This is a genomic window from Pseudomonas arcuscaelestis, assembly GCF_016881005.1.
GTDB lineage: Bacteria > Pseudomonadota > Gammaproteobacteria > Pseudomonadales > Pseudomonadaceae > Aquipseudomonas > Aquipseudomonas arcuscaelestis.
Genome location: NZ_JACOPV010000012.1, coordinates 173,015 through 230,685, shown reverse-complemented (window position 1 = coordinate 230,685; position 57,671 = coordinate 173,015). Strand labels below are relative to the sequence as shown.

Annotated in this window: 50 protein-coding genes and 2 pseudogenes (2 of these 52 running past the window's edge); 28 read left to right on the top strand and 24 right to left on the bottom strand. The window is 58.6% G+C overall.

The genetic code is table 11. The annotated features are described in order from the left end of the window. The 3 genes from H8F21_RS19740 to H8F21_RS19730 form a co-directional block, all read right to left on the bottom strand. A protein-coding gene (locus tag H8F21_RS19740; RefSeq protein WP_203478349.1) for a L,D-transpeptidase crosses the window boundary here: on the bottom strand, window positions 1-334 show its start. 701 nt of this gene lie to the left of the window's left edge; the window shows 334 of its 1,035 coding nt (coding positions 1-334); it begins with the start codon at window positions 332-334; its stop codon lies off the left edge, out of view. Between the two features lie 233 nt (window positions 335-567). Beyond that, window positions 568-1,350 (bottom strand): SIR2 family NAD-dependent protein deacylase, encoded by a 783-nt coding sequence (locus H8F21_RS19735; protein ID WP_203478350.1) that lies wholly within the window; start codon window positions 1,348-1,350, stop codon window positions 568-570. A 10-nt stretch (window positions 1,351-1,360) separates the two neighbouring features. Continuing rightward, window positions 1,361-1,948 carry a hypothetical protein gene (locus tag H8F21_RS19730; protein ID WP_236043116.1) on the bottom strand — a complete coding sequence of 196 codons (588 nt, stop codon included), beginning with the start codon at window positions 1,946-1,948 and terminating at the stop codon, window positions 1,361-1,363. A gap of 295 nt (window positions 1,949-2,243) precedes the next feature. Here H8F21_RS19730 and H8F21_RS19725 point away from each other — a divergent pair, with 295 nt between their 5' ends. The 4 genes from H8F21_RS19725 to H8F21_RS19710 all read left to right on the top strand — a co-directional run bounded on the left by H8F21_RS19725 (window position 2,244) and on the right by H8F21_RS19710 (window position 7,043). Then, window positions 2,244-2,888 carry a hypothetical protein gene (locus H8F21_RS19725; protein WP_203478353.1) on the top strand — a complete coding sequence of 215 codons (645 nt, stop codon included), beginning with the start codon at window positions 2,244-2,246 and terminating at the stop codon, window positions 2,886-2,888. A 158-nt stretch (window positions 2,889-3,046) separates the two neighbouring features. Then, window positions 3,047-3,586 (top strand): RNA polymerase sigma factor, encoded by a 540-nt coding sequence (locus H8F21_RS19720; RefSeq protein WP_203585165.1) that lies wholly within the window; start codon window positions 3,047-3,049, stop codon window positions 3,584-3,586. Then, complete coding sequence (locus H8F21_RS19715) at window positions 3,583-4,518, top strand: FecR family protein (RefSeq protein ID WP_203478357.1); 936 nt, start codon at window positions 3,583-3,585, stop codon at window positions 4,516-4,518. The genes H8F21_RS19720 and H8F21_RS19715 overlap by 4 nt, the downstream gene beginning before the upstream one ends. A gap of 125 nt (window positions 4,519-4,643) precedes the next feature. After that, window positions 4,644-7,043 carry a TonB-dependent siderophore receptor gene (locus H8F21_RS19710; RefSeq protein WP_203478359.1) on the top strand — a complete coding sequence of 800 codons (2,400 nt, stop codon included), beginning with the start codon at window positions 4,644-4,646 and terminating at the stop codon, window positions 7,041-7,043. A gap of 134 nt (window positions 7,044-7,177) precedes the next feature. On the opposite strand, the pseudogene H8F21_RS19705 reads toward H8F21_RS19710, so the two are convergent. From H8F21_RS19705 to H8F21_RS19675, 7 genes and pseudogenes are all read right to left on the bottom strand, one after another. After that, a pseudogene (locus H8F21_RS19705) lies at window positions 7,178-7,294 on the bottom strand (cyclase family protein); the annotation flags it as partial. A gap of 115 nt (window positions 7,295-7,409) precedes the next feature. Continuing rightward, window positions 7,410-9,620, bottom strand: a complete 2,211-nt coding sequence (locus H8F21_RS19700) for a xanthine dehydrogenase family protein molybdopterin-binding subunit (protein WP_203478361.1) — start codon at window positions 9,618-9,620, stop codon at window positions 7,410-7,412. Continuing rightward, a pseudogene (locus H8F21_RS19695) lies at window positions 9,620-10,615 on the bottom strand (FAD binding domain-containing protein). Before H8F21_RS19695 ends, H8F21_RS19700 begins: the two are co-directional and overlap by 1 nt. Beyond that, window positions 10,615-11,295 (bottom strand): (2Fe-2S)-binding protein, encoded by a 681-nt coding sequence (locus H8F21_RS19690; protein WP_203478363.1) that lies wholly within the window; start codon window positions 11,293-11,295, stop codon window positions 10,615-10,617. The pseudogene H8F21_RS19695 and the gene H8F21_RS19690 overlap by 1 nt, the downstream one beginning before the upstream one ends. A gap of 242 nt (window positions 11,296-11,537) precedes the next feature. Next, window positions 11,538-13,961 (bottom strand): TonB-dependent siderophore receptor, encoded by a 2,424-nt coding sequence (locus H8F21_RS19685; RefSeq protein ID WP_203478365.1) that lies wholly within the window; start codon window positions 13,959-13,961, stop codon window positions 11,538-11,540. 89 nt (window positions 13,962-14,050) lie between these two features. Then, window positions 14,051-14,893: a FecR family protein gene (locus tag H8F21_RS19680; protein WP_203478366.1), complete on the bottom strand. Its 843-nt coding sequence runs from the start codon at window positions 14,891-14,893 to the stop codon at window positions 14,051-14,053. Then, complete coding sequence (locus H8F21_RS19675) at window positions 14,890-15,399, bottom strand: RNA polymerase sigma factor (protein WP_203478368.1); 510 nt, start codon at window positions 15,397-15,399, stop codon at window positions 14,890-14,892. The genes H8F21_RS19680 and H8F21_RS19675 overlap by 4 nt, the downstream gene beginning before the upstream one ends. A gap of 166 nt (window positions 15,400-15,565) precedes the next feature. Here H8F21_RS19675 and H8F21_RS19670 point away from each other — a divergent pair, with 166 nt between their 5' ends. The 8 genes from H8F21_RS19670 (at window position 15,566) to H8F21_RS19635 (ending at window position 26,274) form a co-directional block, all read left to right on the top strand. Next, window positions 15,566-15,847 (top strand): hypothetical protein, encoded by a 282-nt coding sequence (locus H8F21_RS19670; protein ID WP_203478369.1) that lies wholly within the window; start codon window positions 15,566-15,568, stop codon window positions 15,845-15,847. Between the two features lie 172 nt (window positions 15,848-16,019). Next, a complete protein-coding gene (gene mexE, locus H8F21_RS19665) occupies window positions 16,020-17,261 on the top strand; it encodes a multidrug efflux RND transporter periplasmic adaptor subunit MexE (RefSeq protein ID WP_203478371.1) in 1,242 nt (413 codons plus the stop codon). 12 nt (window positions 17,262-17,273) lie between these two features. Beyond that, window positions 17,274-20,453, top strand: coding sequence for an efflux RND transporter permease subunit (locus H8F21_RS19660; protein WP_203478373.1), 3,180 nt, complete (start codon window positions 17,274-17,276; stop codon window positions 20,451-20,453). Continuing rightward, on the top strand, window positions 20,450-21,874 hold the full coding sequence (locus tag H8F21_RS19655) for an efflux transporter outer membrane subunit (protein ID WP_203478375.1): 1,425 nt from the start codon (window positions 20,450-20,452) through the stop codon (window positions 21,872-21,874). The genes H8F21_RS19660 and H8F21_RS19655 overlap by 4 nt, the downstream gene beginning before the upstream one ends. A 235-nt stretch (window positions 21,875-22,109) precedes the next feature. After that, window positions 22,110-23,165: a HEAT repeat domain-containing protein gene (locus H8F21_RS19650; RefSeq protein ID WP_203478377.1), complete on the top strand. Its 1,056-nt coding sequence runs from the start codon at window positions 22,110-22,112 to the stop codon at window positions 23,163-23,165. Between the two features lie 225 nt (window positions 23,166-23,390). Continuing rightward, entirely contained in the window at window positions 23,391-24,110 is a 720-nt protein-coding gene (locus H8F21_RS19645; RefSeq protein ID WP_203478624.1) for an endonuclease/exonuclease/phosphatase family protein, read from the top strand. Then, window positions 24,107-25,318, top strand: a complete 1,212-nt coding sequence (gene clsB / locus H8F21_RS19640; RefSeq protein ID WP_203478379.1) for a cardiolipin synthase ClsB — start codon at window positions 24,107-24,109, stop codon at window positions 25,316-25,318. The genes H8F21_RS19645 and clsB overlap by 4 nt, the downstream gene beginning before the upstream one ends. Next, complete coding sequence (locus tag H8F21_RS19635) at window positions 25,315-26,274, top strand: lysylphosphatidylglycerol synthase domain-containing protein (protein ID WP_203478380.1); 960 nt, start codon at window positions 25,315-25,317, stop codon at window positions 26,272-26,274. The genes clsB and H8F21_RS19635 overlap by 4 nt, the downstream gene beginning before the upstream one ends. A 28-nt stretch (window positions 26,275-26,302) precedes the next feature. Here the strand turns inward: H8F21_RS19635 and H8F21_RS19630 are convergent, their stop codons facing one another. Further along, the gene (locus H8F21_RS19630) at window positions 26,303-26,761 is read right to left on the bottom strand and encodes a nucleoside deaminase (protein WP_236043115.1); all 459 of its coding nucleotides are present in this window, start codon (window positions 26,759-26,761) and stop codon (window positions 26,303-26,305) included. Window positions 26,762-26,912: 151 nt separating this feature from the next. Between H8F21_RS19630 and H8F21_RS19625 the strand changes: the two genes are divergently transcribed. Together H8F21_RS19625 and H8F21_RS19620 are read left to right on the top strand one after the other, a co-directional pair. Beyond that, complete coding sequence (locus H8F21_RS19625; protein ID WP_203478381.1) at window positions 26,913-27,617, top strand: type 1 glutamine amidotransferase domain-containing protein; 705 nt, start codon at window positions 26,913-26,915, stop codon at window positions 27,615-27,617. A 207-nt stretch (window positions 27,618-27,824) separates the two neighbouring features. Then, complete coding sequence (locus tag H8F21_RS19620) at window positions 27,825-28,532, top strand: CSS-motif domain-containing protein (RefSeq protein WP_203478383.1); 708 nt, start codon at window positions 27,825-27,827, stop codon at window positions 28,530-28,532. Window positions 28,533-28,583: 51 nt separating this feature from the next. Here H8F21_RS19620 and hppD read toward each other — a convergent pair whose 3' ends face one another. After that, window positions 28,584-29,660, bottom strand: coding sequence for a 4-hydroxyphenylpyruvate dioxygenase (gene hppD / locus H8F21_RS19615; protein WP_136475726.1), 1,077 nt, complete (start codon window positions 29,658-29,660; stop codon window positions 28,584-28,586). A gap of 319 nt (window positions 29,661-29,979) precedes the next feature. On the opposite strand from hppD, the gene H8F21_RS19610 reads away from it, so the two are divergent. Beyond that, on the top strand, window positions 29,980-31,560 hold the full coding sequence (locus H8F21_RS19610; protein ID WP_203585164.1) for an EAL domain-containing protein: 1,581 nt from the start codon (window positions 29,980-29,982) through the stop codon (window positions 31,558-31,560). A 32-nt stretch (window positions 31,561-31,592) separates the two neighbouring features. Further along, window positions 31,593-32,480 carry an EamA family transporter RarD gene (rarD, locus tag H8F21_RS19605; RefSeq protein WP_203478391.1) on the top strand — a complete coding sequence of 296 codons (888 nt, stop codon included), beginning with the start codon at window positions 31,593-31,595 and terminating at the stop codon, window positions 32,478-32,480. Here the strand turns inward: rarD and H8F21_RS19600 are convergent. Beyond that, on the bottom strand, window positions 32,443-34,014 hold the full coding sequence (locus H8F21_RS19600; protein ID WP_203541009.1) for a TerC family protein: 1,572 nt from the start codon (window positions 34,012-34,014) through the stop codon (window positions 32,443-32,445). The genes rarD and H8F21_RS19600 overlap by 38 nt on opposite strands. A 289-nt stretch (window positions 34,015-34,303) precedes the next feature. On the opposite strand from H8F21_RS19600, the gene H8F21_RS19595 reads away from it, so the two are divergent. Further along, entirely contained in the window at window positions 34,304-34,891 is a 588-nt protein-coding gene (locus H8F21_RS19595; RefSeq protein WP_203478394.1) for a LysE family translocator, read from the top strand. Here the strand turns inward: H8F21_RS19595 and H8F21_RS19590 are convergent. Next, window positions 34,880-35,665, bottom strand: coding sequence for an AraC family transcriptional regulator (locus tag H8F21_RS19590; protein WP_203478396.1), 786 nt, complete (start codon window positions 35,663-35,665; stop codon window positions 34,880-34,882). The genes H8F21_RS19595 and H8F21_RS19590 overlap by 12 nt on opposite strands. A gap of 5 nt (window positions 35,666-35,670) precedes the next feature. Continuing rightward, window positions 35,671-36,213 (bottom strand): helix-turn-helix domain-containing protein, encoded by a 543-nt coding sequence (locus H8F21_RS19585; RefSeq protein WP_203478398.1) that lies wholly within the window; start codon window positions 36,211-36,213, stop codon window positions 35,671-35,673. A gap of 160 nt (window positions 36,214-36,373) precedes the next feature. Between H8F21_RS19585 and H8F21_RS19580 the strand changes: the two genes are divergently transcribed. Together H8F21_RS19580 and H8F21_RS19575 are read left to right on the top strand one after the other, a co-directional pair. Beyond that, window positions 36,374-37,156: an aldolase gene (locus H8F21_RS19580; RefSeq protein ID WP_203478399.1), complete on the top strand. Its 783-nt coding sequence runs from the start codon at window positions 36,374-36,376 to the stop codon at window positions 37,154-37,156. A 37-nt stretch (window positions 37,157-37,193) separates the two neighbouring features. After that, window positions 37,194-38,096 (top strand): dihydrodipicolinate synthase family protein, encoded by a 903-nt coding sequence (locus H8F21_RS19575; RefSeq protein ID WP_203478401.1) that lies wholly within the window; start codon window positions 37,194-37,196, stop codon window positions 38,094-38,096. On the opposite strand, the gene H8F21_RS19570 is transcribed toward H8F21_RS19575, so the two are convergent. After that, a complete protein-coding gene (locus tag H8F21_RS19570; protein ID WP_203585163.1) occupies window positions 38,073-39,086 on the bottom strand; it encodes an AraC family transcriptional regulator in 1,014 nt (337 codons plus the stop codon). The genes H8F21_RS19575 and H8F21_RS19570 overlap by 24 nt on opposite strands. A gap of 168 nt (window positions 39,087-39,254) precedes the next feature. Here H8F21_RS19570 and H8F21_RS19565 point away from each other — a divergent pair, with 168 nt between their 5' ends. The 3 genes from H8F21_RS19565 to H8F21_RS19555 are packed head-to-tail and all read left to right on the top strand — an operon-like array spanning window position 39,255 to window position 41,909. Next, window positions 39,255-40,439 carry an acetyl-CoA C-acyltransferase family protein gene (locus H8F21_RS19565; RefSeq protein ID WP_203478404.1) on the top strand — a complete coding sequence of 395 codons (1,185 nt, stop codon included), beginning with the start codon at window positions 39,255-39,257 and terminating at the stop codon, window positions 40,437-40,439. A gap of 16 nt (window positions 40,440-40,455) precedes the next feature. Next, complete coding sequence (locus tag H8F21_RS19560; protein WP_203478405.1) at window positions 40,456-41,304, top strand: 3-hydroxybutyryl-CoA dehydrogenase; 849 nt, start codon at window positions 40,456-40,458, stop codon at window positions 41,302-41,304. An 11-nt stretch (window positions 41,305-41,315) separates the two neighbouring features. Next, complete coding sequence (locus H8F21_RS19555) at window positions 41,316-41,909, top strand: TetR/AcrR family transcriptional regulator (protein WP_203478407.1); 594 nt, start codon at window positions 41,316-41,318, stop codon at window positions 41,907-41,909. Between the two features lie 4 nt (window positions 41,910-41,913). Here H8F21_RS19555 and H8F21_RS19550 read toward each other — a convergent pair whose 3' ends face one another. The 5 genes from H8F21_RS19550 to H8F21_RS19530 all read right to left on the bottom strand — a co-directional run bounded on the left by H8F21_RS19550 (window position 41,914) and on the right by H8F21_RS19530 (window position 49,569). Next, on the bottom strand, window positions 41,914-43,356 hold the full coding sequence (locus H8F21_RS19550; RefSeq protein WP_203478409.1) for a phospholipase effector Tle1 domain-containing protein: 1,443 nt from the start codon (window positions 43,354-43,356) through the stop codon (window positions 41,914-41,916). Between the two features lie 144 nt (window positions 43,357-43,500). Further along, window positions 43,501-44,685 (bottom strand): hybrid sensor histidine kinase/response regulator, encoded by a 1,185-nt coding sequence (locus H8F21_RS19545; RefSeq protein ID WP_203478411.1) that lies wholly within the window; start codon window positions 44,683-44,685, stop codon window positions 43,501-43,503. Continuing rightward, entirely contained in the window at window positions 44,679-45,254 is a 576-nt protein-coding gene (locus H8F21_RS19540; protein ID WP_203478413.1) for a chemotaxis protein CheB, read from the bottom strand. Before H8F21_RS19540 ends, H8F21_RS19545 begins: the two co-directional genes overlap by 7 nt. Continuing rightward, complete coding sequence (locus tag H8F21_RS19535; protein WP_203478416.1) at window positions 45,251-46,072, bottom strand: CheR family methyltransferase; 822 nt, start codon at window positions 46,070-46,072, stop codon at window positions 45,251-45,253. The genes H8F21_RS19540 and H8F21_RS19535 overlap by 4 nt, the downstream gene beginning before the upstream one ends. Next, window positions 46,069-49,569 (bottom strand): response regulator, encoded by a 3,501-nt coding sequence (locus H8F21_RS19530; RefSeq protein ID WP_203478418.1) that lies wholly within the window; start codon window positions 49,567-49,569, stop codon window positions 46,069-46,071. Before H8F21_RS19530 ends, H8F21_RS19535 begins: the two co-directional genes overlap by 4 nt. Window positions 49,570-49,818: 249 nt before the next feature. Between H8F21_RS19530 and H8F21_RS19525 the strand changes: the two genes are divergently transcribed. Both H8F21_RS19525 and H8F21_RS19520 read left to right on the top strand, forming a co-directional pair. Then, the gene (locus H8F21_RS19525) at window positions 49,819-50,202 is read left to right on the top strand and encodes a response regulator (protein WP_203478420.1); all 384 of its coding nucleotides are present in this window, start codon (window positions 49,819-49,821) and stop codon (window positions 50,200-50,202) included. Window positions 50,203-50,234: 32 nt separating this feature from the next. Next, window positions 50,235-51,554 carry a glycosyltransferase gene (locus H8F21_RS19520; protein WP_203478422.1) on the top strand — a complete coding sequence of 440 codons (1,320 nt, stop codon included), beginning with the start codon at window positions 50,235-50,237 and terminating at the stop codon, window positions 51,552-51,554. On the opposite strand, the gene cobF is transcribed toward H8F21_RS19520, so the two are convergent. Both cobF and H8F21_RS19510 read right to left on the bottom strand, forming a co-directional pair. Then, window positions 51,520-52,269: a precorrin-6A synthase (deacetylating) gene (gene cobF / locus H8F21_RS19515; RefSeq protein ID WP_203478626.1), complete on the bottom strand. Its 750-nt coding sequence runs from the start codon at window positions 52,267-52,269 to the stop codon at window positions 51,520-51,522. The genes H8F21_RS19520 and cobF overlap by 35 nt on opposite strands. 68 nt (window positions 52,270-52,337) lie before the next feature. Further along, the gene (locus H8F21_RS19510; protein WP_203478424.1) at window positions 52,338-53,627 is read right to left on the bottom strand and encodes an OprD family porin; all 1,290 of its coding nucleotides are present in this window, start codon (window positions 53,625-53,627) and stop codon (window positions 52,338-52,340) included. A 363-nt stretch (window positions 53,628-53,990) separates the two neighbouring features. On the opposite strand from H8F21_RS19510, the gene H8F21_RS19505 reads away from it, so the two are divergent. Together H8F21_RS19505 and gloA are read left to right on the top strand one after the other, a co-directional pair. Continuing rightward, entirely contained in the window at window positions 53,991-54,350 is a 360-nt protein-coding gene (locus H8F21_RS19505) for a histone-like nucleoid-structuring protein, MvaT/MvaU family (RefSeq protein WP_203585168.1), read from the top strand. Window positions 54,351-54,567: 217 nt separating this feature from the next. After that, window positions 54,568-55,089 carry a lactoylglutathione lyase gene (gene gloA / locus H8F21_RS19500; protein ID WP_136475703.1) on the top strand — a complete coding sequence of 174 codons (522 nt, stop codon included), beginning with the start codon at window positions 54,568-54,570 and terminating at the stop codon, window positions 55,087-55,089. Between the two features lie 105 nt (window positions 55,090-55,194). Here the strand turns inward: gloA and H8F21_RS19495 are convergent, their stop codons facing one another. Continuing rightward, window positions 55,195-56,601: a purine-cytosine permease family protein gene (locus H8F21_RS19495; RefSeq protein WP_203585162.1), complete on the bottom strand. Its 1,407-nt coding sequence runs from the start codon at window positions 56,599-56,601 to the stop codon at window positions 55,195-55,197. Window positions 56,602-56,926: 325 nt separating this feature from the next. Here H8F21_RS19495 and H8F21_RS19490 point away from each other — a divergent pair, with 325 nt between their 5' ends. Both H8F21_RS19490 and H8F21_RS19485 read left to right on the top strand, forming a co-directional pair. Next, window positions 56,927-57,412 (top strand): flavin reductase family protein, encoded by a 486-nt coding sequence (locus tag H8F21_RS19490; RefSeq protein WP_203478425.1) that lies wholly within the window; start codon window positions 56,927-56,929, stop codon window positions 57,410-57,412. Between the two features lie 90 nt (window positions 57,413-57,502). Continuing rightward, window positions 57,503-57,671, top strand: the start of a protein-coding gene (locus H8F21_RS19485) for an LLM class flavin-dependent oxidoreductase (protein ID WP_203478426.1). Its footprint extends 875 nt past the window's final position; only the first 169 of its 1,044 coding nucleotides appear in the window; it begins with the start codon at window positions 57,503-57,505; the stop codon falls past the right edge of the window.

The window sequence follows — 57,671 nt, the reverse complement described above, 5'->3', positions numbered from 1 at the left end:
TCGGTGCGCTGTTGTAGAGACTGGATTTATGCTCGACCTTTTTCTGCAGAATGCTGAAGACCCCAGTGGGGGTTTCCCGCCCTGCCTTGCCGCTGCTCACGGTACTGACGCCGATGGCGATGCCATTGCGATAAACGTAGGCACGTTGCTCGGTGAGGCTGACTACCACAGTTACCGGCCCCACCGGCGAGACCTGCGGGTACCAGAGAAACTGACCGGGTTTGAGACTTTCGAGTTGGTTCCTGAGCTCGGCCGGGCTCGGCACCTGCAGCGGAGCGGCCTCAATCAACGCAGCGGCAAGCAAAAGACCCATTCCGAGCGGTATGTGCAACATCGAATCCATCCTCATAGCACTATGATGCGAGCTTACGCGGAACATTCGCCATCGGGCAAATACCCTAACGGTAGCGGTGCAAACCAGGCAGGCGGAGATGTTCCTTGCAATTACCCAGCTTCCAGCTTGGGGCTTCACCACGCTCCGCAAGCGCGACGGGGCCCACGGCGAACACGTATTATCACGAGCCATGGTGATGCAGTAGAAAACGCAGTGGCCAGTGCAGTTCGAAATTACCGAATAAACTCGATCCTCTGTCGCCTGAACCCCTTTGCCAGCAATTGTGGCAATACCTCACTTGCTCGCCCCTCCAGCCAAAACTCCCGCGCGCCTCGGACACCCTTGGTGTCAGGATTGATATGCACCACGGTAGCCCCCGCTCGCCAGGCAATATCAGGTATTTGTGCTGCAGGTTCGACAACGCCCGATGTACCAACCGATAGCAGTACGTCACAGTCTTTGGCAGCGGCAAACGACTGCGCAAGAGCCTGGGTAGGGAGGCTTTCTCCGAACCACACTACGCCAGGGCGAAGCTTGCCACCGCAATGACCGCAACGCGGCGGCTCCAGGTGCCGCCCCTCTATGGGCTCATCGGGCGGCGGCAAAGGTTCGACAGCGAACCTGGCGCAAGCAAAACAACGTGGCGTGCTTAAACTTCCATGCAGATGGATAACATCAATACTGCCGGCACGCTCATGCAGGTCATCTACGTTCTGTGTGATCAGTGTCAGCTTCGCAACGTTGGCGGATAGTTCCGCAATCGCCCGATGGGCCAGATTGGGTTGCGCTTTGTACACCTGCATTCGCCGCCACTCATACCAGCCCCATACGAATGACGGATCTCGTCTAAAGGCTTCACGGGTAGCAAGGGCGGCGGGGTCGAAGCGTGCCCACAATCCCGATAGCGCATCACGGAACGTCGGAATTCCACTTTCCGCGGAAACGCCAGCGCCCGTAAACACCAGGACATGCTTGGCATGTTGTAGTGCATCGACCACGCCCTGATCAATTTCCACGGCAGGCACCTCAGTGTTTTCTTTTTACCAGTGCAACATAGATAGCAGACTGTCCACTCGCCGGGTCGATATAGTTTGCCGTGGACATGTCGCAAAGATGCACGGGCTCTAACGCCAGCTCAAGTTTTGGCGCGCCTGCATACCATTCTTCGTCGTCATGCAGCGCATGTTCGAAGGCCTGAAGCATTCCCGGGCAATCCTTGAACTGAGGATTCACAGCGTAACCGCCGGCTTGATCTTGGTAGAATCGATGAAACACTAGAAAGACCACCCCCCAGCGAATGACGTGGTCATTCGATTCGGTATTGGGTATTACCTTTTGCAGGTCTCGGCGGATTTCCCATATTTTCTGGTAGGCATTTTTATTATTGTGGACGACTTTGAACTCCATAGCATGGGGGGGCTGATCGCCTGTCTGATCCTCGATCCACACATCTACTTTTTTGCGCTCGGCAGCGATCAGCCAGCGGGGCACGTTGTGTCGCTCATCCAGAGGTTCGCCCAAGCCAAACCGGGCGCGATTAACGTCCAGGAGCGCTGCAGCTTCCAGACTCAACCAATGTTCAGGGGCCGCCGTGACGGCAATGGACATCAGCATGCGTCGGCGCTCCTCCTGCTGGAGATGAGTAATCAGGAAATCAAAAAATGAAGGTACAAAGGACATAAGTGCAGTCTGCGTTAGTAGGTTTGAGCAGTGGTTCGCCAACAGCATGTTGCATGCACGTGCGACGAAATGGGTCGCGGACGAGCGCAATCCAGTGAGTCCAGGCGCAGCTGATGATAAAGTCGTTGCGGCGTCGAACGCCCTATAGCCTAGAAGTAGCAGATCGAATATCCGACAACCTAGTGATACATTCGCAACTTAATCCATCCTCGGTTTTTCAGGGTTTTAGATGACGCTTACGTTCAAAACCGTGTATCACCGCATAATTGTTAGGCAATTTCCTTATGGACCAACCACCACATTGTCATCCATGGATGCGCCGGTTGATTCAGTGCCTGACCATTTTGCCAATGTTCTCTTCTTAATTGGCGCGCCTCGAGAGCACAGCTCGCTAGATACCAATATAGTGGTGACATTCTACGTTGATTCGGAACCGATGAAGCGCAACCTGAACGAGAACGAAGTTCAGGTGCTCTATGACGCAGGCGGCCCATTGAAAGAGACCTTTGTGCAATGGGCGATGTCACTGGTTGAGTTCATGCGCCTGATGCTGTTCAGGTTAGGGATGGTCAGTGTCGATTTTGCAGACCTTTTGACCGTTATTCATTTCTCAAGCTCCAAGCGTTTTCGATTTGAGAAAATCCCCTACGATGACCACGCCACCGTTCCATACGACAAACACACGGGGGCGGGCTACCGGACGCTTTACAGTTGCGTGGCAGGACCAGTAGATCTCTCACTGGCTCACTACTCGGACCTGCAAAGCACACTTGAGCTTCATAATCCTGGCTGCATCATGATTAAAACTGCGATGACCATTGCAGAGTACGACCCGCCGATGATGATGTTGCTTGGCGAGCCTATCAATACCTGATGGTTGTCCGGATCGATGAAGCCAGGTGCGATCTGTCGCGCGCTAAACACCACTCACCTAGATAGAACGCTAATAGCAATACTTCTTATTTACTTGGATTTGACAAAAGCTTAAGCTCCGTAGGCGGCCAGCCCGGTCGTGTCACAGAGCAGCCGACCGTGCCCTTTGCCCTTCCCTACCCGACAATTCCCCGGAGCCCGTCGCTGAATTGGCAAGGTATCGACCTGCGCTGGGCGTACAACGACCTGCTACTGAGCCTGAGTCGTCAGACCCGCTGCGTGCACCGCGCTTACGACGTGCTGCATGACGCCCTGTTGCGCTTTGCCCTGGCCCAGCATTCCCAGCCTGTGACTCAACCCAATGCGTACCTCAGGCAAGTCGCGCAATCGGTGTTGATCGACCACTACAGGCGCAATGACCGCTTGCAGCCGCTGCCTGATTATGAGGAAGCCCGCGATGAGCACGTTGCGCCTTCGGCAGAACACCTGCTCGACATCCAGCAACGGCTGACCGCTCTGCATCGTATTCTCGACTGCTTGCCACCGCGCTGTCGCGAGGTTTTCTGGCTGGCGCGCATCGAGGGCTATGCTCAGAAGGAAATCGCGATAAAGCTGGAAATTTCCCTGAACATGGTCGAGCGCCATATGGCCCGCGCCTTGGTCACCTTACGCGACGCCCGCGACTTGCTGCGCGCATGAATTCGATTCGCGAACAGGCAGCGTTGTGGTTTGCGCGCATGTACAACGCCGATGCCGCGCATCCTGAACACGCCGATTTTGACAACTGGCTCGCGGCCGACCCGCGCCATGTGGCTGAATACCGTGCCCTTGCCGAACTCTGGGGCGACTTCGCCTCTACCAAACGTACCGAGGCGCTGGCCAAAGCCATGGAGCGCAGCAATGCTCAGCGTCAGCGCCGCCGCTTGCTGCAAGGTGGCATGCTGGCCGTGTTGTTGGGAGTGGGCTGCACGCTGGGCTGGCACGCCCATCGATACGGCCCGCTGGAGCTTGATTTGCACACGGGCATTGGCGAACAACAGACGCAGCATCTGCGAGACGGAACCGAAATCATCCTCGATGCCGACACTCACCTGCACCTGCGCTATGAGCCCGGCCAGCGCCAGGCAGAACTGGTGCATGGTGAGGCAATCTTCCATGTCGCCCGCCAGCCGCAACGGCCCTTCGTCATTGACAGCGGTTTGGCACGGGTGCGGGTACTGGGCACCCGTTTCGTGGTCAATCGGCTGCCCGACCGGCTGCGGGTCAGTGTCGAAGAGGGTCGAGTGCAGGTCGACAGCCTTGCCCACAGCGGCGAAAGCCTGGTGCTGGGCGACGGTGAGGTTGCTGAAGTGGGCGCCGATGGCCACCTGCAGCGTTTGCCCCACGCCGCCACCGACGCCTTCACGTTCCAATCCGGCAGATTGGTGTTCGACCAGGCCGATTTGACCGAGGTTGCCGCCAGCCTGTCACGCTACCGGCAATCGCCCGTGCGCGCTGCGCCTGGCACCAGCGCGCGCGTCAGTGCTGTAGTGCAACTCGCCAATGTCGAAGGGTTCCTCCAGTCGCTGCCGCAGGTCGTCCCGGTGCGCTTGCGCGACGACGCGGGCACCACCGTGCTGCTGCCCCGCTAGGCCCTAGGGTCGGTCGAGTGAAATACCATTTGTCGGCTTTGCAAATAATTTTCATTTCGACATCAGGGTAAGTCGCCCTTCGCGCGTTAGTGCTACAGCAACCAAACACAAGAAGGAAACTCTGCATGTTGATGCAACCGACCCTGCGCGCCCTCTCGGCCGCAGTGGCCATGACGCTGGCCACCCAGGTGCTGGCCGCGCCGATCGATCTCGACCTGCCAGCACAGCCGCTGGCTACCTCGCTTCGTCAGCTGGGCGAAGCCGCAGGGTTGACCATCGCAGTCGACAGTGCGCTGGTGCAGGGTCGTCAGGCTCCGGCGGTCAGCGGCCAACTGGAGGCGCATGACGCCCTGTCGCGACTGCTGGCCGGCAGCGGCCTGAGTTACCAACAAAGCGGAAACACATTGATCGTCAGCCAGCCGAGCGCAGATGCCCTTGAGCTTAGCGCCACCAGCATCAACAGCGTCGGCCTCGGCGCCACCACCGAGGGCACCGGTTCCTACACCAGTGGATCCACCGCTACCGCAACCAAGCTTCCCTTGTCGATCCGTGAGACGCCTCAGGCAGTCAGTGTCATGACCCGCCAGCGCATGGAAGACCAGAACCTCACCCAGCTCCTGGACGTGGTCAAACAGGCCCCGGGGCTTAACGTCAACCAGGGTGGCAACGCCGGCTCGGATTCCAGCAACATTTACTCGCGCGGCTTCCAGGTAGAGAACTATCAGATCGATGGTTTGCAACGCCTGGACAGCAACTACAAGTCCGTGGCCCAGAGCAACGACATGATCCTCTACGACCGCGTCGAAATCATTCGCGGGGCCACCGGTTTGACCAATGGCGTGGGTACCCCCGGGGCCACCGTAAACTTGATTCGCAAGCGCCCGACCGCCGATTTCAAAAGCAGCGTCTCGGTCGCGACCGGCTCGTGGAATTACCAACGTAATGAAGTCGACGTAGGCGGTCCGCTGAATGACAGCGGCACCCTGCGCGCCCGCGTGGTCGGTGCCTACCAGGACAACGAGTCCTACATCGATCGATTCAACGAGCGCAAGAAAGTGTTCTACGGCGTGGTCGAAGCCGACCTCACGCCCGACACCTTGCTGACCTTTGGTATGGACTCGCAGTCCCACGAGGCCGATGACCATGCCCGCAGCGGTCGTCCGTTATTCAACAGCGACGGCTCGCGGGCCAAATGGTCCCGTTCGGATTCGGCGGCCGCCAGTTGGGCCTACTCCGACCGCAACTTCACGACCGCTTTCGCCACCCTCGAGCAAAACCTCACCGAGCGCTGGAAAGCCAAGCTGACGCTTAACCGCGATCGCTACGAATATGATGAAGTGCTCGGCTATGCCGCTGGCGGCAACCCCAATCCAGCCACCGGGGCCGGGGTCAATCTGTGGGCCGGGCGTTGGGAAGCCAAGCCGGTGCAGACCAGCGTCGATCTGAACATCGCCGGTAGTTTCGACCTCTGGGGCCTGGAGCACGACGCCGTCGTAGGCTATACCCGCCAGCACACCGAGTACCGTACCAACGGCTATCCGCTGTGGTGGTTCGATGGCTGGAGCAACGCTATCCCCAACATCTACACCTGGAACGGTGACACCCCTGGCAAGCCGCCGTTGCCAGCCACCAGCCGCATCGACTACCAGGAAGACCAGACTGCCACCTACGGTAGCACGCGCCTGCGCCTTACCAATGATCTCTCGCTGGTTCTCGGTGCTCGCGTCAACGACTGGAAAAACACGGTCAAGACCGACTACTACGACGCTACGCCAGACACTGATGAGCGCCGCAAGGAAACCGGTGTGGTCACGCCGTTTGCCGGGGTGGTCTATGACCTGGACGAACACTGGTCGGTGTATGCCAGCTATACCAGCATCTTCAAACCGCAGAGCAACAAGGACATCAACGGTCAGTACATCGACCCGCTCGAAGGCGACGGTTACGAGGTGGGCAGCAAGGCCGCGTTCTTCGACGATCGCCTGAACCTTGGTCTGGCGTTGTATGAGATCAAGCAGGACAACCTCGCCGTCCTCATCGAGCCTAACGTTCCGGTTCCCGGCGGTGGCTTCGCCTACCGCGCCGAGTCCGGCACCAAGACCCGTGGTTTCGAACTGGAAATGAGCGGTGAATTGGCCCCGGACTGGCAAGCCAGCGCCAGCTTCAGCCGTAACATCGTGCAGGACGCCGCGGGCAGCAAGCTCAACACCAATGTTCCGCAAAACACCTTCAAGCTGTTCACCACCTACACCATGCGCGGTATCGGCAACGGCTTGACCGTGGGCGGTGGCGCGAACTGGCAGAGCGAGATCTACAGCAACAACCAGGGCCCCAACCGCGTGCGCTTCACCCAGGGTGACTACGCAGTGGTCGACCTGATGGCGCGCTACCCGATCACCCGCCAGTTGAGTGCGACCGCCAACGTCAACAACCTGTTCGACAAGGAGTACTACACCAACACCGCCGGCAGCAGCTACTACGGCACCCCGCGTAACGCCACGGTCGGTCTTAAATACGACTTCTAGTGCATCTGGGAGGTGTCCAGCTGGTTAACTGGGCACCGCAGACACGGGCGGCGCCCAGGAGGCGCTACCCAATGCCCGAAATCGAGTTGAGCCTGACGATCGGACAAACCATCGCCAGGCGCCGCTTGATACCCTCAGTGTACGGCTAAGGCCATCGGTCGCATCGGCGCTGCATCGGCGCCGCGCAGCTTCAAAGAGGCGCCCACGAAGGCAAATTGGTATACGCGATCTTTGGACAAGCCTTCCAGATTCTGCCCAGCAAGCTCATCTTGCCGTGGAGCGTCACCGGTTGCCTGCTGGCTTTTCTCGATCACCGGAACGCTTGCATGCATCATGCCCGGACTTGCCTGAACATCCCCCGCGCACTCAAAGTGTCATCAGCTTTTCCTTGGTAATCGGCAAGTTGCGAATGCGTTTCCCAGTGGCGTGGTAAACCGCGTTTGCCACCGCCGCAGCCAGGCCGGTCACGCCGATCTCACCGATCCCACGGGCACCAAATTCACTGAGGTTGTAGTCCGGATAATCCAGCAAGGTGACATCGATATCGGGCGAGTCGGCATGCACCGGCACCACGTATTCCGCATAGTTATTGTTCACCGGCAAGCCGCTGCGCGGATCATTTTCACCTGCCTCGAACAGCGCCATGCCCAGGCCCATGATGATCGCGCCCTCGACCTGATTGCGCGCCGCCAACGGGTTGACCACTTTGCCAACATCAATGGCGCTGACCACGCGCGCTACACGCAGGCGCGAGATACCCGGATCCCAGCGTACCTCGACAAAGTGCACACCGAACGAGCGATAGGAGAATTCACCATCCTTTGCGCCGCTCTGGAAACTGCCTTCGGCGCGGCCCAAGCGCTGATGGACCAGCACATCGGCAAAGTCGACCCGCTGGCTACCGTTGACCAGTTGGCCGTTCTCTACCTTCAGGTCATCGGCCTTGGCGCCGGCGAGCAACCCACCGTCCATGACCGCGTACTGCCGCAAGGTTGCCAATGCCGCCCGGGTTGCACCGGCGATGGCCGGCAGGATGCTGGCTGTGGCCCACGAGCCGCCCGCCAAAGCCCCTGGTGGAAACGTCGAACTGCCCAGCTCAACGCCAATACGCTCGAACGGCAGCCCTGTCAGCTGTGCAACCGTCTGCGCGACCACTGTGTAAGTGCCGGTGCCGATATCCTGCTGCCCGCACTGGGCCAGCACAGTGCCATCCGAACGAATGATCACGCGGGCATCGGTGGGTACCTGAAAAGCCTCCCAATTACAGGCGCCCATGCCATAGCCAATCAGCTCATCGCCGTCGCGCATGGAGCCAACATCGGCGTTGCGTGCATGCCAGCCAAATCGCTTTGCGGCGGTATCGATCGCCTCGGGAAGATGGTTGCTCGACCATGGCAGATCCAGGCTCTCATCGCGGCTGGCCAAGTTGAGTGTGCGAAACGCCAGCGGATCGGCACCGCGCAACAGCGCCAGCTCGTCGATTGCCGACTCCAGGGCAAACAGGCCCGGCGCAGCGCCAGGTGCACGCATGGATGTCGGGGTGCCTCGATTGAGTGGACTGCTTTTGTGACTGACCAATACGTTTGCACAGGCATACAAACTGCGGGTGACGCTACCGCAGGTTTCGACATACGCATCGGTGGGCGAAGTGCTGTTCACCGATTCATGCCGAATCGACACCAGCCTGCCGTCTTTATCGGTGGCAAGGCGAATGCGCTGCGAAGTTTCCGGGCGATGCCCGCTGGTGGTGAACATCTGCGCCCTGGGCAGCACCAATTGCACCGGGCGCTGCACCACCTTGGCGGCGCCGCAGGCGGCAATGGCGTGCGGCCAAGGCCACAATTTGCTGCCAAAACCAGAACCGATGAAGGGCGCATGCACTTCGACGCGATCGGGTGGCAGGTCAAAGACATTGGCCAGCACGTTGCGGTGATTGACCACCCCTTGGGTGCCCTCATAGACATACAGCTTGCCGTCGCGCCAATAGGCCGTGGTGGCATGCATCTCCATCGGATTGTGAACTTCCACCGGCGTGGTGTACGTCTGATCCAACCGCGTGGTTGCCGTTTGCCAAGCCGCATCCGCATCGCCTCGGCGGTGCCCGCCCCCACCTTCACGCACGCCGTTCTGACGCAGTGCCTCGCTGAGGTTGCTGATGGCCGGCTTTTGCGCGTACTCGACCTTGACCTCGAACGAGGCTGCGCGAGCCTGCTCGAAGGTTTGCGCAACGACCAACGCCACAAATTGCCCCGGATAAGAGACCACATCGTCTTCAAAGGGCAAGCGACGCTCATCAACCTTGGCAGCACTGAGAATGTCCTTGAAACTCATGGCCACATCCGGGGTGCGGTGCAACTTCGGAAAGTTACCGTGGTGCAACACGGCAACCACCCCCGGCATCGCCCGTGCCTGCGTATCATCGATGGCGACGATCCGGCCATTGGCAATGGTGCTGAACACGCCATAGGCATAGGTCATGTCTGCAAGCGCATGATCGGCCGCGTAGCGCGCGGCGCCCGTCACCTTCAAACCGCCGTCGATACGCTTGTGGGGGGTGCCAATTATGGACTGACTCATCAGCGTGTGCTCCTGGCGGCAAGATCGCGCAGATTGCGCGTCACCACCTGCTGGCCCAACGGAATCTTGAACGCGTTGTGTTGGTAAGCCTGGGCGCCTTACATGGCAAGCTCTCCTACCTGAGTGAAGAGTTCGAGGCCGGCTTGCTTGCCGACCAGGGCACGCTCGGCTTCGGGGGCACGCCAAGGCTTGGTGCCCACCCCGCCAAGGGCAATTCGCGCCTGGGTAATGCGCTGACCGTCCATCACCACAATGACTGCACTCGAAGCCAGGGCGAATTGGTAGGAATCCCGGTCGCGCAGTTTCAGGTAGGCAGAGCGGCTATTGGCCAGGGGCGCATCCAGGGTCACATAGGTGATTAGTTCATGGGGCTGGAGTGCGTGCTCTTCCCAGGGTGTCTGCCCCGGCAGCTTGTGGAAGTCGGCAAAGGCTATCTCGCGTATCCCGTTCGGGCCTTGCAGCGTTACCTGCGCCCCAATGGCGGCAATGGCCACGCACATGTCCGAAGGATGACAGGCGATGCACTGCTCGCTGGTACCCAGCACGGCATGAACGCTGCGGTTGTGGCCATCAATGGCCGCACAGCCGGCGCCAGGCTTGCGCTTGTTGCACGGTGAAACACCGTCGCGAAAGTAGTTGCAGCGCACCCGTTGCATGAGATTGCCGGCGGTCGTGGCCTTGTTGCGCAATTGCGTAGAAGCACCCGCCAAAATCGCCTCGGACAGCACCGCATACTGCTCGCGGATCAACGCATGATTGGCCAACTCGGTGTTGCTGACGAGCGCGCCGATGCGCAGGCGTCCATCGGCAAGGGGTTCAATTTGCTTGAGCGCGAGGTGATTGATGTCCACCAGTCGGTCAGGTTGCATGACATCCAGCTTCACCAGATCCAACAACGTGGTGCCCCCGGCCAAATAGCATGGCTGGCCTGGCGCGACGTGACTGCTGATGGCCTGTGCAGGCGATTGCGCGCGGGTGTAGTCGAAAGTACGCATCAGGCTACCCCTCCCATCTTGCCACGTGCCGACTGAATGGCAGCAAGAATGTTCTTGTAGGCACCGCACCGGCAGATATTGCCGCTCATGGCTTCCTTGACGCTGGCATCATCCGCGCCGATGGCAGGATCATTGAGCAGCGCCACGGCACTCATGATCTGACCGCTGGTGCAGTAGCCGCACTGGTACGCGTCGTGGTCCCAGAAGGCCTGCTGAACCGGGTGCAACGCGTCACCCTGGGCCAGGCCCTCAATGGTTGTGATGCTATCGCCGTCGTGCTGCAGGGCAATTGAAAGGCAGGAATTTATCGCCACGCCGTTGACCAACAAGGTACAGGCGCCACACTGGCCATGGTCACAACCCTTCTTGGTGCCGGTGAGCTGCAGGCGGTCACGCACGACATCGAGCAGTATGGCGTTGGCCGGAACATTGAGCGTGTGCAACTGACCGTTGACGTTGAGCTCAAGGCGTTGCTCACCCGCTTTGGGGGCGCCTGCCTCCTCGATCACCTCTGGCGCTGACGGAGCAGCACCCATGCCCTCCGGTATCCAGGTCGCCACGGTAGCGGCGGCGATTCCCGAAACGCCGAACTTGAGGAAATGACGCCGTGAAGGCTCGAGGTCGGGTCGCCCGCTGTCTGTTGAAGGTTCGTGTTCGTCTGCACCCTTACTCTGCGTCATCAGGATTCACCTTTATTATCCGAACAGGCACCAGGCGCCCCAGCATTCGCACATGCGGTGTAAGCGCTGCGTTACTGAGCGTAGTGCACTTGTCTGCATCACTGCGATGGCCACTGACTGTGCGATTCGCACCGGGGCACTTGAGTTCAATCCATCTGGCGGATTGGCAATGATCGAGTCGGATTGGCGATGACGTGGAAGGGGGTGTCTGGCCGCTGGTCCTTCAGCGGCTGGGCACAACGTCAAAACACCGGTGTGTATTTGACGCTGAACATCACGTTGCGGGGGTCGCCATAGTAGTTGTTGTAGTCAATGGTGCTGTACGCCGGCAGGTAGTACTTCTTGTCGAACAGGTTGTTCAGGTTTGCCGCCACGCTGACTTCATCATTGATCCTGTAGGCAATGCGCGCATCCCACACTGCGTAACCTGGCAGGTCGAATTTATGGTCATACGACGTGGTACCGGTAACGGCGGTTGTACCGAGGCCGACCGACGTGCGGTTCCAGTCGCCCGGCAAGGTGTACTCACCCCACAGTTTCAGTTGGTGCTTGGGCGTCCAGGTGCTGAACACCTTGCCTTTGTAGTCGGCGTCCTCAAGGTACTTGGTGGTGTTGTAGACATACCCTGCCATCATTTGCAGGCCATTGAGCACTTCACCGCTGATCTGCGCCTCCAGCCCCTGGCTGCGTACCTTGCCCGAGGCTTTCGAGCAATACCAACCGTCACAGTCCATATCGCCGTTGCGATCGAGCATGGCGCGGTTTTCCTGATCGTAGCGAAACAGCGCAATCGAAGTATTCACCGCGCCGTCGTACAACTCGCCCTTCAAGCCCAACTCGTAGTTGCTGCCTGTGACCGGTTCGACCACCGAACCTGAGGCAGTACGTGCAGTCTGCGGCTGGAATACATCGGTGTAACTGGTGTAGACCGACCACTGATCATTGAGGTCGTACACAAGGCCTGCGTAAGGCGAAACCTTGCCGCTGGTGGAGGTAGTCGACTCGCTATAACCGGTATGGTCGAAACCTTCACCGGAATAGGTGTAGTCAAACCAGCTGGTGCGGGCCCCAAGGATCAGTTTCAGTGGCTCGGTCAGGTTGACCGACCAGCGCGTGTAGAAGCCCTTTTGCTCGACCTCGTACGCCGTGAGCTGACCGAGACCCCGACGCGCCAACTCGTAGATGTCGGGCATCGGACGGTGATGATCGACATTGGAAGAATCCGCCAATGGAGTGGGCGCACGCGCCCAGCGGTCGTCGGTTTCGATATGCGAGTAGTTGGCGCCGAGCAAGAAGGTCTGTTCAAAGCCAAAGCCGGTGAATTGGCCGTCCAGGTACAGGTCAAGGCCTTTGCTATGGGTGGTGAAGTCGGTGCTCCAGTCGATGTAGTTGTTCTTGGTCGAGCCATTGGTTGGCAAGGCATCCCACAGCGCCTGGTAGGTCGCGCCATTGTGTTCGCTCATGTATACGCCGGCAGCCTTGACCCGCCAGTTGTCATCAAGGCGATAGCTGGCGTCGAGAAACACACTGTTCTGATCGTTGTTGGCCCGGTTCCAGTCGGCGCCCACATAGGATGAACGCGGCCAATCGGGGTTACCGCCGTCGGCGAAGCGCGGTATGCCGAGCATGGCCGGTCGCGAGTGCCCTTTTTGATTGGTCATGCCGATGCCCACGGTCAGGTCCGGGCTGAAGTCGTAGTCGATAGCGCCGTACACCGTCTGGTTCCAGCCGCGAACATAGTCGACGAACGAACCGCTGTCGCTCTGGTTGACTACGGTGCGGCCGCGCAGGGTGCCGCTTTCATTCAGCGGTCCGCCAGCATCCAATTGCAGGCCATAGCGGTCCCAGGAACCGGCCTTGCCGGTGAGGCTGACAGTTGCCTTCTGCTGACCGCGCTTGCGCACCAGGTTCATTGCCCCACCCGGGCTGTCACCGCCCTGGAGCAACGCCGCCGGGCCGCGAAGAATTTCGGCGCGGTCGTAGATGCTCAAGTCTTCGGTCAGGTAGCTACCCAAGGAGTAGGTGTTGCGTGGAATCGGCACGCCGTCGTACTGGATGGTGTCGATGCTGAAGCCACGGGAATAGATGAACAATCCCGAGCCAGGCGACTTGGCTGGGGTAAGACCTGGGGTGCGGGCGATCAGATCGGCGATGGTCTCGGTGTTCTGATCGTCCATTTGCTTACGGGTCATTACCGTCACAGACTGCGGTATGTCCTTGAGCTTCTGCACGCCTTTGCCCAGGGTCACGGCACCCGAGGTATAGGAGTGACTGCCCTCGGTGGTGGCCAGCGGCTGGCGCCCGATGATGCTTGAGGTTTCCAACTCCAACGCACCATTGCTGGGTTCGGCAGGCAGCGCAATCAGGTATTGGCCGTCGGCGGTGACACTCAGGATCAGACTGCTGTTAGCGATCAGGTAACCCAGTGCCTGCGCTACGCTCAGGCGTTGATTCAGTGCCGGTGCCTGGACCGCATGGGTGGCATCGGTGTTGAACAGAATGCGCGCCCCCGTCTGCCTGGCCAGCGCGCTAATCGACTGGTCCAGTGCCTGCGCCGGTAGGTCGAAACGGTATTGCGCCTGTTCGGCATGCAGCGGTGCGGCAACAACAAGGCTGACGCTCGCCACCAGCAGCGGACGGTACAAAGGATTGAAAGTTGACGTCATGGGATCCCTATTGAAACCAGTAAGAGGTGCGTTTCATAGGGAATGGCGTTTGTCGTGCAGCGATATTGATGTGGTGCTGAAATTATTTTTCAGCGCTGCACCTCCAGCGTCACTGAACCGTCGGCTTCGCGATGCACGATGACCGGTGCGAGTTGCGCCAGGCTGTCGATAAACTGCTCGACGTTGCCTGCCGGGTATTGGCCGCTGAGCCGATGTTGCTGAGCACCCGCGCCTGTCAACCGAATCGGTGCTACACGATGACGCTGCACCTGCGCCACAACCGCATCCAAGGGCGTGGCGTCGAAATGAAACAGGTCTTGCCGCCAGGCTTGCAGTTGCGCCGGATTGCTTGTTTCGACAGCCCCCAACGCCTGGCGGCTAGCCCGCAACTGTTGCTGAGCGACCAGGTGCTGACGTGCCTGCCCATTGCTGACTTGCACCGCACCTTCCAGCACCGCTACTCGCACCCCGCGCGTATCACTGAGCACATCGAAGACGGTACCAATATCGCGGACGATGACACCGTGGCTACGCACAATGAACGGCGCCTTCTGGTGCGCGACGCTAAACAGTCCTTCACCCTCGAGCAGCTCGAACTGACGACTGCGCAAGCGGTATTCGATCCGCAAAACGCTGCCAGCATCCAGTTCGACCACGCTACCATCTTCCAGCTGCAGCACTTCTCGGGCACTGCTGGCAACTTTCACTTCCCGGTAAGCCAGGCTTGGGTCTGCCAACCAGGTCCATCCGACCAGCGCCATTATCAACGCTGTGCCTGCAGCCTTGCGCCGACGGTTAGCCTGGCGCGCGCTCTGTGCCTTGGCTTCGGCCAACAGCGCCTCGCGGCTGGGCACAAGGGCACGTAGCGCTTCGGCATAGGGTTCCAGGGGATCGGACGGGTTCTGCGCGCGTCGTTGATGCATAGGGGTCATAGCTGCGGTCGCCAGCGTTGCTCAAGGGTGCGCATGGCCTTCATGAAGTGCTGGGCAACCATATTCAATGAGATTTCCAGCTCACGGGCGATGTCTGACTGTGCCATGCCGTGGATACGATGCAACAGAAACACCTGGCGTTGACGTGCAGGCATCGACTCAACCACGGCCAGCAATGCCCGTAGCCGTTGTTCAAATTCCAGAGCCATGGCGCCGTCGACGTTATCGCAATGCTGCTCGGCCAGGCCTATCTGGCTCTGCACATAAAGCGTGCGGGTGCTTTCGGCGCGCCGCCGGTCGATGGCTCGGTTGACCGTGGCCCGGCGCAAAAACGCGATGGGCAGTTTTATCCCAGTGAGGGGCGGCTTCTCCAGAATCTGCAAGCAGACATCGTGAACAACGTCACGGGCGAAGTGCTGATTGGCAAAACGACGGCGAATATGTTCGACCAGATCGTCATAATGCAGGGCCAAGGCCCGCAGCAGATCGTTTTCGGTCGAAGCCATGACAGCGCCCATTTGATAGTGAGTCTCATTTATATCACGGTGTTTCCGATTTCAGCAATCCACGCCCTGTTTCCAGGCCCGAATGCAGGCCTCCCCTGTTGGTTGTTAAGCAACTACACTGGAGCAAGCCCTCAGGCGCCCCAGACGTAATTTGAGCGATATATTGATGTGCAGAACCGCTTCAGCAACCCTGCTTTCCCTCCTCGCCTTGAGCCTGGCGCTGGCGTCTGGTTGCTCCAGTAAAACAGCCCAGCCACGCTACCTGGCTTCGAACGCAGGCTCGGCCTGTCACGCCAAAGCCCTGCCGACGGTGGGTGAAGGCGGCCTGGCCTGGGGGTCGACGCTGCAGATAGCGCGGCAGAAATCCTTGCACAACTGCATGCGCTACGCCGGGCGCTCCGGCGGTACGCCTAACACCTGCAAAGTCGTGCTGGCCGACTGCAAATAGCGCAGCACCCCAGGCGCGAGGCACGCGCCAGAGCCTTCTTTGGGCGTCGCAATTCCTCGGGCCTACCCGTACCTATCATTCCCAGTGATAGTTATCTTCGTCCCGTTCGATTCGTCGTTAATAGTTACAAATCGCAGAATCCGCCCATTCTTAATAAATTGGCGGACACACCATGGAACAGTCACTCAAACCATTGCGTTACCCCTTGGCTCTATTGGCAGTACTGGTGATGAGTGCCTGCGGCCGTACCCCGGAAGCCGTTCAGGCACCGGCTGCGGCCAAGGTCAGCGTGGCCAAGGTATTGGAACAACCCATTAACGAGTGGGACGAATTCACCGGACGCCTGGAAGCCCCCGAAACAGTAGAAGTACGCCCGCGCGTCTCCGGTCAGATCGATCAGGTGGCGTTTACCGAAGGTGCCCAGGTCAAGAAAGGCGACTTGCTGTTCCAGATTGACCCACGGCCATTTCAGGCCGAGGTCCGCCGCCTTGAAGCGCAGTTGCAGCAAGCCCGTGCCACCGCCGCGCGCAGTGACAACGAAGCGCGCCGCGGTGAGCGCCTGCGCAGCAGCAATGCGATTTCGGCAGAGCTGGCTGAATCACGCACCAGCGCCGCCGCCGAAGCCCGTGCTGGGGTTGCAGCCATCCAGGCGCAACTGGACCTGGCCCGCCTGAACCTGAGTTTTACCCGCGTGACCGCGCCAATCAGCGGCCAGGTCAGTCGCGCGCAGTTCACCGCGGGCAACATCGTCAGCGCCGATGTGACACCACTGACTAGCGTGGTTTCCACCGACAAGGTCTATGCCTATTTCGATGCCGACGAGCGCGTGTACCTCAAGTACACCCAGTTGGCCCGTGACGGCCAGCGCGGCCAGAGCACGCCGGTGTACCTGGGCCTTTCCAACGAGCAAGGCAACCCGCACCTGGGGCAGATGAACTTCGTCGACAACCAGGTAAACCCCAAGACCGGCACCATTCGCGGTCGAGCAGTGTTCGATAACGCCGATGGGCAATTCACCCCGGGCCTGTATGCGCGCCTGAAACTGGTCGGCAGCGCGACCTACTCGGCGGTGTTGATCAATGACGAAGCCGTAGGCACCGACCTTGGCAAAAAATTCGTACTGGTCATGGACAAGGACAACAAGGCCGCCTACCGCGCCGTTGAATTGGGGCCCAAGCTTGAAGGCCTGCGCATCGTGCGCAGTGGCCTGAGCAAGGAAGACCGCATTGTGGTCAAGGGCCTGCAACGTGTGCGTCCTGGCTCAGAGGTCAATCCTCAGGACACGCCGATGGCCAGCGAGGCGACCATCGCCGCCCTCGCCCAGCAACGCCAGGCCCTGCAGGCCAGCGCCCCAGGCAAGTCTGCCGCCACTGCCACTGTGAAAATCGTCAGTGCCTCGGCACCGCGCAGTTAAGGAATCGGTTCGATGAATTTTTCCAAGTTTTTCATTACCCGGCCGATTTTCGCCGCGGTGCTGTCGCTATTGATCCTTATTGCCGGCAGCATCTCGCTGTTCCAACTGCCGATCAGCGAATACCCCGAAGTGGTTCCGCCTACCGTGGTGGTGCGCGCCAACTTCCCCGGTGCCAACCCGAAAGTGATCGGTGACACCGTTGCTGCGCCCTTGGAGCAGGCCATCACCGGGGTAGAGAACATGTTGTACATGTCCTCGCAATCCACCGCCGATGGCAAGCTGACCCTGACCATTACGTTCGCCCTGGGCACCGATCTGGACAATGCCCAGGTTCAGGTCCAGAACCGTGTCACCCGTACTCAGCCCAAGCTGCCCGAGGAAGTGACCCGTATCGGTATTACCGTCGACAAGGCATCGCCCGACCTGACCATGGTTGTGCACCTGACCTCGCCGGACAATCGCTACGACATGCTTTACCTGTCCAACTACGCCATCCTTAATATCAAGGACGAACTGGCGCGCCTGGGCGGGGTCGGTGACGTGCAACTGTTCGGCATGGGCGACTACTCCCTGCGGGTATGGCTGGACCCGAACAAGACCGCCTCACGCAACCTGACCGCCAGCGACGTGGTTGCTGCAATTCGCGAGCAGAACCGTCAGGTAGCCGCAGGCCAACTCGGTGCCCCCCCCGCACCTGGCAGCACCAGCTTCCAGCTCTCGGTCAACACTCAGGGCCGCCTGGTCCACGAAGAAGAGTTCGAGAACATCATCATCCGCTCCGGTGCCAATGGTGAAATCACTCGTCTCAAGGACATCGCTCGCGTCGAGCTGGGCTCAAGCCAGTATGCACTGCGTTCATTGCTCAACAACCAACCGGCGGTAGCCATCCCGATCTTCCAGCGTCCGGGCTCCAACGCTATTGAGATCTCCGATGAGGTGCGGTCGAAAATGGCCGAACTGAAGAAGGATTTCCCTGAGGGCATGGACTACAGCATCGTCTACGACCCTACCGTGTTCGTACGCGGCTCTATCGAAGCGGTGGTGCATACCCTGTTCGAAGCCCTGGTACTGGTGGTGCTGGTGGTGATTCTGTTCCTGCAAACCTGGCGCGCCTCGATCATTCCGCTGGTGGCAGTGCCGGTATCGTTGATCGGTACCTTTGCGGTGATGCACCTGTTCGGGTTCTCACTCAACGCCCTGTCGCTGTTCGGTCTGGTGTTGGCAATCGGCATCGTGGTCGATGACGCCATCGTTGTGGTGGAAAACGTCGAGCGTAATATCGGCCTGGGCCTCAAACCCTTGGAGGCCACGCAAAAGGCTATGGGTGAAGTGACCGGGCCAATTATCGCCACGGCGCTGGTACTGTGCGCGGTGTTCGTTCCTGCTGCGTTTATCTCGGGCCTTACCGGTCAGTTCTACAAGCAATTTGCACTGACCATTGCTATCTCTACCGTCATCTCGGCGTTCAACTCCCTGACCCTGTCGCCTGCGTTGGCGGCGGTATTGCTCAAAGAGCATCATGCGCCCAAGGACCGTTTTTCGCGGATGCTTGAGCGTTTGCTGGGCGGTTGGCTGTTCAACCCGTTCAACCGTTTCTTCGACCGTGCCAGCCACAGCTATGTCGGTGCAGTCGGCCGGGTTATCCGCAGCAGCGGCATTGCCCTGTTCGTCTACGGCGGCCTGATTGTCATGACTTGGCTGGGCTTCTCCTCTACTCCGACCGGCTTTGTACCGGCGCAGGACAAACAGTACCTGGTGGCCTTCGCGCAACTACCGGACGCGGCCAGCCTCGATCGTACCGAAGCTGTGATCAAGAAGATGAGCGAGATCGCCCTCAAGCAACCTGGCGTTGCCGACTCGGTGGCGTTCCCGGGCCTGTCGATCAACGGTTTTACCAACAGCCCGAACAGCGGCATCGTCTTCACTCCGCTCAAGCCATTTGATGAACGCAAGGACCCTAGCCAGTCGGCCGCCGCCATTGCTGCTTCGCTGAACGCGCAATTTGCCGATATCGAAGATGCCTATATCGCGATTTTCCCACCGCCACCGGTACAGGGGTTGGGCACCATTGGCGGTTTCCGCCTGCAAGTTGAAGACCGTGGCAACCTTGGATACGAAGCGCTGTACAAGGAAGTACAGAATGTTATCGCCAAGAGCCACAACGTGCCGGAGTTGGCGGGACTGTTCACCAGTTACCAGGTCAACGTACCCCAGGTCGACGCTGCCATCGACCGTGAAAAGGCCAAGACCCACGGTGTAGCCATCAGCGATATTTTCGATACGCTGCAGATCTACCTGGGTTCGCTGTATGCCAACGACTTCAACCGTTTTGGCCGCACCTATCAGGTCAACGTTCAGGCTGAGCAACAGTTCCGTCTGGAAGCCGAGCAGATCGGCCAATTGAAGGTACGTAACAACCAGGGTGAAATGATCCCGCTGGCGACCTTTATCAAGGTCAGCGATACCTCCGGGCCAGACCGCGTCATGCACTACAACGGCTTCATTACCGCCGAAATCAACGGTGGTGCAGCCCCTGGCTACAGCTCCGGTCAAGCGGAAAAGGCCATCGAAAAGCTGCTCAAGGAAGAATTGCCCAATGGCATGACCTACGAATGGACCGAGCTGACCTACCAGCAGATACTTTCTGGTAACACCGCGCTGTTCGTCTTCCCGCTCTGCGTATTGCTGGCCTTCCTGGTACTGGCGGCCCAATACGAAAGCTGGAGCCTGCCACTGGCGGTGATTCTGATTGTGCCAATGACCCTGCTGTCGGCGATTACCGGAGTGATTCTTTCCGGTGGCGACAACAACATCTTTACCCAGATCGGCTTGATTGTACTGGTGGGGCTTGCATGCAAGAACGCCATCCTGATTGTCGAGTTTGCCAAGGACAAACAGGCTGAAGGTCTCGATCCGTTGGCCGCTGTACTGGAAGCCTGCCGCCTGCGTCTGCGGCCGATTCTGATGACCTCGATCGCCTTCATCATGGGTGTAGTACCGCTGGTGTTCTCCTCCGGTGCCGGTGCGGAGATGCGCCATGCCATGGGTGTAGCGGTGTTCTCCGGAATGATCGGGGTGACCTTCTTCGGGCTGCTACTGACGCCAGTGTTCTTTGTTCTGATCCGCCGTTACGTTGAACGCAGCCAGGCTCGCAAAGCCGCCCATGCGCTGAAGCTGGAGAGCCATGCATGAACACCTTGAAACTATGGATGCCCAGCTTGCTGGTGCTGGCCCTGGCCGCCTGTGCGGTCGGCCCTGACTACAAGGCACCAGCCACTGCAACAGCGCAACTGAGCGCCGCCAATGAAGCCAATGCCAAAAGCGCATTCGACCCCAGCCGTTTTGAAAGCGTCTGGTGGAAGCAATTCGACGATCCGGTGCTCAACCAGTTGGTCAGTCAGTCGCTGCAAGGCAACCGTGAATTGCGTATAGCATTCGCTCGCCTCAAAGCCGCACGGGCAATTCGTGACGATGTCAGCAACGACGCCCTGCCAACGGTGACCAGTCGCGCCAGCAGCGACCTGGGCAAAGGGCAGATTCCAGGGCAGAGCGAGGACCGAGTCAACAGCGAACGCTACGACCTCGGCCTGGACATGGCCTGGGAACTGGATCTGTTTGGCCGTATCCAGCGCCAACTCGAAGCCAGTGAGGCGCAGCAGGACGCCGCGCAAGCCGATCTGCAACAGCTGCAAGTGAGCCTGATTGCCGAGCTGGTCGATGCCTACGGCCAACTGCGTGGTGCGCAGTTGCGCGAGAAAATCGCCCTGGCCAACCTCAAGACCCAGCAAGACTCGCGTGGCATCACTGAAACACTGCGCGATGCCGGGGTTGGCAACGACCTGGATGTGGTCCGTGCCGATGCGCGCCTGGCAGAGGTCGAGGCCAGCGTTCCGCAGTTGCAAGCGGAACAAGTACGGGCCCGCAACCGTATTGCCACCTTGCTCGGGCAACGCCCCGATGCACTGGCTATCGACTTGTCGCCAGCCCAACTGCCAGCGATTGCCAAGGCCTTGCCGGTCGGCGACCCGGGTGAACTGCTAAAACGTCGTCCGGATATCCGCAGTGCCGAACGGCAGTTGGCTGCAGCGACGGCGAACATTGGTGTGGCCACCGCCGACCTGTTCCCACGGGTCAGCCTCAGCGGGTTTCTCGGCTTTACTGCAGCACGTGGCTCGCAGTTGGGGTCTTCGGCAGCGCAAGCCTGGGCCCTGGGGCCGAGCATCACCTGGGCGGCGTTCGACCTGGGCAGCGTGCGCGCACGTCTGCGCGGCGCTAATGCCGATGCTGAAGGGGCACTGGCTAATTATGAGCAGCAGGTGCTGCTGGCACTGGAGGAATCGGAAAACGCCTTCAGCGACTACAGCAAGCGCCAACAACGCCTGCTCGCCCTGCTACGCCAGAGCGAAGCCAGTCGCAAGGCTGCCGACCTCGCCTCGATTCGTTACCGCGAAGGCACCGTGGACTACCTGGTCCTGCTTGATGCCGAACGCGAGCGCCTGAGCGCCGAAGACGCCCAGGCCCAGGGTGAAGTCGACCTGTACCGGGGCATCGTTGCCATTTACAAAGCCCTGGGTGGCGGCTGGCAGACCGAGAACGTCGCTGCGATCAACTGATTCAACCTCTCCTTTGGTTGGTTTCTGACCGGCCTTTTGCCCCGCTTGCTGCCGCTCGCGGGGCTTTTTTATGGGCGCCATGAACAGTACATGAAGCTGGGATTGCGACCGATCGCAAGCAAGGCCGCCGCCTACGGAGTTGTGCAAGGCCTGCTGACGGTGGTCTGCGATTTGACGTCAGCCGCTCACTCACCCAAGCTGACGCCTTTGCCAGTCGCGTGTTGCGGATTCACCCATGTCGAAGCAGCGTCAATACACCCTTATCAGCCTGACCCTGATTGTCATCCTCGGTCTTGGCGGATACTTTTGGCGCGATAACAGCCCGGCGCCAGCGCCGGCCCTCAAGCATTCCTATGCCAAATCCCTGGCCATGGCTCACAACGGCCAGCCGGGCGCGGCGCGGGTGCTGTACCAGCAGTTGGCGCGCACCGATCTATCAGCCATTCGCCGCGCAGGCTTGTACCAGGAACTGCCCAATTATCCTTCACCATTAGCGCTGAAACTGGCCACCCGCGACCTACAGCACGATGATCAATTGGTCCGCCGCGCCGCTATCGCCAGTATCGGCGCGATGTTGCCCGACACACAACGCAGCCTGGTGCTTGGCCCTTTGCTCGATGATGAAGAACCACGTGTGCGTTTTGCCGTTGTCGATGCGCTGTTAGGTCTTGGTCCGGATGACATTGGTCTGTACTTCGGCCCCTTGCAGCATGCGCTCGAGCAATATCAGCAAGTACTTGCGCAACAGACTGACGACCCGGCCGCTCAATTGCACCTGGCCAGGCTCTATCTGCACGAGAACAGCTTCAAGGAGGCCGCAGCAGCCTTGGAGCAAACCCTGAAACTTGATCCGGAAAATCTTGAGGCCTTGGCCGTGCAGGTGCAGTTGCTGGAACGCCAGGGTCAAACCGATGCCTCGCGCCAAGTCCTGGCAACGGCGCTGCAACAGCGACCCGACTCGGCCTTCCTGCAACATGAACTGGGTAAATGGCTGCTGCGCCACGGCCAGGACGAATACGCCTTGCTGGCGTTTGCCCGAGCCCTGGAGCTCGATCCGGACAACAATGCGTACCGCTATACCCTGGCCACCAGCCTGCATCAGCTTGAGCAAGTAGAGCCGGCGCAGAAGCAGCTCGAAGCGTTGCTGTCTCGCGATCCAGCCAATCGCAAGGCCCGGGTGCTGCTGATTGAATATTGGAAAGAGACCGGTCAAATGCAGAATGTACAGGTCCTGCTGGCCCAGCTCGAACAGCTCAACCCCGACGACCCGCTGGTGCAACAGGGTTTGTAGCCGGCGCCTGACCATTGGGCATTACGGTTGAACCCCTTCCCGCGCACTGTGGTCCAGTGATAGTGCACTGGCAGTGACCGCCTCTGGGCGCAAGCTGCGTGCTTCTATCAATGGAGACCCCACGTGGCCGATTCGTCACACGCTCGACAAGGCAATGGTACACAGCGCCAGGTACGCACGGCAGATAGCCTGGCCGAGGCGCCGGCCGTGGATCATGTGCGGATTATGACCGTCAACGCGCACAAGGGCTTCAGCCCGCTCAATCGCCATTATGTGCTGCCTGAACTGCGCGAAGCAGTACGCAGCGAAGATGCCGACCTGGTGTTTCTCCAAGAGGTGCTCGGTAGCCATCGCCATCACGGGCGACGCCACCCGAACTGGTCAGAGGTTCCGCAATACGAGTTTCTCGCCGATTCACTCTGGCCGGTGTTCGCGTATGGCCGCAATGCGGTGTACCCCGATGGCGAGCATGGCAACGCCCTGCTCTCCAAATACCCCATTGTGCGTCACGAAAATCTCGACATCAGCATTAAAGGCAGCGAGCAGCGAGGCTTGTTGCATTCGATTCTGGCCCTGCCGGAGGCGGTGGAGCTGCACGCAATCTGTGTGCACCTTGGCCTGGATGAACGCCAACGCCAGCAACAACTTCAACTCCTGTGCCGGCTGCTCGAAAGCCTGCCAGCCAAGGCCCCGGTTATCGTTGCTGGCGATTTCAACGATTGGCGTTGCCGCGCAGATGCACAACTGGCCGCCTGCGGATTGCACGAGGTATTCACCGAGGCCCACGGCAAACCGGCGCGCAGCTTTCCTGCACGCTGGCCACTGCTGTGCCTTGATCGCATCTACTTGCGCAACGCCCGTGCCCACCAACCTAAAGTCATGTCGCGCAAGCCCTGGACACATTTGTCCGATCACTTGCCCCTGGCTGTGGAGGTACGCTGGTGAACAGCCAATGGCGCAAAGACAACCAAGTGCAACTGTTGATCAATGGTGAGGCATATTTCCCCAGTGTCTTCGCCGCCATCGAACAGGCACGGGAAGAGATCCTGCTGGAAACCTTCATCATCTTCGAAGACAAGGTAGGTCGTCAGTTGCAACAACTGCTGATCGACGCTGCTCAACGCGGTGTGCGGGTAAAGATGCTGGTCGACGGCTACGGCACCGCCGACCTGAGCTACGACTACCTCAAAGCGTTGAACGATGCCGGGGTGCAATTGCAGGCATTCGATCCTCGGCCCAAGCGTCTGGGGATGCGCACCAATCTGTTTCGCCGATTACACCGTAAAATTCTGGTGATCGATGGTGAGGTCGGCTTTGTCGGCGGCATCAATTACAGTGCCGATCACCTCGACGACTTTGGACCCATGGCCAAACAGGACTATGCCGTACAGGTGCGCGGGCCGATCGTTGCCGATCTGCGCAATTCGACGCTTTCTCTGCTCGACGAATCCGCCAGGCTGCACCCACGCAGCCGCCGCTGGTGGCAACGTGCGTTGCCGCTGGCCGCCGACAGCGATCAGGCCAGCATGATCCTGTGCATTCGAGACAACCAGGACCACCCCAACGACATTGAGCGGCACTACCTGAAGGCGCTGGAGAGCGCGAAAGAACGAATCATTATTGCCAACGCCTATTTTTTTCCTGGGTATCGCTTGCTGCGCACCTTGCGCAACGCCGCGCGCCGCGGCGTTAAAGTGACCTTGGTATTGCAGGGCATGCCCGATATGCCATTGGTACGCCTGTGTTCGCGGTTGCTCTACAACTATCTACTACGTGATGGCGTGCAGATCTTCGAATATTGCGAGCGCCCCCTGCACGGCAAAGTAGCCTTGGTTGACCGCCACTGGTCGACCGTGGGCTCAAGCAATCTCGATCCCTTGAGCCTGTCGTTGAATCTGGAAGCCAATCTGGTGATCCACGACACCGCCCTCAACGAGCGCTTGCATGAGCACCTGCAAGAGCTGTGCGTTCAGCGCTGCAAGCCGGTGAACCTGCAGCGCGTGCTGCGTGGCTACTGGTGGCGTGCGCCGCTGATATTCCTCAGTTTTCACTTCATTCGTCACTTCCCGGCCATTGTCGGCTGGCTCCCTGCCCATGTTCCACGCCTGCAGCCGCTGCTGCGTGACCATCCGTCCACAGGCAAAACCATATGATCAAGTCCTCCAGCCACTGGCGTCGCGCCCGGCAGCTGCTGACACTGGCTTTTTTCATCCTCGTGCCTGCACTGCTGTACACCTTGCTGAAGAATCTGGACTGGGAGGAAGTTCGCCAGGCACTGGCGTCATACCGCTGGCAAACCCTGGCGCTGGCGGGACTGATCAGCGCCTGCAGCTTTACTCTGTTCAGTTGTTACGACCTGGTCGGGCGCCGCTATACCGGCCATGACCTCCCCGCGCGCCAGGTACTGCCATTGGCGTTTGTCTGCTATGCGTTCAATCTAAACCTCAGTGCATGGGTCGGTGCGATTGCCCTCCGGTATCGGCTTTACACACGCCTGGGACTGTCCGTGGCGACCATCACCCGAATCCTCAGTCTGGGCTTGCTGACCAATTGGCTAGGTTACTTTTTTTTGGCAGGCACATTATTCCTCTGTGGCTTTCCAGGTTTACCGGCAGGGTTCGAGATCGGCAGCAGTGGCCTGCGCTTGATCGGTCTGGTGTTGCTGCTGGCGGCGGTGGCGTACCTGGCGGCCTGCCGCTTTTCGCGCCGCCGTACCTTCCGCATTCGTAACCACCGAATTACCTTGCCAAGCTTACCCATGGCCGCGCTGCAGTTGGTAATGGGTGCCAGCAATTGGGCACTGATGGCGCTGGTGGTGTACAGCCTGCTGCCCGACAAGGTCGGTTACCCGACGATTCTGGCGGTGTTGATGATCAGCAGTATCGCCGGCGTCATCACCCATATCCCCGCAGGCCTGGGGGTACTGGAGACGGTATTCCTGACCTTGCTGCAGGCAACCTACGGCAAAGGTACCTTGCTCGCAGCCTTGATCGGTTACCGGGTGGTGTACTTTTTGCTCCCGCTGCTGATTGCCGGCCTGGTCTATCTGCTGCTTGAGCGCCTGGCCAGTCAACGAACCAGCGAGTCCAGATCAGGCAGCGCTGGCTAGGGGTCACCAGCGCCACTATCGGAGCAATTCAGCGGCCGATGTCTTCGTCCCAAAGCTCTGGCCGGGCGGCAATGAAATCCTTCATCATGCTGATACAAGCCTGGTCGTGTTGAACCTGCAAGGTTACACCACGAGCGGCCAACAGCGCCTCTTCACCCAGGAACGTCTGGTTTTCACCAACAATCACGTGCTTGATCCCGTATAACAGGATGGCGCCACTGCACATCGCGCAGGGCGACAAGGTGGTGTATAGCGTAGATTGCGCATACACCTTTGCCGGTTGTCTGCCGGCGTTTTCCAATGCATCCATCTCGCCATGCAAAATGGCGCTACCCGATTGCACCCGACGATTGTGCCCACGGCCAATGATCTTGCCCTCGTGTACCAGCACTGAACCGATCGGAATACCTCCCTCATCCAGGCCTTTTCTGGCCTCATCAATGGCAGCCTGCATGAATTCATCCGGGTGGACTGATGGGGTGCTCATGGATTATTGACTCCGATGTCAAATTCAGGGGTTGCCGAAAGGCTAGCACACACAAAGTGCGTCATGGCATCCCGGCCAACCCCAACTATGCTGTAGGGGTTTTCCTTGCGATCCGGACGAACCGGGTCGAACCTGTGAAGGGAGCCTGATGATGAGCAAGAAAATCCTGGTGGTCCTTACTAACACGGCCAAATACCCGACACTCAAGCGGGCCACCGGGCTTTGGCTGGGTGAGGCGGTGCACTTTGTCGAAAAGGTCGAAAAAGCCGGCTACAAGGTCGACTACATCAGCCCTACCGGCGGCTATGTGCCGATCGACCCACACAGTCTGGCAATGGCTGCGGACATCGACTGGCAGTGGTACAACGACAAAACTTTTATGAACCGCCTGGGTACTACCTTGAGTCCCGGTCAGGTCAAAGCCCAGGACTATGCCGCGATCTACTACGCCGGCGGTCACGGCGTAATATGGGACTTCCCGGACAATACCGGCCTGCAGGAACTGTCGCGCCACATATTCGAAGCGGGCGGCGTGGTTTCCTCTGTTTGCCATGGTGCCGTGGGCCTGCTCAATATCAAGCTGAGCGACAACACACTGCTGGTCAAGGATCGTGAAGTGACCGGTTTCTCCAATGTCGAGGAACAGCTGGCAGAGCTGGACAAAGTGGTGCCATACCTTACCGAGAACGAATTGGGCGCCCGCGGTGGCCTTTACCGCAAGAACGATGATCCCTGGAAGACCTTTGCCATCGCCGACCAGAAAGAAGGTCGTTTGATTACCGGACAAAACCCCGCCTCCGGCGGCGCGGTAGCTGATTTGGTGGTGAAGGCGCTGGCGGCACACAAACGCGCTTGACCCAAGTCTCAAGCTGAATAGGACTACAGATGCCAACAATGGAACCTACAGGCGCGTCTTGGGCATTTCTCTATGCTGGGCATCGGTTCAGCATAGAGGCAACCCACCATGGTTCCATACTCAAACGCAGGGCGTAGCCTGATCGAGTTTCTGGTTACCCTTCTGATCGGATTGGCGCCAGTAGCTTGCGGCCTGCTGGTTCTTGCCTTGCAGGTCGACCGTAAACAAGAAGAAACCATTGCCGTCACGGCAAATGAAGCAATTTACGCGATCGATAGGGTTATCGAATCCCTGCATAACTCCAGCACGCAGGCATTAAAGCTCACCGGCAACCCTTGCGACGACATTTTGCCCGAGCTACGCAAAGAAGTAGTCAAACAGCCCAATGTCCGTTCGATGGCAATTGAAAAAGACCATCGGGTATTTTGCAGCACGCTGTATGGCTCCACCGACTACACGATTGACGAGGGTAGCGATGTCAACGAACGTCTTCGCGTGGCCGCAGGCAACCGGGCAACCCCGAATTCGGCCATTCTGCGCTATCGCAAGCAGACCAGCCCCTATGCAGTGGTTGCGGTGGCCGACTTGCGAGTCCTGCAGGCGGAGTTGCTTGGATTCCAGAACGCGGTGGTCCTGAGCCTGCAATTCGGTACTCAGTACATTTGGGCGACAGGCCACGGGGATGGCAGTCGAGTACCCAACCATGCGCAGAACAGCTTGAGGCTCACCTCGGAGCAGTTTGGCTATACCGTGCACGCCGGTTACCCCGAAGGCCACACTTGGCGGGCCATGCGCCAGGCAATGAAATCGACATTACCCTCGCTGTTGCTGGTGGGCATCATGACCTCCGCTGCCGGATACTGGGGCTTATATCGAAGAGCGAAAGGCCGTCAGCCACAAAAGCATGCCTCATAACGCAAAAAGGCCATTGAACTCATGCTCAATGGCCTTGTTGCTTGCAACCGATTACTCGGCGTTCAGCACGCCACGGCGCACCTGGTCGCGCTCGATGGACTCGAACAATGCCTTGAAGTTGCCTTCACCGAAGCCGTCATCGCCCTTGCGCTGGATGAACTCGAAAAATACCGGGCCCATCAGGGTTTCGGAGAAAATCTGCAACAGCAGACGTTTGTCGTCCGGCTGTGAAGAACCATCGAGCAGAATCCCCCGAGCCTGCAATTGGTCCACCGGCTCGCCATGACCCGGCAACCGCCCTTCGAGCATTTCGTAATAGGTTTGCGGCGGTGCAGTCATGAAGCGCATGCCAAGCTTTTTCAGCGCGTCCCAGCTCTGCAGCAGGTCGTCGGTCAGGAAGGCCACATGCTGGATGCCCTCGCCGTTGAACTGCATCAGGAACTCTTCGATCTGACCGGCACCCTTGGACGATTCTTCGTTCAACGGAATGCGGATCATGCCATCTGGTGCGGTCATGGCCTTGGAGGTCAAGCCGGTGTACTCGCCCTTGATGTCGAAGTAACGAATCTCGCGGAAGTTGAACAACTTCTCGTAGAACGCAGCCCAATAGGCCATACGGCCACGGTAAACGTTGTGGGTCAGGTGGTCGATGATCTTCAGGCCAGCGCCTACCGGATGGCGGTCGACACCTTCGATGAAGTTGAAGTCGATGTCATAGATCGAACTGCCCTCTTCAAACCGGTCGATCAGGTACAGCGGCGCACCACCGATACCCTTGATTGCAGGCAAACGAAGTTCCATCGGACCGGTTTCGATTTCCACCGGCTGAGCCCCCAATTCCAGGGCGCGGGCGTAGGCTTCGTGGGCATTGCGGACACGGAACGCCATACCGCAAACGGACGGACCGTGCTCGGCAGCGAAGTAGGACGCAATGCTTTTCGGTTCGTTGTTCAGAATAAGATTGATGTCGCCCTGGCGGTACAGGTGTACATCTTTGGAGCGGTGGCTAGCCACCTTGGTGAAGCCCATGATCTGGAAGATCGGCTCCAGCACGCCCGGTGCCGGCGATGCGAACTCAATGAATTCGAAGCCCATCAGGCCCATCGGGTTTTCAAAAATGTCGGCCATGCTCATTACCTCATCATCAAAGCGCTAAAAACGGTGATTGCTTGCTATCGATGTGGAGCGATGATGGCGGCGCGCAGGAGACGCCCCTCACACTGCGTGCGAGGTAGTCACCATAAATCAGCTTGAACCCATGACACTTCATATGGACCCATTCTCGGCGGGCTGATTCCTCGATGATGAGAAATCTTATTATTGTATGCGTAAGAAGATTCTACAGTGCGTAATCCAATTTGTCGCACTTTAACTTCAACGTCCAGACACACGAAGCGTCGACGGACGGCTATCCTCTGCACAGCTCCGTCTTTTAAGGTTAGTCGCCATGCCCTTTTCGGTAAAACATCACCCCCTACGCTTCTGGCGCCATGTGCTGCCATGGCTGGTGGGGCTGGTGCCTGTCCTTTGCGGCCTGTTAATCATGCAATGGCAATCCGAACGGGAACTGCACAACCGTAGCGAAGCCACAGCGCAACGAGTAGGCAATCAGATCGAGCGCATTCTCGCAAATTTGTCCAAAGCCGCTAGCGATCTCTTGCCATTGGCAGGGCAACCTTGCATCAATGAAAAGCTCGCCCTACGCGATCAGGTAACCCGGCGCGCCTTTGTACGCTCCACCAACCTTGAGTACCGCGGTGAATTGTATTGCAGTTCGCTGTTCGGCCCTTATAGCGAACAGGTCGACACCAGCGACTACGTAGAGGGCAAGCTCTGGCTGATGGACGGCAACTCGGTAACCCCTGGGCACCCCCTACTGGTCTACCGATTGGCTGAAGGAGAACGAGCAGCAGTTGTTACGGTCGATGGTGATCATTTGATCGGGGCGCTTTATCTGCTCGGCAATGACAACTACCTCATTCTGCAAGTCGGCCAACACTGGCTGGACCGCGCTGGAAAGGTCCAGGCCGGCATGGTTCCACAGCCTGAGGTGGCAGCCACCGAGTTTGTCTCAACGCGCTATCCCTTCTCTATTCACAGCGGATTCAGCGAGGGCAAGGTGGCTCAACAGATGCGCAGTGAGTACCTGGCCATGTTCCTGTTGCTGGTCATACTCGGCGCCATAGCCGGTGCAACCTGTTACTGGCAACTGCGCCGGGCCAGTTCGCCGCGTGCCGAATTGCAACGCGCCATTGAAGCCAATGAGTTCGTGCCTTTCTTTCAACCTGTGGTGCGCAGCGGCGATTACTGCTGGGCCGGTGTCGAGGTCCTGATGCGCTGGCAGCACCCTCATGAAGGCCTGGTGCGTCCGGACCTGTTCATTCCCTATGCAGAACACAGCGGGCAGATCGTGCCCATGACCCGCCAACTGTTCCAGCGCACGGCCCAACTGCTGGCGCCGCACGCCGAACTCATGGAGGACGGCTTTCACATTGGTATCAACATCACCGCCGACCACTGCCAGGACATGGCGCTGCTGGACGATTGCCGTCAATTCCTTGCGGCGTTTCCCAACGACCGCGTGCGCCTGACCCTGGAGCTGACAGAACGCAAGCTGGTTGCGCCAAGCGACGTCACCCATGCCTTGTTTGCCGGCCTTCATGATCTGGGCGTAATGATCGCGGTAGATGACTTTGGCACCGGTCAATCCAGCCTGGCCTATCTGCGTCAGTTCCAGGTTGACTACCTGAAGATCGACCAGAGCTTCGTGGCCATGATCGGCGGCGATGCGCTGTCGCTGCATATTCTTGACAGTATCATTGAGCTATCGAGCAAACTGGGCCTGGGAATTGTCGCCGAGGGCGTTGAGACCGAAGCGCAACGTGACTACCTGGCCCGGCACAACGTCGACTTCCAGCAAGGCTACCTGTTTGCCCGACCAATGTCGGGCCAGGCATTCATTCAGGCCTTGCAGGCGCAAGGCGTAGCGTCAGCCACTGACAACCAGCCGCTGACTTTTGATAGTTAAGCGCCTTTCTTTTTCCTACTTCAGAGGCCCTCGTGTTCAAAGGCATCGTTTCATCAGTCATGGCCAGTTGTTTGTTCGCCGTGATGTATTTCTACACATCCCTGCTGACGCCGCTTGACGGTGAGGAAGTCTTTGGTTGGCGCACATTGCTGACCCTCCCCTGCCTGACCCTGTTCCTGCTGTTGAGCAAAGACTGGCAACTGGTCACCGGACTGCTCAAGCGCATACGCGAAAAGCCGCTACTGCTGCTGGGCCAGATAGGCACGTCAGCGTTGCTAGGGGTGCAGCTGTGGCTGTTTCTCTGGGCACCGTTGCACGGGCGTAGCCTGGAAGTGTCGTTAGGGTATTTCCTCCTGCCCCTGACCATGGTCCTGACCGGTCGAGTGGTCTACGGCGAGCGCTTGTCGCGCCTGCAGAAACTGGCCGTGGCATGCGCTGCCACCGGGGTTGGTCACGAGCTTTACCAGCATGGCAGTTTCGCGTGGGAAACCATGCTGGTCGCCATTGGCTACCCGTTGTATTTCGTCTTGCGGCGCAAATGCCGTACCGACCATCTGGGAGGCCTCTGGGCGGACATGTTCCTCCTGCTGCCAGCGGCGCTGTACTTCGTCGTTCAAGGCCCGCTGAGCGCCCGGGATCTGATCGAGCACCCTGGATTGTATTGGCTGATTCCACTCCTGGGGGTGATCAGCGCGATGGCACTGATCTGCTACGTACTGGCAAGCCGAATGCTGGCGTTCAGCTTGTTCGGCCTGCTCAGTTATGTCGAGCCAGTGTTGCTGGTAGCTGTGGCGCTACTACTGGGCGAGACCATCGGTCCCGACCAGTGGCTGACTTATCTGCCGATCTGGCTGGCGGTACTGGTGCTGATCCTTGAAGGCATCAAGCATTTGCTGCGCCACCAGCGTCGTTCGGCTTGAGGCGCACCTCGCGAACCCGGCGTTCCTCAACCGCAACAACAGTCATCTGCCAGCCGTTCCATTCCAGGCGGTCGCCTACCACAGGCAAACGGTCCAGCAAACTCATCACCAGGCCCGCGAGGGTCTGGTAATCCTCGGTAGGCTTGGCTGCGAAGCCGGTGCGTGCCTGGATCTGACTGAGGTTCAAGGCGCCATTGACGACAAAGCCCTGACCGTCCTCGACAATGCCAGGCCCCTCCACCTCACTGGCATCGGGTAACTCACCGGCGATCGACTCGAGAATATCGGTCATGGTCAGGATACCGGTGAAATCACCGAATTCATTGACCACGAACGCAATGTGGGTCGACTTGCTGCGCATCTGCTCAAGAGCGTTGAGAATGCTGAAGCTTTCCAGCAGGTTCAACGGAGCACGCACCAGGCTCTCCAGATCGGGCTCGTTACCGGCCAGCAGTTCCTTGAGCAGTTCCTTCTTGTGCACAAAGCCCAGCGGTTCATCTATGCGGCCATCGCGAATCAGCGGCAGGCGCGAATAGGAGGAATGCATCAGCGCTTTGCGAATGTCCTCGGCCGGTTGTGCCAGGTCAACCGTATCGACCTCGGCCCGCACGGTCATCACGGTCTTGATCGGACGTTCGGCAAGGTTCAGCACACCACTGATCATGACCCGCTCGCGACGATCGAACAGCACTTGCTCTTCACCGTCGCCGACCAGATCGGCGATATCCTCACCCACCTCGTCCGCCTCGACGCGACGCCCGCCCAACAAACGCAGCACGGCATGGGCAGTACGCTCACGCAGTGGCTGGTGTTGCTGCAAGTTGCGCTTGCGACCGGCACGGGCCAACTGATTGAACACCTCAACCGCAATCGAGAAACCAATTGCCGCGTACAAGTAGCCTTTCGGAATGTGGAAGCCCAGGCCTTCAGCGGTAAGGCTGAAGCCGATCATCATCAAAAAGCCCAAACACAGCATGATCACGGTCGGGTGACTGTTGACGAAGCGCGTCAACGGCTTGCTGGCAACGATCATGATACCGATGGAGAAGATCACCGCGATCATCATGATCGACAAGTGTTCAACCATGCCCACGGCAGTGATCACAGCGTCCAGCGAGAACACCGCGTCCAGCACCACGATCTGCGCCACGATCGGCCAGAACGCAGAGTGGCGTGTATTGCCATTGGTTTGCGCCACATGACCTTCGAGACGTTCGTGCAACTCCATGGTGGCCTTGAACAACAGGAACACACCACCGAAGAGCATGATCAGGTCACGACCGGAGAAGCTCTTGTCGAATACCTCGAACAGCGGCGCGGTCAGGGTCACCATCCAGGAAATACTGGCCAGCAGGCCCAGGCGCATGATCAACGCCAGCGACAGGCCGATGACCCGCGCACGGTCGCGCTGATGTGGTGGCAACTTGTCGGCAAGGATGGCAATGAACACCAGGTTGTCGATACCCAGTACCAGCTCCAGCACAATAAGCGTGGCAAGGCCCAGCCAGGCCGTGGGGTCGGCTAGCCATTCCATGGGTAGGTACTCTTCGAGGTGAACACAGAAGAAACGTCACAAGGACGGGAGAATGGCCGGGTTGGCCAGGTACTGGGGGGCTCCGAAAACGAAGTCATAACAACCTAATATCAATTGGGGAGGAGATCCTACAATTCCAGCAGGGTTTTCTCACAGCGCAAAACTATTTCAAATTCTGTAAAACTTTTCCCGCGCGCAGCATCAGTGCATTCACGAGGGTAGTTTTCTTCAATACCCGCGACGGCCAGGCCAGCACACTGCATCGACCTTACTTGCGGAACACATACTCATGAGCCTGATGCTATCGATGGCCGCTTTTGCGCTGGCCTCCTCCATCTCTCCCGGACCGGTCAACATTGTCGCCCTGGGCAGTGGCGCCCGCCATGGCTTGCGCGCCAGCCTGCGGCATGTCACCGGCGCCACCCTGGGTTTCAGCCTGCTGCTATTGCTGATTGGATTGGGACTGCACGAGTTGCTGCGTCACTGGCCTGCCCTGACCCAGGTGCTGCACGCAGGTGGGGTAGTGTTTTTGCTGTACATGGCCTGGAAACTGGCCAGTGACCGTGGCGAGTTGGCTGACAGCGGTGCTGCATCGGCACCTTCGATGCTCGCCGGCGCCACCTTGCAATGGCTCAACCCCAAGGCTTGGCTGGCTTGCGTGGCGGGTATTGGGGCGTTTCTCGGCGAAGGTGAAACCGGTCTGCTCTGGCAGTTCACCGGCATCTACTTTGCAATCTGCTACGTGTCCATTGCCAGTTGGGCCTGGGCTGGAAGTGTAATCAGCCAGTACTTGGGCAATCCCGGCAGAGTACGCGTGTTCAATCGCGTGCTGGCAGTGCTGTTGCTGGCCAGTGCCGTGTATCTACTAATGAGCTGATCGATAGTGCCCCGGCGTTGCCGCCAAGTGGCGTTTGAAAGCCCGTTGCAGATGCGCCTGATCGGCAAAGCCTGCTTCCAGGGCTACTTCAGAGATGATTCCACCACGGCGCAACCGTGCCCGGGCATATTGCACGCGCTGATCGAGCAGATAGCCATGAGGCGTCAAGCCAAATTGCTGCTTGAACGCCCGAATCAAGTACGAACTGGACAGGCCGACGGCATCACCAATGTCCTGTAGCCGAAGCGGCTCGGTGCAATGTTCACGAACAAAGGCTGCAGCCGCCAGCAAGCGCGTGTTGACCTGATTTTCAGCGCTTCGTCTGGAAGGCACTTGCTCGATCAACTCACTGAAGAAAATACGCAGGGCTGCAAGCTTGCTGGTGCTGCTCAATAGTTCGTCTTCCAGCAGCGCGTGAAGCTCGCACAGGTTCTGGTAGAGCCTTGGCGAGTCACTGCTTAACACCTCAAACGGCTGGAAGCCCAGTGCCTGCAACCATGGCAGGTCTACGTACATCATGAAGTAGGACCATGGCTCGCCATCAATAGGATTGCACGCGTGTACCGCCCCGGGGTTCATCAGAACAACGGTACCTTCAGCTACCTGTTGATGGCCGCCAGCGTTCACATAGGTGCTGCGACCACGGGTAATCGCGCCGATGGAAAAACTCTGGTGGGAATGCGGCGCATAGCAGACTTTGCGTCCATCATCGACGCTGCGTGCCTCAATGAACGGCAGCGCCGGATCACGCCAGAATCGAGAATGACTGCCCATCGGCATCAACCTTCAGCGTCATGCACAACCACCAGCAACTGTGCCTGTACCTCGCCTAGCGAGCGCAGGCGGTGCGGTGTCTGGGCGTTGAAATAAAGCGCATCACCCCGTTCGAGGATGACCCGCTCGCTCATGAAATCCACTTCTACCTGGCCTTCGTGAACAAACAGGAATTCTTCTCCAAGGTGCTCCTTGAAGGTTGAATCGCTGAAATCAGACGGTGGGCTGATGATAAATGGCAGCAAGCTGCGGCTGCCAATATGGTTGGCCAGCACCGCGTAACCTGGCCCCTGGGCACTTCCTGACAACGCTTGGCGCTCGCCGCAACGAACCAGGCTGAAACGCGCCTGCCCGGGCGAATCTTCGGCAAACAGTTCTTCAACATTGACACTCAGCGCCCGCGCCAGCTTCAAGGCGGCGGCAATGGATGGGGTATTCAGGCCACGCTCAACCTTGGACAAATAGCTCTTGGTCATGCCGGACTTTTCGGCCAGCACCTCCAAGGTAATTCCCAATTTCTTTCTCAACAATTTCAATCGGATAGACATGCGCTGCAATTTTCCCAAGGCCATGGGCAAGCTTTTACTTGCTAATGACACATTGTGTCATTTATCCTTTTTTGTGTCATGCGCTTAACCGCCCCTTCACCTTCCAAGTAGCCGGGGCGGGCCAGCCTGACATTTTCTCTACACCATCGAGGATATCCCTATGGCCAAGACTTTGGCACTGCCCAAGGACCAGCTGATAAAGCAGGCCCTTACACAGATGCAAGGCTCGCTTGCCGATAATACGTGGACTGCACGGGAAAAGCTGGCCCTGACGTGTCGAATTCTCTTCGACAACGGTCATGATTCGGGCCTGGCCGGGCAAATCAGCACCCGCGGACCACAACCTGGCACCTTTTTCACCCAGCAACTGGGGCTAGGCTTCGACGAGATCACCGCGAGCAACTTGCTGCTGGTCAATGAAGACCTTGAAGTACTCGAAGGCCAGGGCATGCCCAATCCGGCCAACCGTTTTCACAGTTGGGTGTATCGGGCGCGCCCGGATGTGAACTGCATCATTCACACCCACCCCACCCATGTAGCGGCCTTGTCGATGCTCGAGGTGCCGCTGCAGGTTTCGCACATGGACCTGTGCCCGCTGTATGAAGACTGCGCGTTTCTTCAGGCCTGGCCTGGAGTGCCGGTGGGCAACGAGGAAGGTGAAATCATCAGCGCCGCGCTGGGTGATAAGCGCGCCATTGTGCTTTCGCACCACGGGCAGCTATCGACCGGGGCAAGCATCGAGGAAGCCTGTGTCATTGCCCAGTTGATCGAGCGTGCGGCCAAGCTGCAATTGCTGGCCATGTCCGCAGGTGAAGTCAAACCCATCGAGCCAGCCCTGGGCCGCGAAGCCCATGACTGGATCTCACGCCCGAAACGCCACAGCGCAGCCTTTAACTATTATGCGCGGCAGTGCCTGCGGGCTCATGCCGACTGCCTGAGCTGAATGCTTGTCCTTTTGCCTTTCTTGCGGAGCACTGTTCATGACGACTCAATTCCACGGCATCATCGGCTACACCATTACGCCCTTCACCCGCGACGGCCAGCACCTTGACCTCGCGGCCCTGGGTCTGTCCATCGATCGCTTGATCGCAGGTGGCGTGCATGCCATCGCGCCCCTGGGCAGCACCGGTGAAGGCGCCTACCTGAGTGATCGGGAGTGGGACCAGGCCACCGAATTCAGCCTGGCGCACATCGCCGGCAGAGTGCCGACCATTGTCAGCGTCTCGGACCTCACCACCGCTGGCGCCATCCGCCGTGCGCGCTTTGCCCAGACTCATGGCGCCGATGCGGTCATGGTCCTGCCAACCGCTTACTGGAAACTCAGCGAAGCCGAGATTTTCGCGCACTATCAAGCAATCGGCGCCAGCATTAACATTCCCATCATGCTCTACAACAACCCGGCTACCAGCGGCACCGACATGTCGGTGGAACTGATCCTGCGCATCGTGCGGGAAGTCGAGAATGTAACAATGGTCAAGGAAAGCACCGGCGACATTCAGCGTATGCACAAGCTGCAACTGCTCGGTGAAGGTAAGGTGCCGTTTTACAACGGCTGCAACCCAATGGCCCTGGAAGCATTCATTGCCGGTGCCAGCGGCTGGTGTACAGCGGCGGCCAACCTGATTCCCGAACTCAACCAGTCGCTGTACAAGGCGGTGGTGGCCAACGACCTGGAAACCGCCAAAGCGGTGTTCTACCGTCAATTGCCGCTGCTGGACTTCATCCTCAAGGCCGGCCTGCCCGCTACTGTCAAAGCCGGATTGGCCATCAGTGGTTTGCCAGTAGGCGAACCTCGTCGTCCGGTGTTTGCCCTTAACCAGGCCGGTCAGGATCACCTGCGCCAGCTTATGGGCAATCTGCTAACCCCTGACAGCCATGCGTAAGCGATAACCACCCGGACTTTCACCGGTCCACTTCTTGAACGCACGATGAAACGCACTGGGCTCCTGGAACCCGGTGCGTTCGGCTATTTCAGCAATGCTCATATCGGTTTCGCGCAAGCACTCGAAAGCCGTTGCCCGTCGTACTTCATCCTTGATTTGCTGGAACGAACGCCCCTCGCGTTCCAATTGCCGGCGAAAGCTGCTTGCGCTCAGCCCCTGGCGCTTGGCCATGGCCACCAAGGTTGGCCACTGCCCCTGATCGTGCTCACGCAAATAGCGGTAGACCTGAGCCACCTGGCCATTCTGGTTGCGATAGCGAATTACCAGCCATTGTGGCGCACTGCGTAAAAACGTCTTGAGCCCGGCCAGGTCCTGAATCACCGGCAAGCGCAGGTAGTCAGCGGCAAACTCGATTTCACTTACCCCTGCCCCCAACTGCAGATTGGGCCCCCAAAGCAACAAATCGTCGTCCTGAGAAGGCCTTGTATCAGTCAGCGCAGTGCGGTCGATGACCAGGCGTTGCCCACCCAACCAGCACATCAAGCTGATCACCAGAGCGAAAAAGGTTTCCTCGGCATACACCCGAGTCGTTGGATCTTCGATGTGTGACTGCACGCTTATTACTGCCCGCCCGCCCTTGATCGACAGGCTCGCACTCACATCGCGTAAAAACAGACCAAAGTACACTAGGCACTGACGCAGGGCCTTTTTCAGGTTGGGCTCCTGGATCAGGCCGCGACAGATCAGGGCGAAACTGCCCATCGGCATACCATGGCTGTCGAGGCTGAAGAATTCATCGTCCAGGGCCTGGATCAGAATCAGCCAGAGCCGGGTGAACGCTGTCGCCGAGACGCGCGCCCCAGCGACATCGAGCACTGCCGGATCGATGCCGGCCTCGCGCAGCAACGCTGACGCGCGCTGCGGTTGGTCGCGCAGGGCGTGCAACATGCTATGGACGAAGTAAACCGCGACTGTATCGTTTTCCCGCATGGCGGATTCCGCAAGGTATGGCAAAAAATACCAGTTTCAGTGAACAGTTATGGCATAGGCCCAGTGAAAGGCTTTGCCTAGACTCAATGGCAACCTGAACCTGGCGAAGTGTGCATTCTGTCAGAGCCTGCCACCGTCCCGCCATGTATTCGCATACTGGAGTCGATTATGAACACCCCGGAAATCTACGTAGTCAGCGCCGTTCGTTCGGCCATTGGCAGTTTTGGCGGTTCTCTCAAGGACCTTCCCCTGGCTGACCTGGCCAGCAGCGTAACCCGCGCGGCTATCGAGCGCGCCGGTGTGGCACCTGAGCAAATCGGCCACGTGGTAATGGGTACGGTGATTCCAACCGAGGCACGCGATGCCTATCTGGCCCGCGTTGCGGCGATGAATGCCGGCATTCCCAAGGAAACCCCAGCCTTCAACGTCAACCGCCTGTGTGGTTCGGGGCTGCAGGCCATTGTATCTGCCGCCCAAAGCCTGCTGCTCGGTGACGCCGAGGCGGTGGTGGCTGCCGGTGCCGAATCCATGAGCCGTGGCCCTTACCTGCTGCCACAAGCTCGCTGGGGTGCGCGCATGGGTGATCTGAAGGGCGTGGACTACATGCTCGGCGTTCTCCACGATCCTTTTGCCGGCTTCCATATGGGCATCACTGCCGAAAACGTTGCCGAGCGTAATGGCATCACCCGCCAGATGCAGGACGACCTGGCACTGGTCAGCCAGCAGCGCGCTGCCCGCGCCATTGCCGAAGGCCGTTTCGACAGCCAGATCGTGCCTATCGACATTCCTGGCCGTAAAGGCACCGTGCGCTTTGAAATCGACGAGCACGTGCGCGGCGAAGTCACCGCTGAACAGCTGGGCGGCATGAAAGCGGCCTTCAAGAAAGACGGCACCGTCACCGCCGGTAACGCCAGCGGCCTGAACGACGGCGCCGGCGCCCTGGTCCTGGCCACTGGCGACTTCGTCAAACGCCACGGCCTCAAGCCCCTCGCCCGCCTGGTCAGCTATGCCCACGCTGGCGTAGAACCTGAGTTGATGGGCCTTGGCCCGGTTCCGGCCACGCGCAAGGCCTTGGAAAAAGCCGGCCTGCAGATCGCCGACCTGGATGTGATCGAGTCCAACGAAGCCTTTGCTGCCCAAGCCTGCGCCGTGGCGGCAGAGCTGGGCTTTGATCCGGAGAAGGTCAACCCCAACGGTTCCGGCATTTCCCTGGGTCACCCAGTCGGTGCTACCGGCGCAATCATCGCTACCAAGGCTATCCACGAGCTGCAACGCATCGAAGGCCGCTACGCACTGGCAACCATGTGCATCGGCGGCGGCCAAGGCATCGCCGTAGTCTTCGAGCGCGTCTGAACAAGGAGCTCTGAACGTGAGTATTGAAAATATTGCGGTGATCGGCGCTGGCACCATGGGCAATGGTATTGCCCAGGTCTGTGCGGTGGCCGGTTACCAGGTCACCCTGATTGATGTTTCCGACGCTGCGCTGGAGCGCGGCCTGGCCACCTTGCGTAAAAACCTGGAGCGTCAGGTCAGCAAGCAGGTCCTGGCCGCCGACGTTGCCCAGGCAGCTGTCGCGCGGATTCGCACCAGCACCGACTACGCCCAGTTGCAGCAGGCGCAAATGGTGATCGAGGCGGCTACCGAGAACCTCGAACTGAAAGTGCGCATCCTCCAGCAGATTGCTTCGAGCGTCAGCAGTGAGTGCGTGATCGCCACTAACACGTCGTCGCTGTCGATCACCCAGCTGGGGGCGGCAGTCAGCCACCCCGAGCGCTTTATCGGTGTACATTTCTTCAATCCGGTGCCGATGATGGCCCTGGTCGAGATCATTCGCGGCCTGCAAACCAGTAACGCCACCCACGCCACGGCGATGGCCCTGACCGAGCGGGTCGGCAAGACGCCTATCAGCGCTGGCAACCGTCCAGGCTTCGTGGTCAACCGTATCCTGGTGCCGATGATCAATGAAGCGATCTTCGTGCTGCAGGAAGGCCTGGCCAGTGCCGAAGACATCGACATCGGCATGCGCCTTGGCTGCAACCAGCCAATCGGCCCGCTGGCCCTGGCTGATCTAATCGGCCTGGACACCCTGTTGGCCATTCTCGAGGCCTTCCACGAAGGCTATAGCGACAGCAAATACCGCCCTGCTCCCCTGCTCAAGGAAATGGTTGCCGCCGGCTACCTGGGGCGCAAGAGCGGTCGTGGTTTCTTCACCTACTGAGGAGCAAGTCGATGGACGCCGCTTTGCGTTGTACGAATTTCGAAGAGCGGCGTGACCGGGCTCTGGCGCTGTTCGCCGAGAAGGGTTTTGGCCAGGTAAGCATGCGCGAACTGGCCAGCCACCTGGGCTTGACGGCGGGGTCGCTGTACCACCACTTCCCCAGCAAGCAGGACCTGCTCTACGACTTGATCGAAGAGCTGTATGAGGAACTGCTTGCGGCCCTCAACAAGGGGCGTCGTACTCATCAGCAGACACTGTCTGAAATAATCGCTGCGCACTGGGCGCTGCATGCCGAGCGCCCCTTGCAGTTTCGCCTCGCTGAACGCGACCAATGCTGCCTGAGCCCGGATCAACAGGCGCGCATCGGTCAGTTGCGCCAACAGTATGAAGCGGCTCTGCTACGCATGATCGTGCCCAAGGCAACCCTGCGTGGCCAGGCGCTGGTAGCAACGGCTCATGTCATTGCCAATCTGCTCAACAGCGTACCCAGCTGGTTACAGGCTTCACAACTGCCCCAGGCCCAAGGCCTGGCACTGATGGAAAGCATGGTGTTGGGCGGGATCGAACGCACGTTGCGCGGTGAAAGCCTGACTTCGATGGTTTAAGCGACTACTCATTGGGATAGACGCTGCGCTGGCCACTTTCATGGGGGCGGTTGAGGTAAATCGCATCAATTGCCTCACGCACAGAACCTTGCGTGCCCCAGTGGCTGGACAGATGTATATAACGCTTGCGCAACAGCGCTTCCTCACTTTCACTCAACGGCAAAGCCGCCTGCTGCCCCTGTGCCTGTTGCATCAGCTTGTCGGCGATTACCTGCAATGCAGGTGGCAACGCCATGCCCTGCTCATCCAGTGCTTGGAACGGCACATCCTGATCAACACCCAGCCGGTGCATGATACGCAGGTAAACCAGTGCCAGATCACCCGCCACTTGGCGCTTGCCTTGCACAAACGCAATGACGCGCTTCTCGGCAGGTGTATCGCGTTTGGCAGGCTGCAATGCGTCCACCTGAGTACAGACCTCCACCTGTAGATTCAGCGACTGCCAGGTGTGCTGGTCGCGTTGCAGACAAGCCTGGGCCTTCTTGCAGGCCTGACTTTTTCCATTTTCCAGGTTGGCAGGCTCGGTACTGCTGACCGGCCGCGTCAGTACCACGGTCTCCAGCGCATCAGGTAAATAACCGCCGCCCACATCGGAGTGCGCGCCTGGCACCACAATATCGTTGTCTGTCTGGGTCAACGGAAAATTCTTGCGCTGTTCGTCCCGCGCCACCAGTTGCACAATCTTTCGGGCAGCAGTCGGCTTGAGCCTCATTTCAATGCCAGAGTATTGAGCATTGGCTGGGCTGAAATTACCGTCGAGAGCCGAGATGATCGCTGCGACAGAGTCGTACAAACCGATGAAGTTGATTGCCATGAATTGTGTCGACTGCCAGTCGAAATTTTCTGCCAGCAACGCCGCGGACGTCGGCCATAGTTGCGCCAACACACTGGCGGCGCCTTTGCCCAGGTCATTGGCAAAATGCCGAGCCGCTGCTGCTCCACGGCTGAAACCGAAGATGTCGAATTCGATGCGTTGAACGCTTGTCCCTGGGTTACCGGCCGACCAGCGCATTACCTGCTCAATAATCGCGGCGGGCGCCTGTTGCGCTCGGGCAATCACACCAGAGCTGTAGCGGCCGGTCATCATGCTCAGGGGCGAATCCTTCGCACCCGCCTGCGTACCGATTCCTTCGACGTACACCTTCAGGCTCGCGCTCGCCTGACCGTCCTGCACCTGCTCGGCGACCTGATCCCGATACAGTTCATATAACCTGGCAATATTGCTTTTGGCAGTGCCATAGCTGTCGTTCGGTACACTCCCGCGCCCATCGTAGCCGTATGCTGCGCAGCGTTCGCGTAGCGCAGGCGGCGCGTTTGGCAAATGGGTATCAGGCCCCATGCAGGCAGCTGCCAACTCGCTGTTGTGCAGATTATTACCGGTGCCGTCGAAAAACACGCCGACGCGAAGACACGGACCCGTGCTTTCCTTTGCCGCGAGAATAGACATGCGCTTACTCCCAGTGATGAGTTACCAGGGAGTCATCACACGCCTTCACAGGCAGAAGGAGTATCAGCTAGTCGCAGCAAATTTCGTCGGAACTGTCTGCGCGAGCCGGAGGTAAAAGCGCTGACGCCAAGCGGTGTGCGGTATTCAGGCCAGCGGCAGGCGCAAAGTAAAGGTCGCCCCCTGTCCTTCGGCGCTGCGTACCTCGATGCGGCCGCCATGAGCCAGCACAATCTGCTCGGAAATGTACAAGCCCAGACCTAAGCCGGCACAGCCCTGGTTTGAGTCAACACGCTCGAACTGCTGGAAAATCCGCTGCTGATTTTCCTCACTGATACCGATGCCCTGATCACTCACCTCGATACACGCCCACTGTTGCTGCTGGTAGGCGCGCACGGTAACGGGCTGCTTGGCGCCGTAGCGCAAGGCATTAGTCAACAGATTGGCGAGCACTTGCTCAATGCGGAACTCATCCCAGACCCCGAGCAATGGCGCATCGATCTTCAGTTCAATGGTTGATTGCGCTGCTGCGGCCTGGGCGGCGAAATTCTCGATCAAGCCACCGACCAGGCGCGTGAGGTCAAATTGGCTGGGGCGGATGGACAGTTTGCCGGTGCGGATCCTGGACACATCGAGCATATCTTCGATCAAGCGGATCAAGCTGTTGATCTGGCGCTCGTCGCGATCGACCATCGCCCGCATCTTGTCTAGGGCAAAAGCGTCGGCATTGTCCCGCGCCAAGTGCAGCTTGCGCAGTTGGGTTTCGAGAATCAGGCCGTTCAGCGGAGTGCGCAATTCGTGGGAAACAATCGACATGAAATCGTCGCGCATCCGCACGGCGTGCTCCAGCTCCGCTCGCGCCGCTTGCAGTTGCGTGAGCAATTGCTCCTGCTCTGCACGACTGCGCTCGATAGCCTCCAGTTGCTGGCCCAGGGCCTTGCGCTGACGGAACAGATCGACGAACACCGCCACCTTGCTTTTCACCGCCTGGTTATCCAGCGGCTTGTGCAGGAAGTCCACTGCGCCGCTTTCGTAGCCCTTGAAGGCATAGTTCATCTCGCGCCCGGCAGCGCTGACAAAAACAATGGGGATGTTCTTGGTTTTCTCTGTGCCGCGCATTAATTCGGCCAGCTCGAAGCCGTTCATTCCCGGCATCTGCACATCGAGAATGGCCAGGGCGAACTCGTGCTCAAGCAATAACGAAAGCGCCTGGTCGGCAGACTGGGCCTGGTAGACATCGCGGTCTTCACCCTTGACCAGCGCATCCAGTGCCAGCAGGTTTTCTGGCAGGTCATCGACAATCAGCAGTTTGGCTTGGATGTGACTTAGCATTTGGAGGGTTCCAGCTTGGCGAGCAATTGCCCGATGCCGCTCAACGGCAGTGTGTAGTCAGGTAGGTGCAAGGCCAATGCCGCTTCGGGCATTGTCGCGACATGGGCTTCGCTCGGATCCTGGACAAAGGTGTAGCCGCCCAACTGCTTGATGTATGCAAGACCACGAGCACCGTCTTCATTGGCCCCCGTCAGCAACACGCCCACCAACGTCGACCCATAGGCATCAGCAGCCGACTCGAACAAAATATCAATTGAAGGCCGGGAAAAGTGCACCCGGTCCTCCTGACTCAAGGAAAAGCTGAGGTCCTGCTCCAGCGACAAATGGTAACCGGGGCCGGCAAAGTAAATCGTGCCCGCGCTGATTGTCTGTTTATCCTGGGCTTCACGCACCTCGCGCCCCAGCCTGCGCTTGAAAACCTGCGCCAACTGGCTGTGACGGTCATCCGGCAGGTGCAGCACGCACACAATCGGGATGGAAAAATCCTTCGGCAAGGCATGGAACAGGCTTAACAAGGCACTGACACCTCCAGCCGAGGCACCGACGACAATCGCCTGAATGTCTTTCATGACTTGCGGTAGATCCGTTCTGGTTTGACAAAGGCCTGGAACTGATCAGCGTAGGAGGAAAAGTCCAGGGTTTCCTTACTGCCCAGCACCAGGAAACCGCGATGACAAAGCGACTCATGAAATAGCCCGAATGCTCGGTCCTGCAGGGTCTTGTTGAAATAGATCAGTACGTTGCGGCAGGACACCAACTGGGTTTCGGAAAACACACTGTCGGTGGCAAGGCTATGGTCGGCAAAGGTCACGTTGTCACGCAGGCTGCTGTCGACGATGGCGTTGCCATAGGCACAGGTGTAGTAATCGCTGAAATCTCGCCGCCCGCCGGCCTTGCGGTAGTTCTGGGCATACTCGCGCATATTCTGCACCGTGTAGATACCCTGCTTGGCCTTCTCCAGGGAGCTGGGGTTGATATCAGTGGCGTAGATGATGGTGCGTTCAAGCAAGCCTTCTTCACGCAACAGGATGGCCATTGAATAGACTTCCTCGCCGGTGCTGCAGCCCGCGATCCAGATTTTCAGCGAAGGCCAGGTACGCAGTAGCGGTACCACCTCCTGGCGCAGGGCCAGAAAGTGTTCCGGGTCGCGAAACATCTCACTGACCGGAATGGTGAGAAACTGCAGCAACTGCATGAACATGCCCGGGTCGTGCAATACCCGCTCCTGCAGCGCGGAGACCGTCCTGCAGTCGAACTGGCGCAACGCATGCTGGATCCGGCGCTTGATCGAAGCGCCAGAGTAATCGCGAAAGTCATAGCTGTATTTGAGGTAGATCGCCTCGATCAACAGCCGTATTTCTATGTCGGTGTTACGTTCGATGCTCAAATTCGCTCCAGTTGTGGCAGCCATACACGAATCAACGAGAACAGGCGATCCAGATCAATCGGCTTGGCCAAGTAATCATTGGCACCGGCTTGCAGGCAACGATGCTGATCATCTTTCATGGCCTTGGCCGTTACCGCGATAATCGGCAGCTTGCGCCAGCGCGGTTGCTGACGGATCAAGCGGGTCGCTTCGTAGCCATCCATCTCTGGCATCATCACATCCATCAGTACCAGATCGATATCGCTGTTTAGCTCCAGTTGCTCGATAGCCTCGCGTCCGTTGCGGGCGATTTCAACGATGGCCCCCTTATGTTCAAGCGCACTGGTCAGGGCAAAAATGTTGCGCACATCGTCGTCAACCAACAGCAACTTGCGCCCCTCGAAGACTTTGTCGCGGCTGCGTGCGGTCTTCAACATGCGTTGGCGTTCATGGGACAGCGTCGACTCGACTTTGTGCAAGAACAGTGTCACTTCATCGAGCAGGCGTTCGGGTGACCGTGCACCCTTGATGATGATCGAGCGCGAGTACTTGAGCAGATCGGCCTCTTCGTCACGCGTCAGGTTGCGCCCGGTATAGACGATCACAGGCGGGAACGAACGGATATCCTCGTCCGACATGCGCTTGAGCAGTTCATTGCCGAGCATGTCGGGCAACTTCAGATCGATGATCATGCAGTCATAGATATTCTCGCGCAGTAAATCCAGCGCTTCCTGAGCCATGCCGACAGCGGTTATTTCAATGTCATCGTCACCGATCAAGCGGGCGATGCTCTCGCGCTGCAGATCATCGTCCTCTACCAGCAGAATGTGCTTGAGCTTCTGCGTCAGTTTGTCTTCCAGGCGCGCAAATACCGCCTTTAGCTCCTCGCGGCTGGCAGGTTTGACCGCATAGCCAACAGCGCCCATGTGCATGGCGGCTTCCACGCGGTCTTCGACGGAAATGATGTGCACCGGAATATGACGGGTACTGGCCTGCTCCTTGAGTCGTTGCAACACGGTCAAGCCAGAGTGATCCGGCAGGCGCATGTCGAGCAGAATGGCGTCCGGAATGAACCCTGCGGCCAGCTCATAGCCCTCGTCGGCGGCCTGTGCAACCAGACAGCTGTACCCAAGCTCATGAGCCAGATCGAAAAGAATACGGGCGAAATTCGGCTCGTCCTCGACGACCAGAATGCAACGATTGCTGAACGGTGCCAACTCACGATCATCGGCAAAGGCTAATGTGCTGCGGGGAACCACAACAGGATCAAGTGCTGCTTGCGGCGCGGGTACAGGCTGGGCAGCCACTGCAACGGGCGGGTTGATTATCGCTGCTGGCGCCTGGATAACCCCAGGTTCATAACGCAGCGGCAGGATCAGACTGAATACGCTGCCCTTGCCCAGATCGCTGGCCACCGTAATCTGGCCGCCGAGCAATTCAGCGAGGTCGCGCGAAATAGACAAGCCAAGCCCGGTGCCGCCATATCGTCGATTGGTTGTGCCATCGGCCTGGTGGAACGCTTCGAAAATACTTTGCTGCTGATCGGCGGCGATACCGATGCCGCTGTCACGTACCGAGAACACTACCCCCATATCGGCCTGCCAGCCGACATTAAGGCTGACTTGCCCGGCGTCGGTGAATTTCACGGCATTGGACAGCAGATTCTTGAGGATCTGCTCCAGACGCTGGCGATCGGTGTACAACGTAGCGGGTACTTCAGGCTCAACGACCACGCTGAAACTCAACTGTTTGTCCTTGGCCAGCGGTTCGAACATCGCTTGCAGGCCTTCGGTCAGGCGCGTTACATGGGTGGTTTCCGGACGCACTTCAAGCTTGCCCGCCTCGACCTTGGCAATGTCGAGAATATCGTTGATCAAATTGAGTAGATCGTTGCCAGCCGAGTAGATCGACTCGGCGAACTTGACTTGATCTTCACTGAGGTTTTCCTGGGGATTCTCTGCCAACAACTTGGCCAGAATCAGCGAGCTGTTGAGCGGTGTGCGCAGCTCGTGGGACATGTTGGCAAGGAATTCCGACTTGTACTTGCTGGAGCGCTGCAACGCTTCGGCGCGAGTCTGCAATTCGGCCTGGGCCTGATTCAGCTCGCCGTTCTTGCGGTTCAGGGCATCGCGCTGTTCAGCCAGCGCATCAGTACGCTCGGCCAATTGTTCGTTGGTTTGCTCCAGTTCCGCCTGCTGAGTCTCAAGGTGCGCCTGGGATTCCTTGAGCACCCGCGACTGTTCCTCAAGCTCTTCGTTGGCGGTTTTCAGCTCTTCCTGCTGCACCTGCAGCTCTTCGTTGAGCTGCTGGGTTTCCGCCAACACCTCCTGCAGACGCTGGCGGTAGCGAGCGCTCTCGATGGAGGTGCCAAGATTGTCGGCAACCAGTTCGAACAGCTCGATATCGCGGTCAGTCAGCGTGCGCAAGAAGCCAAGTTCAACAACACCGTTGACCTGGCCATCGTTGCTGGCGGGCACCAGCACGACGCTACGTGGTAAACCTTCACCCAGGCCGGAGCTGACCTTGAAGTAGTCGTCGGGTACTTCATCAAGGCGCAACAGCTGCCCCTGGTTTACTACTTGCGCCAACAAGCCTTCATGAGAACCGACCACCTGTTCCCGGGCCTGTTGTTCACCCGACAAACCGTAACCGGCAACGCGTCGTAGGCCGCCATGCTCGTCCCGTACATACAGCGCAGCCACGACACAACCGACGTAATTGGCAAAAAAACGCAGGATATTGTTACCCAGCATCGGCAACGTCAATTGACCCAATACCTGCTCGGCCAGCTTCGTCTGGCCGGTACGCATCCATGCTTGCTGCTCCAGACGCTGGGTGGCGCGTTGTTGGGCTTGCAGGTTGCTGGTGTAGCTCGACGACAGCGCCATCAAGTCCCGCCGTCCCAAGAACGCCAGCAAGGCACTTAGCAGAATAATGAACACCAGGTACACCGAAATGGCCACCACGGTAACGGTGCTGACTTGATCACTACGCGCCGCCCGTAGTTGCTGCTCCATGTCGATGAACGAATCAAATTCCTGGCGCATCTCGTCGGTGATGCGTTTGCCACGGCCACTGCGAATCGGCTGACTGTAGTCCCCGGCATTGCGTCGCAGGTCGATCATCTCGCTGCCGAAGGCGTTCCACTCCTGTTGCAGGCCGATGAGTCGGCCCAGACGGTCTACTTGCTGCGGGTTGTCCTTGACCAGTTGCTGCAAGTCCTTGAGCGCCGACAACACTTGCGGCTTGGCCAGCTCGTAGGGGGCAAGAAACTGTTCATCCCCGGTGATCAGGAACCCGCGCATACCGGTTTCCATATCAATAGAAAGCTTTACCGTCTCGTTGGTGTTGTTGATCACCCGGTCGGAATGCTGCAGCCACTGGATGGCCGATAGCAGATAGCTGATCACCACCACAAACACTACAGCGCTGAGCAAACCGACCCCCAACGGTAGACCGATGTTACGGCTCAGCAGCTTACGAAAGCTTTGCTGATCTATCGAGGCTGGCGGAATCATCTGAAAGGGCCCGAGCAAGTGAATCAAACGAAAGAGTACGGCGGATTATCCGAGTAAATAGTCTACTTTCCACCCCAAGTCTAAACAGCTTTGTCATTTTCGACAGGGCATTTAGCCAGCATTTGAGAGTGCTCTGTAGCAATCGTTCCCTGTTTTTTGCGCAAATCGCTATTCTGCACAACAAATCGGGAACTTATCCCCGAACCCGGCATACAGAATAGAAACAAACACTTATACAGGACCTTGCTCATGCCCCCATCTCCCACACCCCTGCTGGTTGTAGAGGATGACGCAACCGTGCGCGCGTTGATCGCCGATGTGCTGGAGGCGCTGGATTACACAGTCATCGTCGCTCAGGATGGTGAAGCGGCCCTGAAAATAATTCAGGACCCGACCCAGACACTGGCGCTGATGATGACCGACATCGGCCTGCCTGGCATGAGCGGCAAGGACCTGGCAGCCAAAGCACGGGAGGCGAGGCCTCTGCTGCCCATTCTGTTCGCCAGCGGCCTAGGGGATTCCAGCCAGATACCGAGTGGTATGTACATGATCAGCAAACCCTTCGGAATCGATACGTTGCGTGACAAGGTAAAACATATCCTGGCGGCCGTGGAAACCGACGATTCGTTGTAGAATGGGTGCTTTTTCCAAGGCTACCCTCGCTCATGCTCAAGCCCACGCTCAACGTCCTGGTCATCGGCTACGTCTGGCCCGAACCGCGCTCTTCGGCTGCCGGCGGGCACATGATGCAAATCCTCGAAAGTTTTGTGCAGCGTGGCTGGCAGGTGACGTTCAGCAGCCCGGCAGCAATCGGCGAGCACAAGGCGAACCTTGTCGAGCTGGGTATCGCCGAGCAAGCCATCACGCTCAACGACAGCAGTTTCGACCACTTCGTCAGTGAACTGGCCCCGGATGTCGTGCTGTTCGATCGTTTCATGATGGAAGAGCAATTCGGCTGGCGTGTGGAAAAGCACTGCCCCAATGCCTTGCGCGTGCTGGAAACCTCAGATCTGCAAAGCCTGCGCGATGCCCGCCAGCAACTGTTGCGCCGCCGTCTGATCGAAGGGCTGGACCCCAACGACTTTCGCGAACTGTTCGCCACCTCCGGCCCCGACCTGTATCGACAGATGGCTGGCGCTGACCTGACACTGCGGGAACTGGCGGCCATCTACCGTAGCGACTTGAGCCTGATGATCTCCGATGTCGAAATCGACCTGCTCATCAATGGCTTTGGTGTTCCCGAGCATCTCTTGCACTGGTGTCCGCTTATGGTCGATGTGCCCAGCGAACCCTTCAAGCCTTATGCCGAGCGTGCCGACTTCCTCACCATTGGCAACTTCCGCCACGCCCCTAACTGGGATGCCGTACTGTGGATGAAGAATACCCTGTGGCCGATCATCCGCCGCCACCTGCCCAAGGCGCAATTGCGCATCTACGGCGCCTACACGCCGCCCAAAGCCACAGCGCTGCACAAACCTGGCGAAGGTTTTCACATCATGAACTGGGCCGAAGACGCCCTGGAAGTAATGGGCAATGCGCGTATCTGCCTGGCGCCGCTGCGCTTTGGTGCCGGCATCAAAGGTAAACTGACTGACGCCATGCTCTGCGGCACGCCCAGCGTGACCACCCCCATCGGCGCCGAAGCCATGCACGGCGCCCTGCCCTGGCCAGGTGCCGTGGCCGGCACCGGCGAAGGCCTGGCCGAAGCCGCCGTGCAACTTTACAACGACGAAGCCCGCTGGCAACAGGCACAGCAACAGGGGCTGCAACTGCTCAAGGCTCGTTATGATCGCCGCCAGCACAGCACCGCCCTGGTCGAACGTATCGAATACGCCCTGGGCGATCTGGACCAACACCGCTTGTTCAACTTTACTGGCGCCATGCTGCGTCACCACCAGCACAAAAGTACCCAGTACATGGCGCAATGGATCGAGGCGAAGAACCGTCTTGCTACAGCGGTCGACGCAGCAGATAAGTGTCCATGATCCAACCCTTGCGCGCGCGCGCCTGCTCGCGCTGCTCAAGAATCTGCTCGCGAACCTCGCGCAACGGCCCGGCAATCAGTATCTGGTCGGCCGTTCCGAGGTAGGCGCCCCAATAGATAAGCAAGTCTGGATCATCCAATGCAGCAAATGCGCATTGGCCATCGAGCATCACTACCAGGTTGTCGATCTGCGCCTGCTCAGCAAGACGCCGGCCCGGCAACACGGTCAGCGGCTCACCAATACGATTAAGGCCGATTCGATGACCTGCAGCCAGGGCCTGCACGCTACTGATCCCCGGAATGACTTGCAGTTCGATGTCGACACCACCTTGCTGCACCAGGTCTAGAATGCGCAGCGTACTGTCGTACAGTGTCGGTTCGCCCCAGAGCAGGAATGCCCCGCACTCACCCGCGGCCAACTCATTGTCGATCAACTGCGCATAGAGCGCGGCGCGCTTGTGATGCCAGTCCTGCACGGCACCGACATAGTCGCTGGCGCTGCCATCACGCTGTGGATCCTCAACTTGCACCAGGCGATAGTCCCCGTGCTGCACATAGCGCTCAAGGATGTTCTTGCGCAGTTGCAGCAGTTCGTCCTTGACCTGGCCCTTGTCGAGCACGAAAAAAACCTGCGCCCGGTTCATTGCGTCGATAGCCTCAAGGGTTATCTGACGCGGATTGCCCGGCCCGATTCCAATCAACAGCAGCGTCTTCATCACAGTGCATTCCACGGCTCGGCCAATCGCCATTGTCGACTGACCGAGGGGCAGTGGCAATGCGCTGCTTACCAGATCGAGAAGTTGTAACTGACAATGACCCGGGTTTCATCCATATCCCGAGCCCATTTCTCATAGTTGCTGCGATAGGTAGAGTTGCGCAGGCGAACACTGACATCCTTGAAGGTGCCGCTTTGCACTTGATACTTGAGTTCGCTGTCGCGCTCCCACTCCTTGCCCTCAGCCTGGCTGCCGGGCACCTTGATATGGTCACCGTTGATGTAACGGGTCAGGAAGCTCAAGCCCGGTACACCGATAGCCTTGAAGTCATAGTCATAACGCAACTGCCAGGAGCGTTCCTGGGCAGCGGCAAAGTCGTTGACCTGGGCATAGTTGACCAAGTAAGGGTTGCTGCCATCGAGATAAGGCATGGCATTTTCGCCATACATGCGCTGCCAGCCGGCGCTGATCTTGTGCCCACCCAGGCTATAGCCAAGCATGCCGCTGAAGGCGCGATGTTCGATCTCACCCGCGCGGGCATTGCCGATATCATCACTTTTGATCAGACGCAGATCGGCCGATAACGTGCCAACGCTCAATGGCTGGCTGGCGAGCACACCCAAAAAGTGCTGGCGATAGATGTTTTCCAGCTTGGCGACCTGATACTGCGCGCTTAACCGTTCGTTGAACCTGTAGTCGACACCGGCCATATCGAAATGATCGGCACTGACGTTGCAGGCATAACGCTTGTTCTTGCAGTGGACACGAATGTCCTGGCGGTCGGTTGAGTCCCGCGCGGTGTACTTATCCAGGCGCGCGACACTGAACTTGAGGTTATTGATTTCCTCGGAGGTAAGCATCGCGCCCTGGAACATGGTTGGCAGCAAGCGGCCGTCGTTGTACTTGAGCAGCGGCATGTCCGGCAGCATCGAGCCGTATTTGAGCACTGTCCTGGAATAGCGCATTTTGCCGGCGACACCGAGTTTTGCGTATTGGTCCACCGACCCGCGCGGGTCATTGCCGCTTGACGGCATCAAGCCACTGTTGCTGTCAGCCGGACTGGAGTCGAGTTTGATCCCGAGCATGCCCAGGGCATCGACACCGAAGCCCACAGGTCCCTGGGTATAACCGGACTGCACATTAAGAATAAATCCCTGCGCCCATTCTTCGCGTTTCGAGGCGCCCTGGCTGGAACTGACATGTCCATCGCGAAAGTCTCGATTGAAATAGACATTACGCGCTTCGACTTTGGCGCTGCTGTCTTCAAGAAAGCCGGCAGCCTGAGTGGAAGCGGCAGTTAACATTGCGAGCAGGCCAGCAAGGCCGCGCCCGGGTGCAAGGGGAAAGGGGGCAAACATGGAATGCAAAATCCGAAAGAATGGATGACAAAACAGCCGCAAACCTTGCGGGCACCGGCACTAGATCCGCCGCCGCAAAGCTCAAGGCCAATCGCGAATAGTCTCAAACCGCTCTAGCACGCGCCATTGGACCTTTGTCCAAGATAGCGACGGGTAATTGACTAGTTATTTGGTATTACCGCGCAGGCAAGTAAGAAAGTTCCGCGCAAGCTTCAGAATATTTCCCTTGTTTACCGGCTGCCAATGGACTACTACACTCATTATTAGTGTGATGATTCCCCACCCCAGTGCAAGCGGCCTCATTAAGACTATTTCTTGATTTTGCCCATGCCGCGCCACTGCAGACATAAAGGAGTAATGATTGTGTCCAGACTTGCAGAGTTCCGTGCAGCCGAAAAAGCGCTAAAAGAAAAGATGGCGCAATTGGAAGCACTGAAAAAGGACGCCGGCCTCAAACGCGAAATCGAGTTTGAGCGCAAACTTGTCGACCTGATGGGTAGCTACGGTAAAAACCTGCGCGACATCATTTCCATTCTAGACCCCAAAGCCGGGGCAAAAAGTGCGGTAGCCGCTCCTAGAACGCGTCGTGCGCGGGTGGTTAAAGTGTACGAAAACCCGCACACCGGCGAGCTGATCGAAACCAAAGGTGGTAACCACCGCGGCCTTAAAGCATGGAAGGAACAGTACGGCGCGCAAACCGTCGACAGCTGGTTACGTTCGTGAAAGCATTCTTCACACTTTTTTCACATCCATTGACTCAGGATGAAGACTGCTAACGGACTAGCGCCCCATACGCCCGCCTCGGCGGGCTTCTAATTCTTGCGCCCCGCCCCCTAAAGGCGGGGCGCAATTGGTTTGCGCAATCGCTTCACTTCCGTATCATGTGGCCCTGACTGTTTTGCTGGCACAAACGCTGCCAGCCTCTTCAAGCGGAGTGCCCATGAGCCTGAACCATCTCGACACCCTTGCGGGTGTTACCGCGCAACCGGATGCCGCGACCCAGAATTTCGTTTTCAACCACACCATGCTGCGCGTCAAGGACGTTGCCAAGTCCCTGGACTTCTACACACGCGTCCTGGGTTTCAGCCTGGTGGAAAAACGCGATTTCCCTGAGGCCGAGTTCAGCCTGTACTTCCTCGCCCTGGTCGACAAGGCACAGATCCCTGCCGATGCTGGCAAGCGCACAGAGTGGATGAAGTCGATCCCCGGCATCCTCGAACTGACCCATAACCACGGCAGCGAAAACGATCCTGATTTTGCCTACCACAATGGCAACACCGATCCACGTGGCTTTGGCCATATCTGCATCTCGGTGCCGGATATCCGCGCCGCCTGCGAACGTTTCGAGCAACTGGGCGTCACCTTCCAGAAACGCCTGAGCGACGGCCGCATGAAGCACCTGGCATTCATCAAGGACCCGGACGACTACTGGGTCGAGATCATCCAGCCTACCGAGTTCTGAACCACTGATCAGTGGTTAGCCGGTGCGGAGTCGATCGCGGAGCAGCTTGCTCCGCGATTGGCTGCAAAGCCGCCCTCCTTGCACTTCTTGCCTACATCCACCCCACTACCGACCGCTGCCCGTCCAAAGGCCACTGAGGCCCCGCGCCTGCTCGCGGGTGGCCAGGCAATAGTACAGCGGACACGTCACCAACAATCCTACCAGCCAGGACAGGTCCGCCCCGTCGACAAGATTGGCGTAAGGCCCCACATACAAGGAAGTGTTGGCAAACGGCAACTGCACAAGAATGCCGCACGCGTAAGCGATGATCGCGTGGGCATTGAAACGCCCATAGATGCCGCCATCAGCACTGAATATTGAGGCAATGTCGTAGCAACCACGTTTGATCAGGTAGAAATCGATCAGGTTGATCGACGCCCACGGCACGAGCACCAGCAGCAATGCCAGAATCAGGCCGATGAAGTGGGAAATGAAGTCTGCCGAGGCGCTCAAGGCAACCAGGCAGCAGCCGAGCAGAATCACACTGGCCAACACCACTCGCACGTTGATACTGGGTGTCCAGGCGCTGGCAAAGGTCTGGATCGAGGTAACGATCGAAAGCACAGCACCATAGAGGTTCAGGGCGTTATGACTGATGATGTTGAGCAAGAACAACACCATCAACACCGGCCCCAGCCAGCCGGTAGCCTGCTCCACCGCAGCCATTGCCTCAGTACCTTCCGGTACCGCCAGCACCGCTACCGCGCCAAAGCTGAATGACAGGATAGTACCCAGCGTGGCACCAAAATAAGTGGCCCAGAATGGCCGGGCAATCCCGACTTCCCGCGGCAGATAGCGCGAGTAATCGGAAACGTAAGGCGAAAAGCTGATTTGCCAGATAACCCCCAGTGACAGGGTGGCAATCCAACCGGAGAGGTTGAAGCCGCCGCGGGTGTAGAAGTCAGCAGGCAGTTCCTGGGCGAACATCATCACGAAGCCCGCCAGCAATGCACTGCCCATCACCCAGGTACCGATGCGGTTGAGGGTATGGATGAAGCGATAACCAATCACGCCAATCGCGGTGGCGCTCAAGGCGCCGAGGATGATCGCCGCCGGCATCGGCACACTTGGCGCAATGCCGTGGATCGACTTGCCGGCCAGGACGATGTTGGAAATAAAGAAGCCGACGTAGATGATCGCGGCAAAGAACACAATCAACAACGCACCGTAACGACCGAACTGGCCGCGGCTCTGGACCATTTGCGGAATGCCCATTTGCGGCCCCTGGGCCGACGCCAGGGCAATCACCACGCCCCCAAGCAAGTGCCCGAGGGCAATCGCCAGCATTCCCCAGAACAGATTCAGGTGAAACACCTGCACCACCATGGCACCGGTGACAATCGGCAAAGGTGCGATGTTGGTGCTGAACCACAAAGTGAACAGGTCTCGCGCCTTCCCATGGCGTTCGGCGGGCGGTACGTAATCGACCGTATGGTTTTCGATCAACTGGTGTTGCGAAGACGGCTGGGACATGGGCAATACGCTCGAAAGGTTCTGTTTTTATCTTTGTAGGAAACCGCCGCGGAGTGCTCAAAGCGGCCTCTCAGCTGAACACCATATTATGGTATTCCAACATTTGCACAAGGCTGAGCCGCCACTTTTAGCTGCAACTGATCTGTTTTCCGGCCAGCTAAAAACCGTCCCATATGGCATTTAGCCCAGCAAACACGGTGGTTTCACCCATTCATCGGGTGGACACTCCGTGTGAAAATTACACTTGCAATCTAGATATTACGGTATACCATCAGACACACAAGACAAGAACAGCGGCCCGACGCCGCGCTCCGAGGAACACACCATGATCGACGCAACTGTCTATAAAAACGTCCTGGGCTCCTTTCCCTCCGGCGTCACTGTCATCACCACACTGGACGACGACGGCCAAATCGTTGGTTTAACGGCAAGCGCCTTCAGTTCGCTTTCCATGGACCCGCCACTGGTGCTGTTCTGCCCCAACTACAGCTCCGATTCCTACCCGGTGCTGATCCGCAACAAGCGTTTTGCCATTCATCTGCTCTCGGGCGCCCAACAAGCCGAAGCCTATGCTTTTGCGCGCAAGGGCAAAGACAAAGCCGAAGGCATCGAATGGACCCTCAGCGCACTGGGCAACCCCCTGCTGGCAAACGCCACGGCAATCATCGAATGCGAACTGTGGCGCGAATATGAAGGCGGTGATCACGCCATCATGGTGGGCGCAGTCAAGAACCTCATCGTTCCCGAGCAGGCACCCAGCCCTCTGGTGTACTGCCGCGGCAAAATGGCAGCGCTGCCCGCATTTGCCTGACACTATTTCTACGACAGGCGCCAGGCGCAGGTCGAGAGTCATGCCGCCTGATCCGACAGGCGACCTACAACAAGATCTGAGGAATGCGTCATGAAATTTTCGTTGTTCGTACACATGGAACGTTGGGATGAACAGGTCAGCCATCGCCAGCTGTTCGAAGACCTGACCGAACTGACCCTGATGGCCGAAGACGGCGGTTTCAGTACCGTGTGGATCGGCGAACACCACGCCATGGAATACACCATCTCGCCAAGTCCGA

Excerpts from the sequence above, each read along its gene's own strand:
- cobF (WP_203478626.1), bottom strand. The coding sequence starts at position 52,269 with ATGAAGACGCTGCTGTTGATTGGAATCGGGCCGGGCAATCCGCGTCAG.
- H8F21_RS19585 (WP_203478398.1), bottom strand. The coding sequence starts at position 36,213 with ATGTCTATCCGATTGAAATTGTTGAGAAAGAAATTGGGAATTACCTTG.
- H8F21_RS19630 (WP_236043115.1), bottom strand. The coding sequence starts at position 26,761 with ATGAGCACCCCATCAGTCCACCCGGATGAATTCATGCAGGCTGCCATT.
- H8F21_RS19510 (WP_203478424.1), bottom strand. The coding sequence starts at position 53,627 with ATGTTTGCCCCCTTTCCCCTTGCACCCGGGCGCGGCCTTGCTGGCCTG.
- H8F21_RS19730 (WP_236043116.1), bottom strand. The coding sequence starts at position 1,948 with ATGCTGATGTCCATTGCCGTCACGGCGGCCCCTGAACATTGGTTGAGT.
- H8F21_RS19595 (WP_203478394.1), top strand. The coding sequence starts at position 34,304 with ATGAGCCTGATGCTATCGATGGCCGCTTTTGCGCTGGCCTCCTCCATC.
- H8F21_RS19690 (WP_203478363.1), bottom strand. The coding sequence starts at position 11,295 with ATGACGCAGAGTAAGGGTGCAGACGAACACGAACCTTCAACAGACAGC.
- H8F21_RS19550 (WP_203478409.1), bottom strand. The coding sequence starts at position 43,356 with ATGTCTATTCTCGCGGCAAAGGAAAGCACGGGTCCGTGTCTTCGCGTC.
- H8F21_RS19565 (WP_203478404.1), top strand. The coding sequence starts at position 39,255 with ATGAACACCCCGGAAATCTACGTAGTCAGCGCCGTTCGTTCGGCCATT.
- hppD (WP_136475726.1), bottom strand. The coding sequence starts at position 29,660 with ATGGCCGACATTTTTGAAAACCCGATGGGCCTGATGGGCTTCGAATTC.
- H8F21_RS19540 (WP_203478413.1), bottom strand. The coding sequence starts at position 45,254 with ATGAAAGACATTCAGGCGATTGTCGTCGGTGCCTCGGCTGGAGGTGTC.
- H8F21_RS19680 (WP_203478366.1), bottom strand. The coding sequence starts at position 14,893 with ATGACCCCTATGCATCAACGACGCGCGCAGAACCCGTCCGATCCCCTG.
- H8F21_RS19710 (WP_203478359.1), top strand. The coding sequence starts at position 4,644 with ATGTTGATGCAACCGACCCTGCGCGCCCTCTCGGCCGCAGTGGCCATG.
- gloA (WP_136475703.1), top strand. The coding sequence starts at position 54,568 with ATGAGCCTGAACCATCTCGACACCCTTGCGGGTGTTACCGCGCAACCG.
- H8F21_RS19655 (WP_203478375.1), top strand. The coding sequence starts at position 20,450 with ATGAACACCTTGAAACTATGGATGCCCAGCTTGCTGGTGCTGGCCCTG.
- H8F21_RS19570 (WP_203585163.1), bottom strand. The coding sequence starts at position 39,086 with ATGCGGGAAAACGATACAGTCGCGGTTTACTTCGTCCATAGCATGTTG.
- H8F21_RS19525 (WP_203478420.1), top strand. The coding sequence starts at position 49,819 with ATGCCCCCATCTCCCACACCCCTGCTGGTTGTAGAGGATGACGCAACC.
- H8F21_RS19575 (WP_203478401.1), top strand. The coding sequence starts at position 37,194 with ATGACGACTCAATTCCACGGCATCATCGGCTACACCATTACGCCCTTC.
- H8F21_RS19580 (WP_203478399.1), top strand. The coding sequence starts at position 36,374 with ATGGCCAAGACTTTGGCACTGCCCAAGGACCAGCTGATAAAGCAGGCC.
- H8F21_RS19725 (WP_203478353.1), top strand. The coding sequence starts at position 2,244 with ATGACGCTTACGTTCAAAACCGTGTATCACCGCATAATTGTTAGGCAA.
- H8F21_RS19675 (WP_203478368.1), bottom strand. The coding sequence starts at position 15,399 with ATGGCTTCGACCGAAAACGATCTGCTGCGGGCCTTGGCCCTGCATTAT.
- mexE (WP_203478371.1), top strand. The coding sequence starts at position 16,020 with ATGGAACAGTCACTCAAACCATTGCGTTACCCCTTGGCTCTATTGGCA.
- H8F21_RS19645 (WP_203478624.1), top strand. The coding sequence starts at position 23,391 with ATGACCGTCAACGCGCACAAGGGCTTCAGCCCGCTCAATCGCCATTAT.
- H8F21_RS19610 (WP_203585164.1), top strand. The coding sequence starts at position 29,980 with ATGCCCTTTTCGGTAAAACATCACCCCCTACGCTTCTGGCGCCATGTG.
- H8F21_RS19625 (WP_203478381.1), top strand. The coding sequence starts at position 26,913 with ATGAGCAAGAAAATCCTGGTGGTCCTTACTAACACGGCCAAATACCCG.
- H8F21_RS19490 (WP_203478425.1), top strand. The coding sequence starts at position 56,927 with ATGATCGACGCAACTGTCTATAAAAACGTCCTGGGCTCCTTTCCCTCC.
- H8F21_RS19685 (WP_203478365.1), bottom strand. The coding sequence starts at position 13,961 with ATGACGTCAACTTTCAATCCTTTGTACCGTCCGCTGCTGGTGGCGAGC.
- H8F21_RS19590 (WP_203478396.1), bottom strand. The coding sequence starts at position 35,665 with ATGGGCAGTCATTCTCGATTCTGGCGTGATCCGGCGCTGCCGTTCATT.
- H8F21_RS19555 (WP_203478407.1), top strand. The coding sequence starts at position 41,316 with ATGGACGCCGCTTTGCGTTGTACGAATTTCGAAGAGCGGCGTGACCGG.
- H8F21_RS19545 (WP_203478411.1), bottom strand. The coding sequence starts at position 44,685 with ATGCTAAGTCACATCCAAGCCAAACTGCTGATTGTCGATGACCTGCCA.
- H8F21_RS19520 (WP_203478422.1), top strand. The coding sequence starts at position 50,235 with ATGCTCAAGCCCACGCTCAACGTCCTGGTCATCGGCTACGTCTGGCCC.
- H8F21_RS19700 (WP_203478361.1), bottom strand. The coding sequence starts at position 9,620 with ATGAGTCAGTCCATAATTGGCACCCCCCACAAGCGTATCGACGGCGGT.
- H8F21_RS19600 (WP_203541009.1), bottom strand. The coding sequence starts at position 34,014 with ATGGAATGGCTAGCCGACCCCACGGCCTGGCTGGGCCTTGCCACGCTT.
- H8F21_RS19650 (WP_203478377.1), top strand. The coding sequence starts at position 22,110 with ATGTCGAAGCAGCGTCAATACACCCTTATCAGCCTGACCCTGATTGTC.
- H8F21_RS19495 (WP_203585162.1), bottom strand. The coding sequence starts at position 56,601 with ATGTCCCAGCCGTCTTCGCAACACCAGTTGATCGAAAACCATACGGTC.
- H8F21_RS19715 (WP_203478357.1), top strand. The coding sequence starts at position 3,583 with ATGAATTCGATTCGCGAACAGGCAGCGTTGTGGTTTGCGCGCATGTAC.
- H8F21_RS19530 (WP_203478418.1), bottom strand. The coding sequence starts at position 49,569 with ATGATTCCGCCAGCCTCGATAGATCAGCAAAGCTTTCGTAAGCTGCTG.
- H8F21_RS19660 (WP_203478373.1), top strand. The coding sequence starts at position 17,274 with ATGAATTTTTCCAAGTTTTTCATTACCCGGCCGATTTTCGCCGCGGTG.
- H8F21_RS19635 (WP_203478380.1), top strand. The coding sequence starts at position 25,315 with ATGATCAAGTCCTCCAGCCACTGGCGTCGCGCCCGGCAGCTGCTGACA.
- H8F21_RS19670 (WP_203478369.1), top strand. The coding sequence starts at position 15,566 with ATGTGCAGAACCGCTTCAGCAACCCTGCTTTCCCTCCTCGCCTTGAGC.